General features: G+C 65.5%; 48 protein-coding genes and 1 tRNA gene (1 of these 49 running past the window's edge). 32 read left to right on the top strand and 17 right to left on the bottom strand.

The window, feature by feature from the left end:
• Positions 1-556 precede the first annotated feature (556 nt).
• On the bottom strand, positions 557-1,213 hold the full coding sequence (locus QC818_RS15240; protein ID WP_309653714.1) for a histidinol-phosphatase: 657 nt from the start codon (positions 1,211-1,213) through the stop codon (positions 557-559).
• Positions 1,214-1,364: 151 nt separating this feature from the next.
• Between QC818_RS15240 and QC818_RS15245 the strand changes: the two genes are divergently transcribed.
• Positions 1,365-1,859, top strand: a complete 495-nt coding sequence (locus tag QC818_RS15245) for an RNA pyrophosphohydrolase (protein ID WP_309653715.1) — start codon at positions 1,365-1,367, stop codon at positions 1,857-1,859.
• A gap of 75 nt (positions 1,860-1,934) precedes the next feature.
• Positions 1,935-4,199 carry a phosphoenolpyruvate--protein phosphotransferase gene (gene ptsP / locus QC818_RS15250; RefSeq protein ID WP_309653778.1) on the top strand — a complete coding sequence of 755 codons (2,265 nt, stop codon included), beginning with the start codon at positions 1,935-1,937 and terminating at the stop codon, positions 4,197-4,199.
• Positions 4,200-4,205: 6 nt separating this feature from the next.
• Here the strand turns inward: ptsP and QC818_RS15255 are convergent, their stop codons facing one another.
• Entirely contained in the window at positions 4,206-4,985 is a 780-nt protein-coding gene (locus tag QC818_RS15255) for an NRDE family protein (RefSeq protein ID WP_309653716.1), read from the bottom strand.
• 106 nt (positions 4,986-5,091) lie between these two features.
• Between QC818_RS15255 and QC818_RS15260 the strand changes: the two genes are divergently transcribed.
• The 8 genes from QC818_RS15260 to QC818_RS15295 all read left to right on the top strand — a co-directional run bounded on the left by QC818_RS15260 (position 5,092) and on the right by QC818_RS15295 (position 13,545).
• Positions 5,092-6,222, top strand: coding sequence for a response regulator (locus tag QC818_RS15260; protein ID WP_309653717.1), 1,131 nt, complete (start codon positions 5,092-5,094; stop codon positions 6,220-6,222).
• Complete coding sequence (locus QC818_RS15265) at positions 6,219-7,013, top strand: sulfite exporter TauE/SafE family protein (RefSeq protein WP_309653718.1); 795 nt, start codon at positions 6,219-6,221, stop codon at positions 7,011-7,013. The genes QC818_RS15260 and QC818_RS15265 overlap by 4 nt, the downstream gene beginning before the upstream one ends.
• Positions 7,014-7,193: 180 nt before the next feature.
• Positions 7,194-7,973 carry a prolipoprotein diacylglyceryl transferase gene (gene lgt / locus QC818_RS15270; RefSeq protein WP_309653719.1) on the top strand — a complete coding sequence of 260 codons (780 nt, stop codon included), beginning with the start codon at positions 7,194-7,196 and terminating at the stop codon, positions 7,971-7,973.
• A gap of 526 nt (positions 7,974-8,499) precedes the next feature.
• Complete coding sequence (locus QC818_RS15275; RefSeq protein WP_309653720.1) at positions 8,500-9,354, top strand: thymidylate synthase; 855 nt, start codon at positions 8,500-8,502, stop codon at positions 9,352-9,354.
• Positions 9,351-9,890 (top strand): dihydrofolate reductase, encoded by a 540-nt coding sequence (locus QC818_RS15280; protein WP_309653721.1) that lies wholly within the window; start codon positions 9,351-9,353, stop codon positions 9,888-9,890. The genes QC818_RS15275 and QC818_RS15280 overlap by 4 nt, the downstream gene beginning before the upstream one ends.
• 48 nt (positions 9,891-9,938) lie before the next feature.
• A complete protein-coding gene (locus tag QC818_RS15285; RefSeq protein WP_309653722.1) occupies positions 9,939-10,907 on the top strand; it encodes a ProQ/FINO family protein in 969 nt (322 codons plus the stop codon).
• A 475-nt stretch (positions 10,908-11,382) separates the two neighbouring features.
• The gene (locus QC818_RS15290) at positions 11,383-12,453 is read left to right on the top strand and encodes a porin (RefSeq protein WP_309653723.1); all 1,071 of its coding nucleotides are present in this window, start codon (positions 11,383-11,385) and stop codon (positions 12,451-12,453) included.
• 96 nt (positions 12,454-12,549) lie between these two features.
• Positions 12,550-13,545, top strand: a complete 996-nt coding sequence (locus QC818_RS15295; RefSeq protein WP_309653724.1) for a hypothetical protein — start codon at positions 12,550-12,552, stop codon at positions 13,543-13,545.
• A gap of 61 nt (positions 13,546-13,606) precedes the next feature.
• Here QC818_RS15295 and QC818_RS15300 read toward each other — a convergent pair whose 3' ends face one another.
• Positions 13,607-13,825: a hypothetical protein gene (locus tag QC818_RS15300; protein WP_309653725.1), complete on the bottom strand. Its 219-nt coding sequence runs from the start codon at positions 13,823-13,825 to the stop codon at positions 13,607-13,609.
• Between the two features lie 359 nt (positions 13,826-14,184).
• Here QC818_RS15300 and QC818_RS15305 point away from each other — a divergent pair, with 359 nt between their 5' ends.
• A complete protein-coding gene (locus QC818_RS15305) occupies positions 14,185-16,176 on the top strand; it encodes a diguanylate cyclase (RefSeq protein WP_309653726.1) in 1,992 nt (663 codons plus the stop codon).
• Positions 16,177-16,312: 136 nt separating this feature from the next.
• Here QC818_RS15305 and QC818_RS15310 read toward each other — a convergent pair whose 3' ends face one another.
• From QC818_RS15310 to QC818_RS15320, 3 genes are all read right to left on the bottom strand, one after another.
• Complete coding sequence (locus tag QC818_RS15310; protein ID WP_309653727.1) at positions 16,313-16,528, bottom strand: hypothetical protein; 216 nt, start codon at positions 16,526-16,528, stop codon at positions 16,313-16,315.
• A gap of 228 nt (positions 16,529-16,756) precedes the next feature.
• A complete protein-coding gene (locus QC818_RS15315) occupies positions 16,757-17,302 on the bottom strand; it encodes a YqiA/YcfP family alpha/beta fold hydrolase (RefSeq protein WP_309653728.1) in 546 nt (181 codons plus the stop codon).
• A 92-nt stretch (positions 17,303-17,394) separates the two neighbouring features.
• Complete coding sequence (locus tag QC818_RS15320; RefSeq protein WP_309653729.1) at positions 17,395-18,270, bottom strand: metallophosphoesterase; 876 nt, start codon at positions 18,268-18,270, stop codon at positions 17,395-17,397.
• A gap of 148 nt (positions 18,271-18,418) precedes the next feature.
• On the opposite strand from QC818_RS15320, the gene QC818_RS15325 reads away from it, so the two are divergent.
• The 12 genes from QC818_RS15325 to QC818_RS15380 all read left to right on the top strand — a co-directional run bounded on the left by QC818_RS15325 (position 18,419) and on the right by QC818_RS15380 (position 33,169).
• Positions 18,419-19,366, top strand: a complete 948-nt coding sequence (locus QC818_RS15325) for an ADP-ribosylglycohydrolase family protein (RefSeq protein ID WP_309653730.1) — start codon at positions 18,419-18,421, stop codon at positions 19,364-19,366.
• Positions 19,367-19,474: 108 nt separating this feature from the next.
• Complete coding sequence (locus QC818_RS15330; protein WP_309653731.1) at positions 19,475-21,325, top strand: hypothetical protein; 1,851 nt, start codon at positions 19,475-19,477, stop codon at positions 21,323-21,325.
• Positions 21,322-22,503: an ATP-binding protein gene (locus tag QC818_RS15335; protein ID WP_309653732.1), complete on the top strand. Its 1,182-nt coding sequence runs from the start codon at positions 21,322-21,324 to the stop codon at positions 22,501-22,503. The genes QC818_RS15330 and QC818_RS15335 overlap by 4 nt, the downstream gene beginning before the upstream one ends.
• Entirely contained in the window at positions 22,496-23,746 is a 1,251-nt protein-coding gene (locus tag QC818_RS15340) for a vWA domain-containing protein (RefSeq protein WP_309653733.1), read from the top strand. The genes QC818_RS15335 and QC818_RS15340 overlap by 8 nt, the downstream gene beginning before the upstream one ends.
• Before the next feature lie 7 nt (positions 23,747-23,753).
• Positions 23,754-24,683, top strand: coding sequence for an ADP-ribosylglycohydrolase family protein (locus QC818_RS15345; protein ID WP_309653734.1), 930 nt, complete (start codon positions 23,754-23,756; stop codon positions 24,681-24,683).
• 89 nt (positions 24,684-24,772) lie between these two features.
• Positions 24,773-25,624: a WYL domain-containing protein gene (locus QC818_RS15350; RefSeq protein ID WP_309653735.1), complete on the top strand. Its 852-nt coding sequence runs from the start codon at positions 24,773-24,775 to the stop codon at positions 25,622-25,624.
• 89 nt (positions 25,625-25,713) lie between these two features.
• Positions 25,714-27,372 carry a UvrD-helicase domain-containing protein gene (locus tag QC818_RS15355; protein WP_309653736.1) on the top strand — a complete coding sequence of 553 codons (1,659 nt, stop codon included), beginning with the start codon at positions 25,714-25,716 and terminating at the stop codon, positions 27,370-27,372.
• Positions 27,373-27,467: 95 nt separating this feature from the next.
• Complete coding sequence (locus QC818_RS15360) at positions 27,468-28,313, top strand: GTPase (RefSeq protein ID WP_309653737.1); 846 nt, start codon at positions 27,468-27,470, stop codon at positions 28,311-28,313.
• 49 nt (positions 28,314-28,362) lie between these two features.
• Positions 28,363-28,899: a hypothetical protein gene (locus QC818_RS15365; protein WP_309653738.1), complete on the top strand. Its 537-nt coding sequence runs from the start codon at positions 28,363-28,365 to the stop codon at positions 28,897-28,899.
• On the top strand, positions 28,896-30,674 hold the full coding sequence (locus QC818_RS15370; RefSeq protein WP_309653739.1) for a GTPase domain-containing protein: 1,779 nt from the start codon (positions 28,896-28,898) through the stop codon (positions 30,672-30,674). Before QC818_RS15365 ends, QC818_RS15370 begins: the two co-directional genes overlap by 4 nt.
• A complete protein-coding gene (locus tag QC818_RS15375) occupies positions 30,664-32,343 on the top strand; it encodes a GTPase (protein ID WP_309653740.1) in 1,680 nt (559 codons plus the stop codon). Before QC818_RS15370 ends, QC818_RS15375 begins: the two co-directional genes overlap by 11 nt.
• A gap of 262 nt (positions 32,344-32,605) precedes the next feature.
• Positions 32,606-33,169 carry a hypothetical protein gene (locus QC818_RS15380; RefSeq protein ID WP_309653741.1) on the top strand — a complete coding sequence of 188 codons (564 nt, stop codon included), beginning with the start codon at positions 32,606-32,608 and terminating at the stop codon, positions 33,167-33,169.
• A 92-nt stretch (positions 33,170-33,261) separates the two neighbouring features.
• On the opposite strand, the gene QC818_RS15385 is transcribed toward QC818_RS15380, so the two are convergent.
• From QC818_RS15385 to QC818_RS15425, 9 genes are all read right to left on the bottom strand, one after another.
• A complete protein-coding gene (locus QC818_RS15385; RefSeq protein WP_309653742.1) occupies positions 33,262-36,447 on the bottom strand; it encodes a type III restriction-modification system endonuclease in 3,186 nt (1,061 codons plus the stop codon).
• Entirely contained in the window at positions 36,398-38,110 is a 1,713-nt protein-coding gene (locus QC818_RS15390; RefSeq protein ID WP_309653743.1) for an RNA-binding domain-containing protein, read from the bottom strand. Before QC818_RS15390 ends, QC818_RS15385 begins: the two co-directional genes overlap by 50 nt.
• 4 nt (positions 38,111-38,114) lie before the next feature.
• Entirely contained in the window at positions 38,115-40,004 is a 1,890-nt protein-coding gene (locus QC818_RS15395; protein ID WP_309653744.1) for a site-specific DNA-methyltransferase, read from the bottom strand.
• A gap of 34 nt (positions 40,005-40,038) precedes the next feature.
• Positions 40,039-40,707: a DUF4391 domain-containing protein gene (locus QC818_RS15400; protein WP_309653745.1), complete on the bottom strand. Its 669-nt coding sequence runs from the start codon at positions 40,705-40,707 to the stop codon at positions 40,039-40,041.
• A complete protein-coding gene (locus QC818_RS15405) occupies positions 40,704-44,069 on the bottom strand; it encodes a helicase-related protein (RefSeq protein ID WP_309653746.1) in 3,366 nt (1,121 codons plus the stop codon). Before QC818_RS15405 ends, QC818_RS15400 begins: the two co-directional genes overlap by 4 nt.
• Positions 44,070-44,263: 194 nt before the next feature.
• Positions 44,264-46,375, bottom strand: a complete 2,112-nt coding sequence (locus QC818_RS15410; protein ID WP_309653747.1) for an AAA family ATPase — start codon at positions 46,373-46,375, stop codon at positions 44,264-44,266.
• A gap of 130 nt (positions 46,376-46,505) precedes the next feature.
• Positions 46,506-47,543, bottom strand: coding sequence for a helix-turn-helix transcriptional regulator (locus QC818_RS15415; RefSeq protein ID WP_309653748.1), 1,038 nt, complete (start codon positions 47,541-47,543; stop codon positions 46,506-46,508).
• Between the two features lie 50 nt (positions 47,544-47,593).
• A complete protein-coding gene (locus QC818_RS15420) occupies positions 47,594-48,274 on the bottom strand; it encodes a DUF2201 family putative metallopeptidase (RefSeq protein WP_309653749.1) in 681 nt (226 codons plus the stop codon).
• 323 nt (positions 48,275-48,597) lie between these two features.
• Positions 48,598-48,674 (bottom strand) — tRNA-Arg (locus tag QC818_RS15425).
• 112 nt (positions 48,675-48,786) lie between these two features.
• Here QC818_RS15425 and QC818_RS15430 point away from each other — a divergent pair.
• On the top strand, positions 48,787-49,584 hold the full coding sequence (locus QC818_RS15430; protein ID WP_309653750.1) for a methyltransferase domain-containing protein: 798 nt from the start codon (positions 48,787-48,789) through the stop codon (positions 49,582-49,584).
• The gene (locus QC818_RS15435; protein WP_309653751.1) at positions 49,581-50,570 is read left to right on the top strand and encodes a class I SAM-dependent methyltransferase; all 990 of its coding nucleotides are present in this window, start codon (positions 49,581-49,583) and stop codon (positions 50,568-50,570) included. The genes QC818_RS15430 and QC818_RS15435 overlap by 4 nt, the downstream gene beginning before the upstream one ends.
• Here QC818_RS15435 and greB read toward each other — a convergent pair whose 3' ends face one another.
• Entirely contained in the window at positions 50,571-51,110 is a 540-nt protein-coding gene (gene greB, locus QC818_RS15440) for a transcription elongation factor GreB (protein ID WP_309653752.1), read from the bottom strand. It abuts the gene before it with no gap.
• Between the two features lie 146 nt (positions 51,111-51,256).
• Here greB and QC818_RS15445 point away from each other — a divergent pair, with 146 nt between their 5' ends.
• The 7 genes from QC818_RS15445 to cysN all read left to right on the top strand — a co-directional run bounded on the left by QC818_RS15445 (position 51,257) and on the right by cysN (position 56,791).
• The gene (locus QC818_RS15445) at positions 51,257-51,898 is read left to right on the top strand and encodes a TRAP transporter TatT component family protein (protein ID WP_309653753.1); all 642 of its coding nucleotides are present in this window, start codon (positions 51,257-51,259) and stop codon (positions 51,896-51,898) included.
• A gap of 78 nt (positions 51,899-51,976) precedes the next feature.
• On the top strand, positions 51,977-52,624 hold the full coding sequence (locus QC818_RS15450; RefSeq protein ID WP_309653754.1) for an NUDIX domain-containing protein: 648 nt from the start codon (positions 51,977-51,979) through the stop codon (positions 52,622-52,624).
• A gap of 1 nt (position 52,625) precedes the next feature.
• Complete coding sequence (locus QC818_RS15455) at positions 52,626-53,072, top strand: DUF1249 domain-containing protein (protein ID WP_309653755.1); 447 nt, start codon at positions 52,626-52,628, stop codon at positions 53,070-53,072.
• Positions 53,073-53,080: 8 nt separating this feature from the next.
• Entirely contained in the window at positions 53,081-53,815 is a 735-nt protein-coding gene (locus QC818_RS15460; RefSeq protein ID WP_309653756.1) for a metallophosphoesterase family protein, read from the top strand.
• Positions 53,816-54,010: 195 nt separating this feature from the next.
• On the top strand, positions 54,011-54,904 hold the full coding sequence (gene cysD / locus QC818_RS15465; RefSeq protein ID WP_309653779.1) for a sulfate adenylyltransferase subunit CysD: 894 nt from the start codon (positions 54,011-54,013) through the stop codon (positions 54,902-54,904).
• Between the two features lie 56 nt (positions 54,905-54,960).
• Positions 54,961-55,314 carry a four helix bundle protein gene (locus QC818_RS15470; protein ID WP_309653757.1) on the top strand — a complete coding sequence of 118 codons (354 nt, stop codon included), beginning with the start codon at positions 54,961-54,963 and terminating at the stop codon, positions 55,312-55,314.
• 49 nt (positions 55,315-55,363) lie between these two features.
• Complete coding sequence (gene cysN / locus QC818_RS15475; RefSeq protein WP_309653758.1) at positions 55,364-56,791, top strand: sulfate adenylyltransferase subunit CysN; 1,428 nt, start codon at positions 55,364-55,366, stop codon at positions 56,789-56,791.
• A gap of 527 nt (positions 56,792-57,318) precedes the next feature.
• Here cysN and cmoB read toward each other — a convergent pair.
• Positions 57,319-57,545, bottom strand: the 3' portion of a protein-coding gene (gene cmoB, locus QC818_RS15480) for a tRNA 5-methoxyuridine(34)/uridine 5-oxyacetic acid(34) synthase CmoB (RefSeq protein ID WP_309653759.1). Its footprint extends 766 nt past the window's final position; only the last 227 of its 993 coding nucleotides appear in the window; its start codon lies off the right edge, out of view — the gene reads right to left on this strand; the stop codon is at positions 57,319-57,321.

Below are 57,545 nucleotides of genomic sequence, written 5' to 3' on the forward strand. Positions count from 1 at the left end.
AGCGCAGCTTCGCTGCGCGAAAGGCGCCGCCAGACGCCCGTGTCTTGCCCCGGGGGAGGGACCATCGCGCGTAGGAGCGCAGCTTTGCTGCGCGAAAGGCGCCCGTGTCTTGCCCCGGGGAGGGGCCATCGCGCGTAGGAGCGCAGCTTCGCTGCGCGAAAGGCGCCGCCAGACGCCCGTGTCTTGCCCCGGGGGAGGGACCATCGCGCGTAGGAGCGCAGCTTTGCTGCGCGAAAGGCGCCGACAGGCGCCCGTGTCTTGCCCCGGGGGAGGGTCCATCGCGCGTAGGAGCGCAGCTCTGCTGCGCGAAAGGCGCCGTCAGGCGCCCGTGTCTTGCCCGGGGGAGGGGCCAGCGCGCGTAGGAGCGCAGCTTCGCTGCGCGAAAGGCGCCGACAGGCGCCCGTATCTTGCCTCGGGAGAGGGCCCATCGCGCAACAAGTTGCGCTCCTACAACCCCAGGAAAGGCGCCGCCAGACGCCCGGGGTCAGGCACCGCCGCTGGCGCGGCGTATCGCGCTCTGAAGAGCGCTCCTACAACCCCACGCGATCGGGCCGGCTCAGTCGCGCAGGCTGATGATCCGCCAGTCGCGCGCCTCGGCGGTGCGGCGCAGGGTCTCGTCGGGATCCACGGCCACGGGGTGGTCGACCCGCTCCAGCAGCGGCAGGTCGTTGTGGGAGTCGCTGTAGAACCAGGCGTCGTCCAGCGACAGCTCGCGGCCCTCCAGCCACTGCTCGAGGCGAGTGACCTTGCCTTCCCGGTAGCTGGGCACGCCGCTGACGCGGCCGGTATAGCGGCCGTCGACCTTCTCCGGCTCCACCGCGATCAGGTCGTCCACGCCCAGGCGCTCGGCGATGGGGCCGGTGATGAAGCGGTTGGTGGCGGTGATGATCAGCAGGACGTCGCCACGGGCGCGGTGCCGGGCGATCAGTTCCTCGCCCCTGGGCAGGATGTGGGGCTCGATCTTGCTGGCCATGAACTGCTGGTGCCAGGCCGCCAGCTGTTCCGGGCTGTTCTCGGCCAGGGGCCTGAGCGCCACGGCGAGGAACTCCGCCATGTCCAGGGTGCCGGCCTCGTAGTCCGCCATGAAGCGATCGTTGGCCTCCTTGTAGGCCACGGGATCCACGGCGCCCTGCTCGAGCAGGAACTCGCCCCAGGCATGGTCGCTGTCGAGGGAGAGCAGGGTGTTGTCCAGGTCGAAGATGGCGAGGCTCACGGCGTTCCTCTTGTCGATTGTCGGTGGGCGTCGAGCCCGCGATTATGGCAGAAGCCCGGGCCCCCTTCGAGCGCGCCGCCACGGGCGTATTGATACGTTTCACGGCCTTGTGGAAGAATGCCATCAATACTGGATTCATAAGGTGAAGTCCGTGATCGACGCAGACGGCTTTCGCCCCAACGTTGGCATCATCATCGCCAACGACCAGGGGCAGCTGCTTTGGGCGCGTCGGGTCGGGCAGAACGCGTGGCAGTTTCCCCAGGGAGGCATCAAGGCGAACGAGACACCGCAACAGGCACTGTTTCGTGAACTCCACGAGGAAATCGGCCTGACCGCCGACGACGTCGAGGTGCTTGCCTGCACGAGGGGCTGGTTGCGCTATCGCCTGCCGCGGCGCATGGTGCGAACCCACTCCCGGCCGGTGTGCATCGGTCAGAAACAGAAGTGGTTCCTGCTCAGGATTCGCTGTGGCGAGACCCGGATCTGCATGGATGGCGGTCCGGCGAAGCCGGAGTTCGACGGCTGGCGCTGGGTCAGTTACTGGTATCCCCTGGGGCAGGTGGTGCCCTTCAAGCGCGAGGTCTACCGGCGCGCGCTGCGTGAGCTGTCCCCGCGAGCCCAGCGGCTGGCCCTGGGGCATGGCTGACGACCCGAGACGGGCCGGGGTGCGCCCCGGTGAACCCCTCAGCGAGGCATGACAACAATGGACAGCAAGACGCCGATGCTGGAGGTGCTACGCCGCATCATCCTGGAGGTCAACGGGGCGCGCAACCTGGACGCGGCCCTGTCGACCATGGTGCGACGCATCCGCAAGGCCATGCGCACCGACGTGTGCTCCTTCTACCTCTACGACGCCGAGCTCGAGCAGCTGATGCTGATGGAGACCATCGGCCTGCGCACCCAGGCCGTGGGCCATGTGGCGCTGCCGGTGGGGGAGGGGCTGGTCGGCCTGGTGGCCCAGCGCGAGGAGCCGATCAACCTCGAGGATGCCCGCGCCCACCCGCGCTTCCGCTACTTCGAGGCCACCGGCGAGGAGCGCTATTCGAGCTTCCTCGGCGTGCCCATCATCCACCAGCGCCGCATGCTCGGCGTGCTGGTCGTCCAGCAGGCTGACCAGCGCCGCTACGACGAGGCCGACGAGGCCTTCCTGGTCACCATGGCCGCCCAGCTGGCCGGGGTGCTGGCCCACGCCCTGGCCACCGGCAACCTGAACCGGCCGACGCTGCCCGGCGGCCAGGCGACCTTCACCGGGGTCGCCGCCTCGCCGGGCATGGCGATCGGCGAGGCCGTGCTGATCGCCCCGCCGGCCGACCTGGACAGCGTGCCGGACCTGATCCCCACCGACGAGGAATACGAGATCGCCCGGCTCAAGGAGGCGATCGGCAAGGCCCGCGAGGAGATCCGCGCCGCGGGCGAGCGCCTGGCCAACCGCATCTCCGCCCAGGAGCTGGCGCTGTTCGACGTCTACCAGCAGATGCTCGGCGAGGCGGCCCTCTCCCAGGAGGTGGTCAAGCGCATCCGCGAAGGGCAGTGGGCCCCGGGGGCGCTGGCCGACGTGGTGCGCCGCCACGTGCAGTACCTGGAGCGGGTCGACGACGACTATCTCCGCGAGCGGGCGGCCGACGTCCGCGACCTGGGCCGCCGGGTGCTGTCCCACCTGCAGGAGGAAACCGCCGCGACCCCGGCGGTGTACCCCGAGCGGACCATCCTGGTCAGCGACGAGATCAGCGTGGCGATGCTCGGCGAGGTGCCGCGCGAGCGGCTGGCCGGCATCGTCTCGGTGCGCGGCTCCAGCACCTCCCACGTGGCCATCGTCGCCCGGGCCATGGGCATTCCCACGGTGCTGGGCATGGTCGACCTGCCGCTGCCGCGGCTCAACGGCGCCCGGGTGGTGCTCGACGGCCACCGCGGCCGGCTGTTCGTGCGGCCCGGCGCCGAGCTGGAGAGCCACTACCAGGGGCTGATCGACGAGGAGCGGGCGCTGGCCGAGGTGCTCGAGCACGAGCAGGACCTGCCCAGCCGCACGCCGGACGGCCACGACATGCCGCTGATGGTCAACACCGGCCTGGCGGTGGATGCGGTGGCCTCGCTCAAGTCGCGGATCGGCGGCGTCGGCCTGTACCGCACCGAAGTGCCCTTCATGATCACCGAGCGCTTCCCCGGCGAGCAGGAGCAGACCCGCCTCTACCGGGAGCAGCTGGAGGGCTTTGCGCCCCTGCCGGTGGTCATGCGTACCCTGGACATCGGCGGCGACAAGGACCTGCCCTATTTCCCCATCGAGGAGGCCAACCCCTTCCTCGGCTGGCGGGGCATCCGGGTGACCCTCGACCATCCCGAGGTGCTGATGGTGCAGCTGCGCGCCATGCTGCGGGCCTCCCAGGGGCTCGACAACCTGCAGGTGCTGTTGCCGATGATCACCAACGTCGACGAGGTCGACGATGCCCTGCGGCTGCTCGACCGGGCCATCCGCGAGCTGGGCGAGGACGGCGTCGCGGTGGCCCGCCCCAAGGTGGGGGTGATGATCGAGGTGCCGGCGACCCTCTACCAGCTGGAGCCGCTGGCCGAGCGGGTGGACTTCTTCTCGGTGGGCAGCAACGACCTGACCCAGTACCTGCTGGCCGTGGATCGCAACAATCCGCGGGTGGCCGACCTCTATGACGCCTGCCACCCGGCGGTGCTCTCGGCCATGGCCCGGCTGGCCCAGGAGGCCCGGGCGCTGGGCGTGCCCACCTCGGTGTGCGGCGAGCTGGCCGGGGACCCGGCCGGGGCGCTGCTGCTGATGGGCATGGGCTTCGACACCCTCTCCATGAACGCGCCCAGCCTGCCCAAGGTGCGCGCCGCCATCCGCCGCGTCAGCCAGTCGGCGGCCGAGGCCCTGGTCGACGAGATCCTGGCCCTGCCGTCGCCGGGCGGCGTGCGCGCCCGCCTGGACGCCCGCATGGGCGAATGGCAGCTGACCCACCTGCTGCCGCCCCGGGACGCCTGAGGGGCGTCACCCCGGGGGCGGGGTGACCAGTTCCCGGTGGCGGGCGCCGAGCGGCGCACCCTGGGGGCCGAAGCGACGCTCGCCGATGGTCAGCCGGCCGTCGGCCCGCCACTCCAGCCAGGTGGTCGCCCGGGTGCCGTAGTCCCGGCCGAGGATGAACGCCGCCGAGAGGCGGCGTTCGAGTTCAAGCCCCACGCCCGTGTCCGGCAGCTGGCCGTCCTCGGCCTCGCGGGGGTCGCCCAGGGCCGCCAGGGCGCCCTGGGGCCAGTCGCCGCGGTGCAGGCTGGCGGCCAGGCCCTGGCGGGCGGCGATCAGCTTCGGCCAGGGCGTGTCCAGCTCGGCGTTGGACAGGCCGTGGAGCCCGGGGGAGACCCGCCTCAGCCGCAGCCGCTCGCGGCCGCGATGCAGGTGCCAGAGCCCTTGGCCGTCGCCGGCCAGCAGGTTGAAGCCGGCGTGGCGCAGGGCCTCGCCCGCGGCCAGCGCGTCCAGCCAGCCCGCCAGGTCCTCGCATTCCAGGGCGCGCCGCACCAGGGCGCCGCGGCTGGGCGCGTCCGCGTCGACCGCCAGGGCCGGGTCGCGGACATTGGTCACGGCGGCGAAGCGGCCGCCACGATGCACCGCCAGCCAGCTGCCGCCGGCCTCCAGGTCGCGACCGCCGACGATCGCGGGGGCGTCGTCCCAGGCGGCCAGCGCCGCGGCGGGGCGGGCATGGAACTCGTCGCGGTTGGCCACCAGCCGGAGCGGTACGGCCGTCCCGGGGCGGTGGTCGAAGGCAATCAGGCACATGGCGTGCAGCCTACCCGCGTCGCGGCCTCCGCGAAAGGACGCCATGACAGCGCGGGGGCGGCATCGTACACTCGGGACACTTATACGACCCGGTACAGGGATGACGATGAGTGTCGAGACCGACAAGGAGAGAGCCTGGTCGCACCTGGTCAAGCCGATCCTCTGGCCGGTGCTGGCGGTGCAGGTCGCGCTGGTGGCGCTGTGCCTGGCCGTGGGGATCAGCGGCTGGTGGCTGATGCCTTCCCAGGCTTCCTGGAGCGCGACCTTCTGGCTGCTGCTGGCGCTGCTGCTCGGCAGCAGCCTCAACGTGGCCGCCTTCCTGATGCTGCTGCGCCAGCGGCTGCGCGGCGACGAGGCCCGGGTCGAGGCGGCCCTGGCCCGGGTCGGGGACCGGCTCCGCGAGCGCGGCGGGGACCGGGTGCCCGAGGCCGAGCGCCTGGCGGAGGCCGGCCTGCCGCTCGAGCGCCGGCTGGCCGCCCTGGAGGCGGTCTGCGAGGCGGTCTGCGAGCGCTGGGAGGCCGAGCTCGAGACGGCCCGGGGCATGGAACGGCGCCTCGCCGACGATCTCCAGGCCCAGCAGGGGCGGCTGGCGCGGCTCGAGAGCGGCCGGGAGCAGGCCCGGGAGGCCTCGCGGCTCAAGTCCGGCTACCTGAGCCAGCTGCAGCGCATGCTCTCGCCGCTGATGGCGGCGGTCACCGAGGTGCTGGACGCCGACCCCGCCGGCCAAAACGCCGGTGGTCAGCCGCGCGGCGCCGTCGAGCGGCTGCGCGAGCGGCTGGAGGAGACCGCCGTGCTGCTGGAGACCCTGGGAGAGCCCGAGGGCGGGCCCGCCACCCCCGGGCGGGTGCTGGTGGTCGACGACGGCCCGGTGAACCTGATGCTGGCGCAGAAGGTGCTGGAGCGCCAGGGCCTGCGGGTGATGACCGCCTCCAGCGGCAGCGAGGCGCTGGCCTGCCTGGATCAGGGCCCCGTCGACCTGGTGTTCATGGACATCTACATGGCCGACATGGACGGCGTCGAGACCTGCCGGGCCTGGCGCGCCAGGGAGTCGGCCTCGCCGGGGCATGCCCGCAGCATCATGGTGGCGCTGACCGCCAATGCCGGCGAGGCGGACCGCCGGCGCTTCCGGGAGGCCGGCATGGACGACTACCTGGCCAAGCCGTATCGTCCCCAGGATCTGCTCGACCGGGTGCGCCACTGGCTGCCCGACACACGACTCACGGGGGAGGGCGCATGAGCGCGATCACGCTGCTGCTGGGATACCTGCTGCTGGGCAGCCTGGCGGGCACCCTGGCGGGGCTCTTCGGCATCGGCGGCGGGCTGATCATCGTGCCGGCGCTGGTCTTCGCCTTCGAGCTGCAGGGCGTGTCGCCGAGCGTGCTCATGCACCTGGCGGTGGGCACCTCGCTGGCGACCATCGTGGTGACCGGCGCGTCCTCGGCCTGGGGGCACTACCGCCGCGGCAGCATCCACCGCGACTGGTTCCTGGCCCTGCTGCCGGGGCTGATGCTGGGGGCGATCGCCGGCGTCTTCGTCGCCGGCAGCCTGTCCGGCGGCGTGCTGGGCCTGCTGTTCGGCCTGTTCATCCTCGCCGTGGCCGCGCGCATGGCCCTGGGGCGCGGCGCCACGCCCGGCTCGCTCGCGCCGGGGCGGGCCGTGATGGCCCTGGCGGGCGCGGTGATCGGCGGCGTCTCGGCGCTGTTCGGCATCGGCGGCGGCACCCTGAGCGTGCCCTGGCTGACCCGCTGCGGGGCGCCCATGACCCGGGCGGTGGGCACCTCTTCGGCCTGTGGCCTGCCGATCGCCGCCTTCGGGGCCGCGACCTTCGTCGTCGTGGGCCGGGGCGAGTCGGCCCTGCCGCCCGGCGCCCTGGGCTACGTGATGTGGCCCGCCTTCCTGGGCATCATCCTGACCAGCGTGCCCTTCGCCCGGGTCGGGGTGCGGCTGGCGCACTTCCTGCCGGCCCGGGCGCTGCGCCTGGCCTTCGCGGGGCTTCTCGCCCTGGTGGGGCTCAAGTTCCTGCTATAGCCGTAAGCTCTAAGCTTTAAGCTGTAAGAAAACCCCTTTGCCTCCGGCGCTTGAGTGCTAGTGTCGCGGCTTACGGCTTACGGCTTACGGCTTACGGCTTACGGCTTACGGCTTACGGCTTACGGCTTACGGCTTACGGCTTCCAGCTTCCAGCTTCCAGCTTTCTATTCCGAGGATTCCATGCTGCGTTACCCCGAGATCGACCCCGTGGCCATTTCCCTGGGACCGCTCCAGGTGCACTGGTACGGCCTGATGTACGTCGTCGGCTTCCTTGCCGCCTGGTGGCTGGGCCGCCGCCGGGCGTCGCGCATCGGCCTCAACGGCGACGACGTGGGCGACCTGATCTTCTATGCCGCCCTGGGGGTGGTGCTGGGCGGCCGCCTGGGGTACGCGCTCTTCTACGGCCTGGATCAGTGGCTGGCCGACCCGCTGTGGATCGTGCGCGTCTGGGACGGCGGCATGAGCTTCCATGGTGGGCTGGTCGGCGTCCTGATGGCGGCGCTGTACTTCGCCCGCAAGAAGCACCTGGCCTTCTTCACCCTGACCGACTTCGTCGCGCCCCTGGTGCCGATCGGCCTGGGCGCCGGGCGCATCGGTAACTTCATCAACCACGAGCTGCCGGGGCGGGTCACCGAGCTGCCCTGGGGCCTGGTGTTTCCCGGGCTGGGGCCGCAGCCGCGCCATCCCTCGTCGCTCTACGAGGCGCTGCTGGAGGGGGCGGTGCTGTTCACGGTGCTGTGGTGGGTCTCGGCCACCCCGCGCCGGCGCGGCCTGGTCTCCGGGCTCTTCCTGACGCTCTACGGAGTGTTCCGCTTCGGCGTGGAGTTCGTCCGCCGCCCGGACCCGCAGCTCGGCTTCATCGCCTTCGACTGGCTGACCATGGGCATGCTGCTGACCCTGCCGATGATCGTCGCCGGGGCGCTGCTGATGCTGTGGTCGCGGCGACAGCCGACCCCCTGAGGTCGCCTGGGGCTGTAGGAGCGCTCTTCAGGGCGCGATCCGCCGCGACAGCGGCGGCGTTGCCCCCGGGGCGCCTGGCGGCGCCTTTCGCGCAGCGCAGCTGCGCTCCTACCATGGGGCTGACGTCGCCTGGGGCTGTAGGAGCGCTCTTCAGAGCGCGATCCGCCGCGACAGCGGCGGCGTTGCCCCAGGGCGCCTGGCGGCGCCTTTCGCGCAGCAGAGCTGCGCTCCTACGATGGGGCTGAGGTCGCCTGGGGTTGTAGGGGCGCTCTTCAGGGCGCGATCCGCCGCGACAGCGGCGGCGTTGCCCCAGGGCGCCTGGCGGCGCCTTTCGCGCAGCGCAGCTGCGCTCCTACGATGGGGCTGACGTCGCCTGGGGTTGTAGGAGCGCTCTTCAGAGCGCGATCCGTCGCGACAGCGGCGGCGTTGCTGCTGCTAGCCCCGAGCCTCGAGCCTCGAGCTACGGGCCTCGAACCTTGGACCTTGGACCTGGTCCGCCTTACCGCGGAGCGGGCGCCTGTGTAGAATGGTCGGCCCATTTCCCAGCCTCGACGATGCCGTGACCGACGACAGCCTGCCCGCCCTCGAACAGCCCTACCTGGACCTGATGCGTACCGTGCTCGAGCACGGCGTGGAGCGCGACGATCGCACCGGCGTCGGGACCCGCTCGATCTTCGGGCACCAGATGCGCTTCGACCTCTCCCGCGGCTTCCCGCTGCTGACCACCAAGAAGCTGCACCTGCGCTCGATCATCCACGAGCTGCTGTGGTTCCTGGCCGGCGATACCAACATCGGCTACCTCAAGGCCAACGGGGTGCGCATCTGGGACGAGTGGGCCGACGAGAACGGTGACCTGGGGCCCGTCTACGGCTACCAGTGGCGTAGCTGGCCGGCGCCCGGCGGCGGCCATGTCGACCAGATCGCGAACCTCCTGGAGCAGCTGCGCAGCAACCCGCGCTCCCGGCGCCTGATCGTCTCGGCCTGGAACCCCGCCCAGGTTGACGAGATGCAGCTGCCGCCCTGCCATTGCCTGTTCCAGTTCTACGTGGCCGAGGGGCGGCTGTCCTGCCAGCTCTACCAGCGCAGCGCCGACATCTTCCTCGGCGTGCCCTTCAACATCGCCAGCTACGCGCTGCTGACGCGGATGATCGCCCAGGTGGCAGGTCTTCAGCCCGGCGACTTCGTGCACACCCTGGGCGACGCCCACCTCTACCTGAACCACCTGGACCAGGCCCGGGAGCAGCTGTCGCGGACGCCGCGACCGGCGCCGCGGCTGGTGCTGGATCCGGGGGTCGACGACCTGTTCGACTTCCGCTTCGAGCACGTCGCTATCGAGGACTATGATCCGCACCCCCACATCAAGGCGGAGGTGGCCGTATGAACGACGAGACCCTGGTGCCGGTGGCGATGATCGCCGCCATGGCCGCCAACCGCGTGATCGGCGTGGACAACCGGCTGCCCTGGTATCTGCCCGAGGACCTCAAGTTCTTCAAGCGCATGACCCAGGCCAAGCCGCTGGTCATGGGGCGCAAGACCTACCAGTCCATCGGCCGGCCGCTGCCCGGGCGACTCAACATCGTGGTCACCCGGGATCCGGACTTCGCCGCGGACGGCGTGCGGGTCTGCCATGACCTGGCCTCGGCCCTGGACCTGGCCGATCGCCAGGCCACCATCGACGGCGTCGACGAGATCATGGTGATGGGCGGCGGCGAGATCTATGCCCAGGCGCTGCCCCGCGCCAGCCGCCTCTATCTCACCGAGGTGGCCGTGGAGGTGGAGGGCGACGCCCGCTTCCCGGAGCTCGACCCGCGGGAGTGGGAGGAGTGCCAGCGCGTCCCGGGCCAGCCGGCGGAGGGCCAGCCGGCCTACGACTTCGTGCAGTACCGGCGCCGGGATTTGCCAGCCGCGGGAGACTGACACAGACTGACGACTGGCGGCCGTGGTCGTCGCCCGGCTCTCGGATGCATGGAGGATCAGACGTTGATCGAGGAAGGTCCCGCCCGTCTCGTGACGGCCCTGGAGGCGCGCATCGAGGCACTGCTGGAGGCGCGCCGCCGCGACGATCGGCAGCGCCGGGCCCTGGAGGCGCGCCAGGCCGAGCTGCTGGCCCGGGTCGAGCGAGCCCGCTTGCACGAGCATGACCTCGAGGCCCGGGTCGCCGAGCTGGAGGCCCGGCTGGCCGAGGCGGAAGCCGAGCGCATCGAGCTCGCCGAGGAGAACCGCGAGCTCGACGCCCAGAACCGGGAGCTAGAGGCTCATGGCCGTCGGCTCCAGGCACGCCTCGACGGCGAGGCCGAGGCGCCGGTCTTCCAGCGAGCCGCCCGCCAGTCCCGGGGCCTGTCGGCGCTGATCGGCACGCCCCGCCGGCCGCGCCCCGAGGTGCCCCCCGCCGAGGCGGCCACCGACGACGCCCCCGCGCCGGCCCAGAACGCCCTGCCCATCGAGCGCGCGCCCTCGCCCCAGGCGCTGCTGGCCGAGTGGTATCGCCGCTACCCCGACACCTTCTTCAAGGGCCACACCCGGCCCCTTCAGATCGGCATCCATCAGGCGCTGGCCGCCCACGAGCCCTGGCCCGAGAAGCTGGTGCGTCGAGCGCTCGCCTGCTACGTCAACCTGCCGCGCTACCTCAAGGCGGTCCGCGAGGGCGCCGAGCGCCTGGATCTCGCCGGCCGCCCGGCGGGCGTGGTGGATCGGGAGGCCGCCGAGCATGCCCGGCGCAAGCTGGAGCGGCTGCAGGCCGACCGGCGTCGCAAGGTCAAGCGCAGCGCGCGGCGCCCGAGCGGCGGGGCGACGTCGTCCGCCGCGCCGGGCAAGGCCGCGTCTTCTTCCGCGCCCGGCCCGGCGCCCCAACCGCCGGCCGGCGACGACGCCCCGGACGGCGATCGCCTGCAGCGCAAGCTGGATGCGCTGATGGCCCAGCACAATGCCCGTTGATGGCAAGGGCCGTTCGCGTTGACCGCCTCGGCGGCGCTATCCCGCCTTTGACTTGAAAGCGTCATGTCCCCGGGGCATGATGAGTCCGCTCATCGCTGCCTGATGCTGTTTTAGCGCATGGCGAACGGGGCCGAAGGGCCACGTCTCCGCGTCGACGGCCGATGGCGGCGGCGGTGGAGCCGCCGGGAAGGCGCCCGAGCCGCTATCGCAGGGAGATGTGTCGCGATCGGGGGAGCTGACGAATGAAAACAGTGTTTTTTTCTTGTTGCGCTCCTTCTAATCACGGTATAGAGTTCTTCCTGCGAGCATTGGACTATAACAAGGCTTCGCCGTGGTCTGGCTCGCTGCTGCCGCCTCCCGGGAGGGATCGGCACCAACGAGAACCGGCACCAAAGACCGGCAAGCCCGCCGCCCAGACTCGAAAAGAGCACGCGGCAACGATCGAAACAGCAAGCTAGTCAAAAGGATTATCGCAATGAAAAAGACACTGTTAGCGACTGCCATCGCCGGTGCCATGGCTGCCTCCGGCGCCCAGGCCGCCACCGTCTACAACCAGGACGGCACCAAGCTCGACATCTACGGCAACATCCAGATCGCCTACTACAACACCGATGACGAGAACGGCGACAGCCGTGACGAAATCGCCGACAACGGCACCACCTTCGGCTTCGCCGCCGAGCACGTCATCTACGACGGCCTGACCGGCTACCTGAAGCTCGAGCTCGACGACATCAAGGCCGACGAGATGAAGACGGCCACCGATGCCGCCGATTCCGGCGACACCGCCTATGTCGGCCTGCGTGGCAACTTCGGTGACGTCCGCCTGGGCTCCTACGACTCCCTGATGGATGACTGGATCCAGGATCCGATCACCAACAACGAAGGCTTCGACGTTTCCGACACCACCGTGTCTGGCGTCGAGGAAACCGACAAGATCACCTACACCTCTCCGGTCTTCAGCGGCTTCCAGTTCGCCCTGGGTACCCAGTACAAGGGCGATGCCGAGAGCGAGAACGTCACCGATTCCGGCGACGCCTCCTTCTTCGGTGGTGTCAAGTACGCGGCCGGCGCCTTCTCCATCGCCGCCGTCTACGACAACCTGGATACCTTCGAAAGTGCCAACGACGGTGGTACTGGCAAGTACATCATTGATCAGGACCCGGATAGCCCCACGGTTGGTACTGTGGTTCAAGATGATGCACCGGAAGAAGCTGGTGAGTTCGGCGACCGCTACGGTGTGACCGCCCAGTACACCATCGACAGCCTGCGTCTGGCCGCCAAGTACGAGACCTTCGATTCCGACGAGGCTGACGACGATGTCGACTTCATGGCCCTGGGTGCCCGCTACGGCTATGGCATGGGTGACGTCTACGGCGCCTACCAGAACGTCGATTCCGAAGCCTCCGACGACGATCGCGACGAGGTGATCATCGGCGCCACCTACACCATCTCCGACGCCATGTACACCTGGGCCGAGGCCAACTGGGAAGATCGTGACAACGACGAAGGCGATGGCTTCGGCGTGGGTATCACCTACCTGTTCTAAGCCTGCCTGCAGGAGTATCCTGCCACAGGGTTGAACAACGAAAGCCGATCCCCCGGGATCGGCTTTTTTCATTGAACGCGATGCAAGCGAGGTTTTATGAAAGGGCCGATCGTGACCGCGAGCCTGCTGGCGCTGAGCCTGGGACTGTCCGCCGCGCCGGCGCTGGCCAGCGAGATGGAGGATCGCTTCCGCGAGGAAGGCAGGGCCATGGACCTGACGGGCATTCTCAATGCCGGAACCGATGCGCACAGCCGCCGCTTCCTCTTCGGCGGCGTCAATGCGCATGACTTCACCGTCACCGAGGCGGGCACCTACCGCTTCACCAGCCGGGTGACCGCGGGCTATTCCGAGGACTACCGCATCGCCGCCGCCCTGGAGGACGAGCAGGGCAACGTCATCGCCCGCAGCGAGGCCCTGGGCCAGAACGGCGGGCTGGCCATGCAGCAGCGCCTCGCCCCCGGGGACTATCGGCTACGCGTCGAGGCCCATCGGTTCGGCACCCGTGGCCGTGCCGGCGACGGCTATTCCGTGCAGGTGGCGGGCCTCAACGATCAAGGGGAGGTGATCGCCGGTAGCGTCAGCGACGGCGAGGGCATCTTCTTCACCGGCACCAATCGCCAGGGCGGCGATTCCGTCTTCGTGCGCGGCGACAATGCTGTGGCGACCCTTGGAGGCGCCCCGCAGCAGGAAGAAACGAATGCCGCCGCTGAGCAGCAGGGCTCAGACGGCTCGAACGATGAGGCGGCCGCGACCGATAACGAGCCGCGCTCGGGCTTCGAGAGCATCGTCACCGACGTCAAGATCCGAGCCCGGGGCGAGGTACTGACCTTCGACGTGGCCGAGACGGGCAGTGTGGCGATCTCCACCTCCACCTATCCGACCGGCTACGAGGATACCTATCGCCTGGAGCTGGAGGTGCTGGACGAGGCGGGGCGCGTGGTGGCCCAGGGCGCCGGCCAGGGCTTCGACGGCGACGTGGAGCTGACCACCGAACTGGCGCCGGGGCGCTATCGAGTTCGGGTACAGGGCCAGAAGTTCGGTAATGCCCGCGAGGGTGTGAACAACTACGAGCTGCGCGTCGAGAAGCGCTGATGGCCAGTAAGAGCAGGGGCGCCGTCCGGCGCCCCGTTCGCTGTCCGTCGGTAGCGGCCTGTCAGCCTTCCATGTCCTCTTCCATCATCATGTGGATCAGCTCCTGCAGGTCCTTCACCTGCTGCTCCAGCGCCTTGACGCGATCCTCGGCGGCGGCCTCCTCGGCCTTCTGGTTGATCTGCTCCATCTGCTCCTGGAGCATCTCGGAGTCCATGGCATGGGCGGCGCCGCCCATCATCAGCAGGGTCAGGAAGCCGGCGGTCACAGTCTTGATGTTCATGGGACACCTCTCGGTCGTGGGATGAAGCATCGGACCCGTTGCCGGGTCTTGCCCGCTTTGTGCCTCCGCCATCGCATTCCTTACAGCTGGTTTAGCGGAGCCCTATTCGAGGTATAGCAGAGGGCCGCCGGACCCGCTGCCCCGATACGAACAGCCATACCTTGCCCTCCACTGGTGGCAGGTGGCCTCCAGTCGGCACCGTGCCGGAGCGGCTCGGTATCCGACCTTGGTCGTCTCGAGCCCGGCCGGCGGCGACGGGATAATCCGCCTCCCCGGGGAGCCCCGTCGTCCGAATCGAGCTTTCATTATTAGGCTTGTCTGATACAGTGAGCTGGGCCCTGTCACAAGGAAGGTGATGCGTGCCGATTCGACTCTCGACCCTGAAGCGCCAGTTGTTCTCGCTCAAGGGCCGCTTGCTGCTGGGCCTGCTGGCCACCTGGGGGGTGGTGACGGTGATGCTGCTGGGCTTCGGCTGGCAGACCGGCAATGCCCTGCTCGAGGATTCCAGCCATGCCCACCTGCGCTACGAGGCCCGGCTGATCGCCGACAGCCTGACCCACGAGGTGGATTCGCGCCTGGCCGCCCTGGAACGGCTGACCGGGCGCCTGGACGCCGGGCGTCGCGACGATGCCGCCTTCCTCGAGGGCGAGCTGCGTCACAATGACGCCCTCCTGGAATGGTTCGAGGCGCTGCTGGTCACCGATGCCGAGGGGCAAGTGGTGGCCGGCTGGCCCCGGGCGGCGGCGCTTCAGGGCCTGGCGCTGGGCGATCGCTCGTATTTCCGCCATGTGCGCCACTTCCGCCGCCCGCATGTCAGTGAGCCCATCGTCTCCCGGGTCAGCGGCCAACCCCTGGTCATGTTCGCGGTGCCGCGCCTGGACGACGACGGCAGCTTCCAGGGCATGGTGGGCGGCGCCATTCGCCTGGATCGCGGCGGCCTGTTCAAGCGCCTGGAGCGCCTGCGGCTGGGGGATCAGGGCTATGCCAGCGTGATCAGCGCTTCGGGGCGCGTGCTCTACCTGCCGCGGGAGGGCCGCGAGTCGGGCCCCTTGCCCGAGGCCTCGCTGCCGCCGTCGGCACGCCTGGCGCTGCTGGGCTGGGAGGGCGAGACCCGCGGCACCTCACTCAAGGGGGGGCAGGCCTATCAGGCCTATCGACAGATCTGGCCGGCGGACTGGATCGTCAACGTGGTCCTGCCCCGGGGGCAGATGATGGCGCCCCTGAACGGCTGGCTGGAACGCCTGATCGAGAAGGCCTCGATCATCACCCTGGTGATGCTGCCGATCGTGCTGGGCTTCCTCTGGCTGGCATTGCGCCCGCTGTTCCGGCTCGAGACCCAGATCGAGGAGGTCGGGGCAGGGCAGCGCGAGCGCGTGACGCTCTCCACCAGCATGCATGAACTCGAACAGCTGGCGGAGACCTTCAACCGTGTGGAGGCGGAGCGCAGCCGGGCGCTGGCCAGCCTGCGGGATCGGCAGGCATTCCTGGACGCCATCCTGGCCAGCTCGCCGTCAGGCATGTTCGTGACCGACACCCGCGGCACGATTCGCTTCATGAACCCGGCGCTGGTCGAGCTCACCGGGGTCGATGCCGCCGGCCAGCCCCACGACGATTGGATGACCCACGTGCATCCCGACGACCGGCAGGCGGCCCTGGACCTCTGGCGCTACAGCATGCAGACCGGGGAGGACTTCCTGCAGCAGTATCGCTACGTCCCGCGCGGGGGCGAGCCGCTGTGGCTCGAGGTGCATGCCAGCCGGGTCGCCATCGACGGCCGCAGCATCGGCTTCGTGGGCACCGTCAAGGACATCACCGAGCGCCGCGAGGAGGAGGCGCTGCGCCAGTGGGAGGCCGAGCACGACCCCCTGACCGGGCTGCTCAACCGGCGCGGCTTCGAGCGGCGCCTGGAGGAGGCGCTCGCCGACTGGAAGAAGACCGGCACGCCCTCGGCGCTGCTGCTGTTCGATCTCGATCACTTCAAGCCGATCAACGACGAGGGCGGGCATGCGCTAGGCGACGAGATGCTGCGCCGCATCGCCCAGGTGATCGCCTGGGAGGTGCGCCGCAGCGATCATGTGGCGCGCCAGGGCGGAGACGAGTTCGCCGTGCTGTTGCCCAGCTGCACGCCCGGGCAGGCCGAGAAGATCGCCCACTCGCTTCGCGAGGCGGTGCGCGAGGTCGGCGTTCAGCACCAGGGCGTCGAGTACCGGGTCACGCTGAGCCTGGGCGTCACCAGCTTCCAGGAGGGTGACCAGCGGATCGCCACCGTGATCGAGCGCGCCGATGCGGCCAGCTACACGGCAAAACGCCAGGGCCGCGATCGCGTGGTGGCCCATGAAGTCGAGGCCTGATTGGTCATCGCGCTTGGTTGCGTTCCCCCACATTTGGCTTGAAAGGCGCCGTCAGGCGCCTGGCATTACCCGGCAGCCCTCGACAAATTGGTCGGCACCACCGTACGGCTTATGATTGTTTTCGGTCGCTTGGTGGTCATGTCTCTTCCATGGAAAGTTCCCGCACTATCTGGTGGTATCCCAGGTAGCCTTTCAGGGACCAGCGACGTAGCGCGAACTTCCGGTAGCGCTCTTCCTGAGCATTATTGATGGCATCGTGGATGTTGTAATAATAGTTCTTGGTTTTTTTGTTTTCTTGATGCTCTTCGAGCGCCTTTCTGGCATCTTTGGCCGCTTTTCTTACATGCAGCAACTCTGTCGGAGGCTCTTGAGTTTCATCGCTTAGGTAGTGAGCTAGTTTCTTCTCGATGCCGTGGTTCTGCCCTTGAATATTAAGCCGTAGCTCAAGTAGAACGAAGTTTCCCAGGCGCCTTCGCTGATACCAGTCCTGATAGCGATTGTTTTCCCGATCATTGGCACGGTTTCGCCTGGCCCACAGATGCTCGATAGAAAAGAAATCGCCGCTGAGACCGCCATCGTATCAGGGCGACGACCGGCACAGCATCAGGAAGCGTTCGAACTCATGGGTAAGCGCTTCGAGACTGTGTTGCAGGCGATGACCATCATCCATCACCTGAAGGGGCAAGCGCTGGTCACAGGCCTGCTGCATCACCGGGCCCGGTGGCACGACCTCGTCACGCCAGCCGTGGATGATGAAGGCATGCCGTGCCCCGATACGCGGCGCAGGATCCGGATAGTGTGCGAGCCCCAATGCCGGGGCCATCAGGAAGCAGCCCAGCACGGGAGTGCGCTGACTCACGGCCGCCGACAGCCAGCCTCCCATGCTGGAGCCGACCAGGATCGTCTCTTCGGGCCTGGCACCTCGCTCGTCGATCACCGACAGCAAGTGATCCAGTCGCTGGGAAGGCGACGCCATCCCACGGTAATCCAGAACGACTGGGATCATCGCGTCCTGCTCATCCACGAGGGTCTTCAGCGCTTGTACCTTGGTGGAGTGCGGGCCGCTTTCCAGGCCATGGGACAGGAATACGTATAGCGTCTTGATTCGGTTGTGCGGATCGGACATCCGGCCTCCTGGCTGACACATTATCGGAATGGCATCTCTCGGGAGCATGGTCATCATGCGCCGGCCGTGCGCTCATGGCGGGACGCTTCGTCTCAGACGGCGACGAAGCTGCCATCTCCGAGTGGCTGCCCGATCGTGTGTCGATAAGCGACGAGATCTCCGCCGTAAGCGGCCGCGTAATCCAGGCCCACGACCTTTTCGTCCAGCACCGTGGGCGCTCCGTCCAGGGCATAGTGGCCGAAGAAGACCGGTGGGGCATCCTTGGGATAGCCGATCTCTCGGGCCGGGCTGGGTTGAAGCTCGCAGGGGTGGATGCGCGCGGCTGTGTTCTGCCACCAGCGAACGCGGCGGCGCCGGGTGGGGAAGCCCTGGGGGGAGGGCGTCTCCAGGAATTCGTGCTCGCAGCCGGCCACGAGCAAGTCGATGGCGAGATATCCCTCCGAGTAGGTGTCCTCGTAGTGCGCCAGGAGCCGATCGTCGAGGCAGTGGAGGTTCTGCGTCTTCAGGAAGGCGATGGCGTTGTCGTTCCAGCAGGCATGGACCACCCGCAGTCCAGGCTCATCGATGAACAAGGGCTGTCGCCGTAGCCAGGCGAAGTGATCCCGCAACGCCTCCGGGTCGTCCAGAAACCCCTCGACCAGCGACACCCGGTCATGGTGCGCGGTGGTGGCGCGCAGGAAGGCATACGGTCTGTCCAGGTGCCGATAGGCATCGCGTATCCAGTTCAGCTCGTGGTTCCCCACCACCATCCAGGCCGCGCCGGCATCCACCATGCGGCGAATCGTCTTCAGCACCTCGGCCGGCGCGGGGCCCTTGTCGATCAGGTCGCCGACGAAGACCGCGGTGCGCTCGGGATGCTGCCAGGCGCCCCCATCCTGCCGATAACCCAGCCTGTCCAGCATTGCCAACAGCTTGTCATGGTGGCCGTGAATGTCTCCGATGATGTCGAAGTGTGCGGCATGGCGCATATCGGGCTCCCGTCCTTGGTGATGTGATCAGTCTCTCAAGCCGGTGCGTCATTTCGTGACGCATCGATGGCGTTGCCTGATCCGTCGTCGGATGTCGTATCGCGGGAGCAGACTCGAAGCGTGTCCCAGCCGAAGGAGGCCTCTCCGCATGACTCATGATCCCGGTTTCTCCGATGACGCGCGAGATCGCTGCCGTGGCGCCCTGCTCGGGTTGGCCTGCGGCGATGCCCTGGGCACGACGCTTGAATTTTGCGCCCGCGATGCACAGCCGCTGCACACCGAGCTACTGGGCGGCGGCGTCTTCGGGGTGGAGCCGGGTGAGTGGACCGATGATACCGCCATGGCGCTATGCCTGGCGGAGAGTCTGCTGGTTCGCCGGGCCTTCGATCCCCTGGACCAGCTCGATCGTTACGGTCGTTGGCTGACCCGGGGACACCTGAGCTGCCAGGGCAGGTGCATCGATATCGGCAACACCACGCTGGAAGCCTTGCGTCGCTATCGTTGGGAAGGCAGCGCCCAGGTCGGGGGGACCGCCCCCTGGCAGAGCGGCAATGGCGGGATCATGCGCCTGGCACCGGTGGTCCTGGCCGCGGCGGGCGAAGGGGACGCCATCGCGCTGAGCATGGCCAGTAGCCGTACCACCCACGCCAGTCCCGACTGTCTCGATGCCGCCGCGCTCATGGGCGCCGTGTTGTGGCGGCTGCTGAAAGGCATGCCCCTTCCCGAGGTCCTGGCGGACATCCCTGCCGTGCCGACTCGGGGGCAGGCCATCTCGCGAATCCAGCGGGGCGAGTTTCGTCGTCTCTCGCGCGATGCGATTTCCTCCTCCGGCTATGTGATCGACACCCTGGAGGCCGCCTTGTGGTGCTGCTACCACGCCGCCTCCCCGGAGGAGGCCCTGGTCCTGGCGGCCAATCTGGCGGACGACGCGGATACCGTGGCCGCGGTCACCGGGCAGCTTGCGGGGGCGGCCTGGGGAGCGCATCGGTTGCCGACGCGCTGGCGTTCCGAGCTTGCCTGGGAGGGGCGCATCACCGACTTCGCGGACCGCCTGGCCGCGCTGTCGCTCGACGCGGATCGCCTCGCAGACGCATGAGGTTCTGCGTCGCTCGATGTTCCACTCCAGCCGCCATGCGACGCCGAGTGTCGCACCGGTCCCGCAGACTGATGATTCAGACAGGCCGCTTCGCCAGGGAGGATGAAGATGCACGACACAGCACAGGAGACTAACCGACTCGCGCTGGAAGGCAGTGGCGGTGCCGCGCTCCGGGGCGATTGCGGCAACGCCGACCGGGGAACACGACTGGTGCTGCGAGAGCCCCGGCTGAAGGCCCTGGACCTCCATCATGCCCCCTTTCTGGAGGAGCTGGATCTACGGGCCTGCGGCGGGCCGCAGTTTCACCTGGTGCTCGATGATCTGCCGCGCCTGCGCGAGGTGTACCTGCCGGCATGCGAGCAGGGCTGCATCGTTCACCTGGCATCGCCGTCGCTGCCCATGTCGCTGCGTGTGCATGGGACCGTCGCCGAGTTCGATGCCGACTGGGGGGCCGGCAATTGCCGCCTTGCCTCCGCGCACCGCCCATGGAAGGGCATTCGGCTCTTGGGGTGCGATGCCTCCCTGTCGGATCTCGTCATCGGCCATCGCCTCGCGGATACCGAGCACACGCTGAAGGTCGTGCTGGAGAGTTCGCTCCTGCCGCCCTGCCTGACGCTGACCGAGCCGGGAACCTGGCTGCTGGCCGCTCCCATGGGGCTGGAGCGTCTGACGATCGACGGACCGGAGCGGGTGGTGCTGGAAGAGGCCGAGGCACTGCAACGGCTGGAGGCCAAGTCCCGGACCACCATCAAGGCCGACGGGCTTCGAGCCCTGGAGACCGTGCTTGGCGCAGAGGGCGCGCCAGCCGAGATGGACGAGGACCGGGATGAGGCAGGGACCTCTAATGCCGCTTCCATGCCGGGCGACCTGGTGCTCAAGGGAGCGCTTCACGAACTCGACATCGCGGGAGACTGGGCCTCGGTGCAACTGCACAGCCGGTCGTTGACCCGGCTGTCACTGGAACGGGCACGCTACCTCGCCCTCCATCATTGCCGCCGGCTGGATCGGGTCGAGTTGCCTCAGGGCCTCGAGATCGACTGCCATGGCAGCGTGCCGTCGGCGCTGCTCGGCCAGGCCCGCTTCTATGTGGACGAGGCCACGGTGCTGCAGACGCTGGAGCGCCTGAAGGCCGGCGAAGCCGACTTGCTGGCGACCCTGCTCACCCTGCTGCCCCAGAGGACGTCGCCGCACCATGTCCTCCACGGCTTGCTCACCCTCGAGCAGTTGTGCGACCTGGGGCTGGACCCGCAAGCCATCTGGGAGTGTCGTCGCACCCTGTCCGCCCATCATTTGCAGGGCAAGCGTTCGAGGCAGGCGCCCAGTGCCAGGGCGCTGGCGCGGGCCGACCTCAACTGGCAGTGGGAATTCCCGCGGGACCGCGTGGAAGAAGGCATGGCCGCGGACCTGCGCGTCTGGCGTCATTGCCAGGGGCACTGCGAGCAGGCGAGTGCCTATCGCGATGCGCTGCTGGGGACCTGCGGCAAGTCGCCGGAGTCCCTGCGGCACTTGCTGCGCGTCGGTCTTCACCACGAGACCGGTCCGGTGCTGCGAGAACTGATGTTCGAGGCCATGACTCGTCTCTATGGTCATCCGGAGGCGCGCTCCCGACTGGGCAGAATGGCGTCGGGGCTGGTGCGCAAGACGGTGGCCCTGTTCAAGCGCGATGCGCTGGATGATGAGTCGGGCCGCGCCGCTCTGGGCTTCATCTTTCACGAAGCCGCCTGGGACGAGCTGCCGCGCCTGGTACCCCGGCTGATGCGTCAGCGAGCCAGCCTGGTCCGTGACGGCTTGATGACGCTGTCGCGTCGGCCCGATGAGTGGTTTAAGCGGCGGCTGCCCGGCCGTTTCGTGTCCGACCAGGCGATACGCTCGGCGCGCCTCCAGCTAACGCAGCTGGCGCTGATGCCGGCCCGGCCCATGACGGACGATCCCCAACGTTTCGAGGAGGTGTCTCCATGATCGATGCGACCCCCGACCAGGCACTGAGCCTGCTGGACCATCAGCTGCAGCTCCTCCAGTCGTCTCCCGGGCTGGCCGAGGAGCTGCCGCCGATCATGCTGTGGGGCCCACCGGGCGTGGGCAAGAGCAGCATCGTCCGTGACCTGGCCAAGCGGCAGGGTGTGGGCTTCCTGGATATCCGCCTCTCGCAGCGCGAGCCGGTGGACCTGCGCGGGCTGCCGGTGCCCGACAGCGACCGCGGTGCGGTGGACTGGCTGCTGGCCAGCGAGTGGCCCCGCGACATGGCGAGTCGCGGCATCCTGCTCTTCGACGAGCTCACGGCGGCGGATCGCAGCCTGCAGGTGGCGGCCTATGAACTGATCCTCGATCGCCGGCTCGGGGATCTCTATCGGCTTCCCCCGGGCTGGCTGGTGGTGGCCGCCGGCAACCGCGGCGAGGACCGCGCGGTGGCGCAGACCTTCTCCAGCGCCCTGGCCAACCGCTTCTGCCATCTCAACCTGGAGGCCGACCTGGAGGGCTGGGCGCGCTGGGCCAGCGGCCAGGGACTGCATCCCGACGTGATCGCCTTCCTGCGCTTTCGGCCCGAGTGCTTCTTCGACATGGAGGGGGGCGTCGAGCAGGGCTGGCCTAGCCCACGCAGTTGGACCCGCGTGGCGCAGTCGCTGCGTCATGGCACTCACCTGCCCGATAGCGTTCAGGCCCTGATGGTACATGGCCTGGTGGGGCAGGGGGCCGGCACCGAGTTCCTGGCATTCCGTGACTGGGCGCTCGCCTTGCCCGATCTCGAGGCCATGCTGGCGGGGTGCGGGCCCATCGAGATTCCCGAGCGGGCCGATCAACGCTATGCCTTCTGTTCGGGGCTGGCGCATACCCTCTGGCGGGGCTCGGGCGAGGGCGACCGGCAAGGGGATGTCCTCGGCAAGCGACTGGGGCGCTTCTTCGCCATCAGCGAGCGGTTGAGCTCGGACTTCGCCACCCTGACCCTGCTCGATGCCATGCAGGGCCCCGACGAGGCCACGACCCAGGCTCGCACCCAGGCCCTGATGGGGCACGAGGCTTTCGAGAGCTGGGCGCAACGCCACGGCCGGGTCTTCAGCGAGCATCTCCAGGCGCAGATGACGGCGATCCCGACGCAAACCGATACGATGCCGCTCGACGAGGAGGCGCTGGATGCCTGAACGCCCGAGCGAGGCCGATCGGCGTCTCAAACAGACCATCCAGCGCCGCTGTGAGGCCGACCGCGCCATCCTGCTGACGGCCCAGCCCTTCACGGCCAAGCTGATGATGCAGCTGCGCCTGGTGGCGGTGGTCGATGACCGACTGGCTACGGCCGGCACCGACGGCGAAAGCCTGTTCGTGAACGCGCACTTCATGGCGGCGCGCAGCGACGCCGATCGCCGCTTCATTCTCGCGCATGAGGTCTGGCACTGCGCCCTGGGCCATCACCGTCGTCAGCTGGGGCGGGAGCTCGATCGCTGGAACCGCGCCTGCGACCATGAAGTGAATGCCCTGCTGCGCAATGAGCTGGGCCATTGCCCCGAGGATGCCCTCTACCACCGCCGGTATCGCGGCCAGTCGGCGGAGGAGATCTACGCCGAGCTGGGCACGAACGCCGATCGACCCGAGCGAGGCCGGGTGCTGGATGAGCACCAGCTGCAGGATCTGTTGAGTCGCCCAGGGGACGTGCAGGACCCGGACTTCCAGCCCAAACCCGTCGAGGCCGACGCGGCGCGCGCCTGGCAGCAGCGCCTGGTGGCGACGGCCCAGCAGCACCAGCGTCAGCAGGGATCGCTGCCGGGGCATATCGAGGCGCTGGTGAAGCGCCTGCGGCGCGCCACGGTCCCTTGGCAGACGGTGCTGACTCGGTTCCTGCAGCGCACTCAGGGCGGGACTCGCCGCTGGAGCCCGCCCTCGCGCCGTCATGTCCACCGGGGGCTCTACCTGCCGAGTCATCGCGGCCAGAGCCTTGCGCTGGCCGTGGCCATCGACACCAGCGGCAGTTGCCAGAAACGCTTGCCAACCTTCTTCGCCGAGCTGAGGGCCCTGCTGGGGGCCTTCGATCGGGTCACGCTGGAGGTGCTGGAGTTCGATACCCGGGTGACGCAGCGGCACATCCTCCATGACGGTCAGCTCCATCTGCTGGATCGATGGACGAGCCGAGGCGGTGGCGGCAGCGATGTCCGACCGGTCTTCTCGGCCCTCGCGGAGCGCCCGCCCCAGGCGTTGGTGGTGCTGACGGACGGCATGATCGCGGCGCCCGCCAAGGCGCCGGCCTTTCCCGTCATGTGGTGCCTGTCCCCTGGCGGCCGGGCACCGGTCGCGTGGGGGGGAGTCCCTGTCGCTGGCTCCCGCCACGAGGCATGCGGCATGATAGGCCGCTCATCGCTGGCCGTGTGCCGCCTCTTGCCTCCAACGGAGTGACCCGACCATGTCTTCTGACAGACTGTCCCTGATCGAACGAGCCCGTGGCGGCATGCTGGCGCTGGCCTGTGGGGATGCCCTGGCCAATGGGGTGGAGTTCATGCCTCGGGGAGGCTACCCGGCCATCACGGACCTGCATGGGAAGCCGCGGGGGCTGCCGGTCGGGCAATGGTCGGATGACACCGGCCTGGCGCTGTGCCTGGGAGAGAGCCTGGTGGCCTGCCAGGCCTTCGATCCGGTCGATCAGATGCGCCGCTATCGGGGCTTCTACGAACGGGGGGAAGGCTGGCCGCACGCCGTGCCGTTGATCGCCGGCAACACCCTGGCGCGCGCCCTGGCCGATTTCACGGCCACGGGCAACCCCTATAGCGGCCCCACTCATGCCCTGGCGGCCGGCAACGGCGGGCTGATGCGGCTGCTGCCGGTGGTGCTGGCCAGTCATCGAGCCCCCGAGCGCTGCCGGCAGTGGTGTCGGGATGCCACCCGCACCACCCATGGCGCCGGGGAGTGCCTGGAAGCCAGCGACCTGCTGGGACGGATCCTCTCGGCCTTGCTGGAAGGGAGAGAGCTGGCTCATGCGCTGGGGGTTGGCGCCGATATCCCTTGGGCCAGCGAGCGTATCGCCCGGCTGGCTCAGGGCGCCTATCTCGACAAGCCGCTCGATGGCATCAAGGCCAGCGGCTATGTGGTGGACACCCTCGAGGCCGCGCTCTGGTGCGTGGCCCGGCATGATGGCCTGGAAGCGCCGCTGCTGGCCGCCGCCAACCTCGGCGACGACTGCGACACCGTGGCCGCCGTGGCCGGACAGATCGCGGGGTGCGCCCATGGCGAGCGGGCCATTCCCGGCCAGTGGCGTGAGACCCTGATCCAGGCCGAGCGCCTGACGGATCTCGCCGAGGCGCTGCTGGTGCTGTCGGCGTCGGACAAGGAGGGCTGATGGCGGATCAGCTGGGCCGACAACTCGCGATCCTCCGGCACTTGCCGCCGGCATCCCGCCCGACCACCGTGGCGGCGCTGCATGAGGCCTTGAGTCCCGATTACCCGGCGAGCAAGCGCACCTATGAGCGGGACCTGGAGAGCCTGCGCGACAACTTTCCCCAGGCGGTCCTGCGTCAGGAGGGGCAGGGGCGCAATGGCCGCACCAGTCACTGGTCGCTCACCTCGCGGCGCGGGCTGCTGCCCGAGGTGCTGCTGAATAACCCGGACATGGCCATCGCCTTCGCCATCCTGGAGCAGCAGGCGCACAGTCGGCTGCCGCAGGGTGTGATGCAGCGGCTCGCGCCCTATTGGGAGCAGGCGCATCGGACCCTCGCCAGCCAGCCCCAGGCCAGTCGCCTGCGCAGCCTCTTCCAGTATCTACCGGACACGCTGCGACCGGAGCTCGCACGCGTGGAGCCCGAGATACAGGCGACCATCGAAGAGGCGCTGATCCAGCAGCAGGCGCTGACCCTGGTGCAGGAGACCCTCGATGGCTTCATCGAACACCACAAGCTGGTGCCGTTGCGGCTGCTGCTCATGGAGGACGTGCTCTACCTGCTGGCGGAAAATCCCCAGGCGACCAGCGATGACGACCTGATCCTCAAGCTGCCGGTCCACCGCATCGCCCAGGCTCGCTGCGACGGGCTGGCGCATGGACTGGGCATCGACCCGGACCTGGCCCAGCAGCAGGCACTGGGGGAGAGTGCGCCCGCCGAGGTGGCGCTCGTCGTCTGCCGGGAGGTGGCGCAGCACCTGTTCGAGCGCCCCATCGGGCGCGACCAGACTCTACATCCGCATGAAGAAGGCAAGTTCCTGCTGCGGACCACGGTGGTCAGCAACAGCCGGCTGGAACGGAGGCTGCTGTCAGGCCTGGAGGAGGGAAGGCCCGTGCCGGGGTAGCGCGCCCGCTGGCACGACCTGTCTCCATTTAGGTACGCTTAGATGCGGTAAATCGGTTGCACCAAATGCCAACGGCACAGGGAGGTTGCGTGGCACCCATATTTCCCCGCCTCAGCGAGGCGGAACTCGATGCACTGCCTTCCCGTGCGGAAGCCCGCGTCTACCGCCGGCTTCGCGAGTTGGACTTTCCCGGCCTTGAAGTGATGCACGGACTGGCGACCCAGACGCGCAACGACAAGGGCACCTGGGTCGGCGAGATCGACTTCCTGCTGTTCCACCCCCAACATGGGATCCAGCTGTGGGAGGTCAAGGGAGGCGGCATCTGGCTGGACGGGGAAGGGCAGTGGTGGTCCGAAGGCAATCAGGGTGCCCACAAGCTCTCCACCACCCCTCTGGATCAACTCAAGAAACAGACCGCCAGCCTGTTGCAGGCCATGAACAAGGTCTTGCCCGGCATCACGATGCCTGTTGCGCCCGTGCTGGTGTTTCCCGATACCCGCGAATGGCATGGGGACCTGCCGGCCCTGACCTTGAACCGCGAACACCTGCTGCTGAAAGGCGACCTGGAGCGACTGACCCAGGAGGATATTCTCGCGCGCTTCTCCAATGCCGCCTGGGCCGGACCCAGAGCCAGCAACTCGCTTCCCCTCTCCAAGCAGCAGACCAACCTGCTCCGGCACCATCTGTTGCGCCCGGCCTGCGCCTTGATGGGCAGCGTGGCCGAGCGCGCGCGGGATATCGATGCCGAGCTCTTTCGCCTCAGCGAAGAGCAGCAGTGGGTGCTGCGTCTGCTGGAGCACATTCCTCGGATGGCGATTCACGGAGGCGCCGGCACCGGCAAGAGCGTGCTGGCGAGAGCCCAGGCCGAGCAGTTGGCCCGGGATGGCCAGAAGGTACTGATGCTCTGCTTCAATATCGCCCTGGCGGCGTCGCATCGCCGGGCGCTGGCCGAGAGTGGACTGGAGACCATCGAAGTCGCCACCTTCCACGAGCTGTGCGAGTCCCGCGCGCGAGCCGCGGAACTGGCTTGGCAGCCACCCCGTGACCCGAAAGCGCTGGGCGAGTTCTATAACGAGACCGCACCGAACCTGCTCGCCGAAGCCCTGCAGGCGCATCCCGAACGGTGGGCGGCCGTGGTGGTGGACGAAGCCCAGGACTACGAGCCCTACTGGTGGCTGGTACTGCAGGAGCTGCTGGAAGACCAGGCCCGCGTCACCCTGTTCGCCGACCCGGCGCAGAACCTCTACGGCCGGGATTACCAGATCCCCAGCGATGTGTTCGGCGGCATGGTGCCGTATCCCTTCACGCTGCACCGCAACTACCGCAACGCCTACGAGATCGCGACCTGGCTGAAGCAGCGCCATGCGGCAGCCGCCGAGCCCGGCGAGCACTTGCCCAGCAGCGACAACGCTGTGCAGGTCTACCAGTGGAAGAGCCAGGAAGAGCAGCTCGAAAAGCTGATGTTGGCGATCGGGCGGTTGGAAGATGACGGTTTCAAGCCGGATGACATCCTCCTGCTGACGCCTTTCAAGGTGGCTAACAGCCAGGTGCTTCAAGACCTGGCGAGCGACAGGCCGGATTACTCGGGGCGGATGTTCAATATCTCGGCGGTCAAGGGGCTCGAAGCGCCTGTCGTTATCCTCGTGGATATGGGAGCAAACGAGTGGGCAGCGAGCCCCAAACTGGAATACGTCGCGGCTTCGAGGGCGAGGGTGAAAGTTTTGGTTTATATGTCGGCCCGAAATTAAGGAAACCATGGGTGGTGCGGCGTATCGCTCAATGAAAGCTTGTAAAGGCCTTATTGAAGAATCTGACTTCGTGCATGTTGAGCAAGGATGATGTTATGCGAATACAGGATGTGCCAACACAGCTGGCGACCCTGGACTCGGAATTGAGCCAGGAGGTAGGAGAACTGCTGGAGATGCCCGAGCCGGAAAGCGTCTTTACCGTGGCAGCGATGGGGCTCTACAACGCCGGCAAGAGTACCTTGCTCAATGCCCTGGCCGATGGCGTCGAGCACGAGCACTTTCGCACGGCAGCCGCTCGTGAGACCCGCCGCATTCAGCGACTGGATCTGGAGGGCTATCAGTTGCTGGATACGCCGGGCATCGATGCCGAGGCCGCGGACGATGCCGAAGCCTTTGACGGTATCCTGCGCAGCGACCTTCTACTGATGGTGCATAGCCTGCTGCTGGGGGAGCTGGATGCTCAGACGCTGGACTACCTGGGCCGGGTGAGTCGCCAGAGTGAACAGCCGTTGCATGAGCGCATGATCTGCGTACTGACCCACGCCGAAGGCCGTGGCGGCAGCGAAGCCCTGGAATCGACCATCCGTGACCAGCTGGCGGAGGTCTGTGGTGGAGTGCCGGCGTGCTACCCGGTATCCAACACCAGTTATCTCAAGGGTCGCCGTGAAGGAAAGGCCCTGTTGGTGACCAAGAGCGGCATTCCGACCTTGCAGAGCGAAATCTCCTATCGCATCGAGAACCTGCGGGAACGGCTTGTCCAGCTGCGCGCCGACAAGCGTCGCCAGCGGTTGAAGGATGCGCGTGAGCTGGTCATGGAGCGTATGTTAGAGCAGTTCGAAGCCGCGGAGCAGGCACGGGAAACTCTTAGTCACCAACTGCATGCCGCCGAGACTGGCCTTGCAGAGACCCGCCGACAATTGCGCGAGATGCTGGCGGACTGAGCGGCACTCTTTGCCTGACAACCTTGATTCCAAGGAGGAGGAATTCATTATGCCATTGCCCTTGATTGCCTGGGCCGCGATCGCCGCCGGCTCAGCCGCCGCCAGCTATGCCGGCTACAAGCTTGTCGGAGATGACGATAGCGGCCAATCCGAACGCAAGGCCACTCAGCAGGCCGAGCGCGAGCCCAAGGCTCGAGATCGAGCGGTTGAGCGTCGTGACATTCAGCGCCGCGAAGAGGCGCTGGCACTAGCGTCCAAGCAGGTCGCGTTAGAGTTGAAGGCCCTCGGTATCCAGTGTCTGGAACCAATGAATACAACTCGACTGCGTCGATTGCGACTGGACGAAGTGCCTCCTTCCTCAGAAGTTTCCAGAAGGATCGAGTTACTGGCTTCTCTGACAGGTCGTGACGAGAAGGAGCTTGGCGCTTTGTCTGCCACCCTTACCGTGATTGAGCCGCAGCTGTCTTTTGATCAGGGGAGTGACAGCTTGGATGCGAAGGTGCATGACTGCCGCTCGAAACATCATGTCTTGAATATGCTCGAAGCCATCGATGATTGCCTGTCCGAGGAGATCGCCCGCACATGAATCAACCTGTACAGCACTCCGCGTCTGTAAACCGTCGGGCCCTGCTGGACAGCTTTTCAGCACTGCAGCAACGCTTTGATGAGACCCATGCATCCATAAAACAGAAAGAGGATCAGGTTCGTGGTGAAGTCAAACGTACAACTGAGGCTTTAATGCGCCAGCCTGACGAGGCCCGTGGAAAATTTAAGGACGATCATCCGGTTCGGGAATTGGTAGATCATTGGCTGGAGCAGACGCGAGAGGTGGCTCGCTGCTGGCGTGAGAGCGTGGAACAGAGCAAAGCAGGCACCGAATTTCGCTCTCGGATTGGTGACCGCTTGCTGGTCTATGTGTATGGCAAGGTCAATGCTGGAAAGAGCTCGCTGGGTAATTATATCGCCAACGGGACCAGTCGGATCGATAGTGAGGTCATGGGTGAGCTCCGGAGGGAAAGAGCGAAGTTTTTTTTGCACGGTGCAAGCGCTCCAGGTGAAGAGGTAAGAAAGGTGCCTCTGAAAGGCGGTTTTGGTGTCGATCGCCAGGAGTGCACCAGCGCGGTCCAGTATTTCACGCTTCCTGGATTGGGCTGGGTCGACTCGCCGGGCCTGCATTCCAAGACCCCGGAGAACGGCGAACTGGCCAAGAGTTATGCTCAAGCGGCCGACCTCATCGTGTATGTGATGAACTCGGCCAACCCCGGGCGCGATACTGATATGCAGGAGATCGAGCAGTTACTGGCAATGAGTAAGCCGGTGGTCTTCGCACTTACCCGCGCCGATAGGGAAGAGCCGGATGAAGTCGACGGCGAGCTCGTCTTGCGCCGGGTGATGATGCCCGAGAGCGACCAGCAGCAGCAGGTCCGCTATGTTAGTGACACCCTGAGAGAACGCTTCGGCGATAAGCTGGATCAATGCGAGGTGTTGCCGCTTTCGGTGGCTTATGCCGAAGCTACCGGGGACGAGAAGACGGCAGGCATAGCGCCTTTCATGCAATGTCTGCGGGAGCGGATCGAGAGCGACAGTGTGCGCATGAAGCGCGATACACCGCGTCATAACCTCATGCATTTCTGCCGAGAACTAGGTGGTACGTCGGAAAAGCTGGAACAGAGCCAGCAGACGTTGGAACAGGCCCTGAAGCCACTTCAGGAAGATGTCGAGTACCGTCGCCAGGCACTATCTGCGGAACTGAAGCTCGTGCTGCATCAACAGGTAGATCGGGCGATGCAGACTTTCGAGGGGGACACCCGGTCCTTGGCACGTGAAGTGCGAGAAGGGCTGATACCAGTCGTCCAGGAGCGTGTGTCGTCGACCCTGTACGAGCAACTACAGCAAGTGGACCGAGCAGTGGCCAAAGGCTTGATCTTCACCGGTGCCGAGGGCCTGCCAGGTTTCGAGCACGAGTATGCCGAGCGCACCTATCGTGATGCGAGCAAGCGCCGTGCCATCGGCGGCAGCTCGGGGGGGCTTCTGGGAGGGGCTCTTGGACTCTTGGGCGGGCCGATAGGCGCGGCAGTGGGCGCTGCCGCTGGTGCCTGGGCTGGCGAGCGAATCGGCAATGCCTTGGCCGACACCAAAACCGAGCACTATTTAAGTGGCGACAACCGGGACCAGATAGAGCAGTCGGCGCGCGAGGCCTTCGGCCGTGACATTGATCGGGCCATCCAGCAGCTCTACGTGCAACCCCTGAGCGGTGCGCTCGAAGTGATGCAAGAGACCGTCAGCGAGAGTCGTGCGGAGATGGAGCGCTTTGAAGCGTACCTACAGTCGATGATCAAGGAGATGCAGGATGCAGCCTGAAAACACGTCCAACACGGAATCCAGGGATACCCGCATGCCCCGTACTCCACGCCCTGTCCAGGCATTATTCGATCGGGCCCGACCCCGGTTGGCTCGTTATCTGGAAGATGCCCGTATCCAGTCGCTTGCGGATCACCTTCACGAACGCCAGCAAAGCTGCACGCCCGTGATCATGGTCTACGGCCTATTCAATGCCGGCAAGAGCACCCTGATCAATGCCCTGGTGGGCGACATGGTCGCGGAGGAGGGTGTGGTGCCCACTACGGCGGCGATCGATCGCTATCGTTGGGGAGCCTATGAATTGCTGGATACCCCTGGCGTGGACGCTCTGGCGGACCATGAGGCGACGACGCAGGCGCAGCTCGAGCGCAGCGACTTGATCCTGTTCGTCATCAACAGCGCTAGTGCCGTGGATGATCAGCACACCTATGAGACGGTCATCCAGCTGGTGGATGAGGGGCGACGGGTGATGCTGATCCTCAATAATACCGAAGGCCATCTGAATGACGCGACCTGCAATGCGGTCAATGACGAGGTGCGCTCACTGCTGCAGCAAAAGGCTGCCGAATCGCGCATCGAGATCGCTCAGTTACTGAAACATATCCCTATCCACTGGGTGGATGCTCGTAGCGCCCGTCGCGGGCGGATGGAAGACAAGCCACTCCTGCTGCGGGAGAGCCGCTTGCCGGAGCTGGAACAAGCGTTGGGCCGTTTCATCGAGGAAACGGACAAGGCCGACCTGATCGAGCGTCTTGCCGGAGACGTGCGGAGGATCATCGACGAGGCTCTGGAGGTGATCCAGGGGCAACAGAGTGAGCGTGGTGAAGCCAAGTTCGAGCGAATCGCCACTCGCCTGGATAGCGAAACACAGCGAATCTCTGTCGCCATGTCGGAGCTGATTCGTCAACAGCGACAGACTCTGTCGAGCCAGCTTCGTCAATGGATGGAGGACCCTGAGCAGGTATCCGAAACCCGGATCGAGCAACAGCTGAACTCGCTGGTGCAAGAGCTCTCTTCGGCGCTGGAGCAGCGGCTCGAGGAAGAGCTGGCGCGCACCAGCCAGCACCTGCAAGCCGTTGTGGATGAGCTGGACCCGGTTTCGGTTGTGGCTTCGACGGAAGCGAGTCTTGAGGATGTGGAGTTTAATACGGCCGGGGCGTCTAGCGACGAGCAGAAGGCTTCGTCGCTTCTGCCACCGGGGACCTTGCAGATGCTGATGAAGGAAATCCGTTCCGAGCATCTGGTCAAGGCAATGCAGATCGCCAAGGATCTGTTGCCGAAGCTGTTCAAGGGCATTGGGCCCAAGACCATGGAACGATGGGCCGACAAGATTCTGAAAGGCACTCGGCTGGGGGGGCATCCGCTTGTGCAGGTTGGTGTTCAGCTGGTGACGGGGCTTTACCAATACTACCGAGCGGAACAGAGTCGCAAGGAAGAAGCGGCACGGTTCGCACGTTATCAGGAACAGGTACGAGATGCCGCCCGCCGGATCGGTTATGAGTACGAGGCCTCCGCTCGGAGCGGCATCGACGTCGCCTTGCGGCAGGCCCTGCAACCGGCTCGCGATCAGCTCGATGAAGCTCTTGGCCAGGCGCAAGAAGACACGCGAACTCTCGAAGCGGATCGTCAGGCGCTCACCAGCCTCCGAAACGCCCTGGCAGTGCGCTGAGAATTGGGGCAGGCCTCTTACCACCCAATTTATTGGGTGGTAAGAGTAGAAATGGTTCTGCACTATCCCGGGAGCTCAATAGCCTACTGAAGACTTTGATGCTCCCGCTCTTTTGTGTCAGGACATCGAGCCGGGGGTAAATCCTAGTTGGCGGAAGGCCCGGAATTAAGATTGATCGCATAGGTCGGTGCCCACTGCTATTGGGCAAGAGCACTTTGCGTGCGGTATTCAAGATGTTAGTTAGTGATTTCAGGTTGATGAAATGAGCCAATTGGTACTATGGGGAGATGGTATGGGGACAATGACGGCACAAATCCTTATCGGGAAAAGCCATCCCAATGATGGTGGGATACGGCCCGAGTGGATGGTTCAGATCTCCGAGAACAGCCGGCCACGCATCATATTGCATGACAATGTGAATTATCTGGCGAAGCCAAACAGGAAGCCGGTGTATTACGAGTGGGTGCCAAGTGTCGAGCGTGGCGTGGAAGATATGCTGGCTATGATCGCCTTGCATGTCGTCAAGCATCAGCCGCTTGTCGATATGCTTGTGCGAGAATGCCCTTGTGTATTAGAAAATAAGGTTGAGGTTTATGAGGTGCCAGATGTTGTGAGAGATTCCATGTATGAAGCGGTTAAAGAAGTAGAGGGATGGCCAAAGCTTGCAATTTCCGTGTATTTCAGGTGTTTTTTGGAAAGCAGGTTTTCTATATTGGAAGATCTGGATGTTGATTTTGAGCTTTGCAGGTCGGTTCGTGTGAGAGAGAAAGGGGGTTGGGGCGATATTGACCTGAAAAGGGATGTTGGAGCGATGGCTAAAATATAAGGTTCTGGATCGTCAGGATGGATGTGTGGGGTTGCTTTTGAGCCGGGTGTGTTCCGGAAAAGCCAGGCCTTAAAGGCCTGGCCTTCATGTTTCTAACGAACAAGATCCATCAACTTGTCATAGGAGTCCACAACATCATATTTCACTTTAGTTGTGGCGATGGTGTTGAAAAACTCATTGGCACACTTGATCTTGGCCTTCTCGATTTCGCGCAGCTCCAGCGATGACATGCTGCCCTTGGTCTCGGCCACGAAGTAGACGTGTTTGACGTCGTCCTCGTTGAAGGCGATGGCCCAGTCGGGGTTGTAGTTGCCTACCGGTGTCGGGATGAAGAAGCTCTTCGGCAGCTTGGCATAGACCACCACCTCCTTGCCGGTGTCGAGCTCTTCGACGAAGTCCCGCTCGATTCTAGAGTCGGTCACCACGTAGTCGTAGATATGACGGTTGGCCTTGTAAGCCCGGTCCAGCTGGTTTTCCGGCTTCTCGATGGTGAAGATTTCCTGGCTGTGTTGCTCGTTGATGGGGTCGTAGCTGATGTGCTCGACCACCATGCTGGCCTTCTGCTCGTTGATCAGCTTGGCGGCCTGGGCCATGAAGTCTTCCGGGTTCATCTGGTACTGCTTGAAGGTCTTCGGCTGGATCTTGGAGAGAATCGCCGCGATGGTACGCCGCGTCAACTGCGTGGTCTCGGTCAGACGACCGATCAAATCGTATTTTACTGCCGAGTGAAGCGAGCCATCATGCTTGATTCGCTTGCTCTCGTTGACGGTGAAGGCCTGTCCGTTGGTCAGGTCCTGGTAGCTGGTTTCGGCTTTCTGGGTGCCGCGTTCCACCTGATACTCCAGGCGTTTCACTTTGAGCTTCAGGTCCAGGTAACCCACGCATTTCTCGATCAACTCGTTGGAATCGAAGCTGACGGAGTAGGCTGCCTTTCGGTTGATACGCTCCCAAAGCTCCTGAAATTCCTTCTTGTGGAAGTTGTCGTTGAGCGGGTTCAGCTTTGAATTCCGGTCATTTTCGGGCGTTGGTAACTGCACGTCGCTGAAGATGCTGTCGATCAATCGAAAGACCTGTTGTGCGTGCGGTTGCAGTGACTCCGGCAGTTCGGCAAGGGTGCCATCCTCCTTGGCCTGGTGATAAGCCTCGGTGATGTGGTCGGCACTATCCGTGTAGTCGTGCTTGAGCAGGTAGCGGTAGATCTCCTTGGCCATGGCGGGCGAGACCTCTACCTCGCCTTCATCAGACACGAGCAGCTTGCCGGTGAAATAGGCCTCGTCGGCGACCCGCGGGCGCTCGGAAAGCTCCTTGCTGATGTCACGCTGCAAGGCGGTGACGAAGTCCTTGTAGCTCTCGCTGGCGACCACCGTCAGCTCGTTGATGTCGTGCACCGTCAGCGGGTCGTCCATCCGCTCCCCGAGCTGGTTGACTGCGAGGCGCAGGCCACGGCCGACCTCCTGGCGCCGGGAGATGGTGTTGTCGCTGTGCTTCAGCGTGCAGATAACGAAGACGTTGGGGTTGTCCCAGCCCTCCCGCAGTGCGGAGTGGGAGAAGATAAACCGCGTGGGCTCCTCGAAGGAGAGCAGGCGCTCCTTGTCCTTCAGGATCAGGTCGTAGGCATCGACATCATCCGTCTCGGTGGAGCGGGCCGTGGTCTTGGGGTCGACGAGGCACTTGGTCTTCTTGTCGATGGCGAAATAGCCGTTGTGGGTATCCGAGGCGCTGATACCTCTCAGGTAGCGGTTATACTCGCCATCCTCCAGGGTCAGTATCTGGTTGAGCTCCTGGTTGTATTCTTCCTCGAACATCTGGGCATATTCGCCTAGCGCCTCACCGCTCTCATCGTACTGGCGGTACTTCGCTACCTCATCGATGAAGAACAGGGTGAGCACCTTGATCCCCTGGGAAAACAGTAGCTGTTCCTTCTTGAAGTGCGCTTTGACCGCCTCGCGGATCTGGATCCGGCGCAGCGCCTTCTCGGTGACATCGACAGTCACTTCTCCTGCGGTAAGTTCGACACCGTTGGTGAAGCTGAGCTGATCGATCCTGGCATCGATATCCGAGACGACGAAGCCGTGGTACTGATCCAACCCACCCGACAGCTCATGCAGGTTGTCGCCCTTGCCCAGTTTGCGGCGCTTGCGTTTCACGCCGCTGGCCGATTTCTCCTCGTACTCGACCCAGGCCACCGGGGGCTTGTTTCTGGACGTTTCGATGTTCTCCAGGTAAAGGTAGGCATCGGTGCCGGTGAGGCCCTTGGTGGTGACACCGCGGACAGAGATCTTTTTCACGAGCTTCTGGTTATAGGCATCCAGGGCGTCCAGGCGGTGAATCTTGTTGTAAGTTGTCTTGTGAGTGGCCGAATAGCGCACGATGAACAGCGGATTGAATTTACCGAGTGACCTGAGCGCGGTATCGGTGCCCATCTTTTGTGGTTCATCGACAAATACGATGGGGCGATTTGCTTGAATTACGTCGATGGGGCGGCGTGACTGAAAGTCGTCCAGCTCGTCGTAGATGCGAAGGTTGGCCGCACTTCGAGAGTTGAAGGCCTGCACGTTGATGACCATCACGCTGATGCCGGCATCCGAGGAGAAACTCTCCAGGTTGTGCAGCTGCTTCGAGTTGTAGACGAAGAAGCGTGCCTTCTCCCCGTAGCTCTCCAGGAAGTGGTCGGCGGTGATCTGAAGCGACTTGTAGACACCCTCGCGGATGGCGATGCTGGGCACCACCACGATGAACTTGCTCCAGCCGTAGCGCTGCTTCAGCTCGAACATGCTCTTCAGGTAGACGTAGGTCTTGCCGGTGCCGGTCTCCATCTCCACGTCCAGGTTGTAGGGACAGCCGGTCCTGTTGTCCTTCTTCAGGCCGTCGGAGAGCGGCAGGTTCTGGCGGCGCTGCACGGTGCGGATGTTGTTCAGCAGCTCAAGCTCCGTCAGCTCCAGCGCGGCGTTTTTGAAGCCGGCGTCGTCGGAATCTGGTGAGGCATACATGTCACGCTGCATCGGCCGTGCCAAGGGTGCGGCCTCGCCCGGATCGATGCGGTAGCGGATTCCGCTGCTGAAGGGCTGGCCAGCAAAGCAGTCCGCCAGCGCCTCGACTGCCCGCGTCTGGTATTCCTGAGTCTTGAACTTAAGCTTCATGGCCTTCCTTTCTGCATCGGCATCGGAGCCTGCAGCAAGGGCTCCCGATGCTTTAATTTTAAAATCAATAACTTGAAGATATTTTCGTTCAGTCTCTTTCTGCAGTGCCGCCGTTTCTTTCTGCAGACCTTTCTGCATCGGCCGCCAGCCGCCATTCCGGCGCACCGCGGCTGCCGACATTGCGGATCTGGCCGGCTCGGCGCAGCTTGGTCAGAATGTTGCCCACCTTGGCCTTCTTCTTTGGCTCATCCAGGGCATCGCTGAGCTTGTCCCACAGCAGGGTGTCGACCTCCTGGCGGCTGGCGGAGCCGAACTTGGCCAGGTAGTCGGTCACCAGCTTGGCGTAGAAGGCGTCATCCTGCCCGCGGGTGTGGATGTACTGAGCCTTGGTCGCCGTCGCGGTAGCGATCTCGGCGGAGACGCGCAGGTTGGGCTGTCGGCCTTCGATCAGCTTGGCGCGGCGCAGACGACTCGCCATCTCCTTATCGAGCGGCAACTGTTTCTGTACGCGATCCAGAGCTAGGATCTCCTGCAGGGAGAGCTCGGTCTTCTTGATGAGCATGCGCGTGTAGGCCGGATCGACGATGCTGCCGTAGATTGTCAGCCGCACCCGGGATGGGTCGTTCACGTCATAGTCCGGCATGGGAAGGTAACGCTTCGCCTGCCCCAGGTGCATCTCGTGGATCCCGTAGCCCATGGTGTCGATCATGTTCAGCTCGACCATGGCATTGACCAGGAAAGGGTTGCGGTAGTGCATCGGCGTCTTGTGGCCGGTGACGTAGTCCTCCGGCCTGCCCTCGAAGAAGCCCCCGGCGTTTTCCAGGATGAGCCGATCCGGCTCTTCGGTGACCAGGACCCGGCCGTTGCGGGTATAGTCCTGGTGGGCGATGCAGTTGTGCAGCGCCTCCAGCACGATCCGCTGGTCATACTTGGCCAGCTCCACACCCAGCAGCTGGTCTTCCGGCAGGATTCGTACCTGCACGTTGCGAATCTGCTGGTAGAGCCGCGTCGTGGCCAGCAGGAACGGCGGGCCGAAGTGGCGGTAGGCCCGCTCCGGTCCCTCCAGCTTCCAGGTCAGCTGAGCGGGATGGGGAGATAGCAGCGGCGCCGCCTCTTCCTTGCCGAGCAGTAGGAGCGCCGCTCGGGTCACCTTGCCGTCCAGTGTCAGCTTGGCACGATCCAGGAAGGTGGCCAGCGGCCACCCCATGACCTCGCCGGGCTCGAAGCGGTTGGCGTACTTCTTGGCGAAGGACTCTCGGGCCTTGCTGACCGCCTCGGGGTCGAGATGGTCGAGCGTGGCTTCCGGTATCAGCTGCACGGACCAGTCGGTGACGTCGGTCTGTCGCCGAATCGTATCCAGCTTGTCCAGGCCAAGGCTGGTCAAGCTCTCGCCGGCGCGAGCATAGTAATGCCCTAGCCAGGCGATGGGCATGCCCATCGGTGCGGGGGGAATCTCGAACAGCAGCACCCGGCCCTCCGGCGTTTCCAGCTCGTGGACGTCACGGAAAGTGATGCTGGGTTCTGTGCCGTCGGCTATCTGCATCTTGAGCTTGTCGAGCTCGCCGGGGACTTGGCGAAACTCGGAGCCCAGGATGCGCCGTGTCTTGTCGTCGATGCCAAAGACCAGCCAGGCGCTTTCGCAGGCACGCAAATTCGCCTCGTTGGCCAGTGCCGAGAGGTACTTGCCGAGATCCGAAGTGGAGAAGCCCTTGCCACCGCGCTTGAATTCGACCACCTCGCTCTCCCAGCGCTCGACAAGGGAGTGCAGCAACTGCTTCAGCGCCCGCTCGTCCATGCTCATGGGCCTAGATCACCTTGACGTCGGTATTGGGCGATTTCTGAGCGAAGATCTGCTCGACGCTGACCTTGACGCTATCGTTGGCAAAGCCGGCATCGCGGAACACCACTCGCAGCGGCTCGTATTCGGCGAGCTGCTTGACGAAAGCTTCGTCGATATCGAGGTCGAAGCAGGCGGCCAGGGCCATGTACTTCTCGGATCCGTCTACGAAGAAGATGGTTTTCCCGTCAAGTTCCTGGCGAGAGATGGGGAGCGAGAGATCGACGCCCCAGTCCAATAAAACTTGAAACAAAAGATCCTCAGGGTGAACATTGTTACGAACATTGTCGACCAACCCTTCTAGATATTCTTGTGAAAGAGCCTCCGGCTCATAGTGGGTTTTCTTCATGTTTGAAGAGTCAATTTTTAGAACTCTGACTCCAAAATCAAGCCTATGGCTGTCGCATAAGTCAGATGATAGTTCTTTTGCAGCTCTCTTGATTCTATCTAAAGCCACTTCTGAAATGGTTTTGTAGCCATTCTTGTAAGCATCGCTGTTTTCTGAGCAGGGTTCGTCGAGCTGAACAAGAATGAACTTGCGGCTACCTGAGTCTGACTTGTTTAGCCTCATCAGTGCATGAGCTGTGGTTGCTGAGCCGCTGAAAAAATCTAAAACCAAATCATCTTTTTCTGTAGATACCTTTAAAGCAATTTCTAAAAGGTCAATCGGCTTGGGCGTATCAAAGATTGATTTCCCATCAAAAAGATTTTTAAGGTAGTTCTTTGCCTGCTCATTAGTCGCGGCATCTTGAGCGAACCAAATGGATTCAGGTGTAAGCCCCCTTTCCTTATCATTTAGATAAGTTTTGATTCTCGGGACTCCATTTCCTTCCTTTCCAAACCACAATCTACCTTCTGCTGCCGCTTTGTTCATGGTTTCTTCTGTATAAAGCCAGCAACGCCCACTTTCGAGCTCGTGCCTTTTCCCATTTGGGGCCACAAAAGTATAAAACTGACTCTTAGTGCCATGGCCAGCTTGTGCCGTAGCAGGGTCGGACTTCCATGGTCCACGAGGGTCATTATCTGGGTTTTTATAGTTTGCAAGCGCCTTCTCGCTCATAGGGAGCTGTTTGAGGACACGACCACCATGACTAACATTCTTACAATAGCAAACCAAATAGTCGTGCCTTGAAGAAACAACCTTTCTGTTCTCTCTGTTGGTTCTTTTTTCCCATACGAAGTTTGCGACGAGATTCTCTTCTCCAAAAATCTCATCGCAAATCTTTATTAGGTTTGCAAGTTCGTTGTCGTCAATGGATATAAATATTAGCCCGTCATCACGAAGCAGGTTTCTTGCAAGTCTTATCCTCCCATACATCATCGATAGCCAATCAGAGTGCCGACGCCCATTGCTTTCAGGGTTTGCGACTAACTTACCCTGTGTCTCGTCGACTTGATTAGACGAAAAAAAATACTCTTCGACAGAGGAGGAGAAATTGTCTTGATAAATAAAGTCGTTGCCCGTGTTGTATGGAGGATCAATGTAGATCATCTTTACTTTGGCAAGATAGGTCTCCTGAAGAAGCTTCAGGGCTTCCAGGTTATCTCCCTCGATAAAAAGGTTCTTGGTGGTGTCGAAATCCACACTCTCTTCCCTGCATGGACGCAGTGTCTTGGCAATCGGCGCATTGGCCGCCAGCAGGGCTTCCCGCTTGCCGGGCCAGTTGAGGTGGTAACGCTCCTGGGGCCCCTCGACGATATGCTCGGAGAGCTCCTGGCGTAGCTGGTCGAAGTCGATGGCTTGTTTCACCCGCCCCTGTTCATCCCGTGCTTCGGTGATGCAGCCGGGGAACAGCTCGGCCAGCTTGGCGATGTTGGCCTCGGTGAGATTGGGAGAGTGCATCTTCAGCTTGTCCATGGTGTCGCGTGGCTCCGGACCTTTGTGGTCGTGATCAGGTGACATAGTCGGCAAGTTTCTCGCGGATCGAGCGCAGTTCGGCATTGATCTCGACCTTGCGGTTGAACTGTTTCGTGTTGCGCAGGCGCTTCTCGAGGTTGGTCGCGTCCTTCTTGAGGGCTTCCAGGGCCCTCAAGCGCTCCAGTTGATCCGGCAGGGCTTCGCCCTGGCGCGCCGGCGCCGGAAGCAGGCTGCGCAGCAACTGCTGGTAGAGCTGCTTCAGGTCGATGGCCGTGGGCAGCGGTTGCCGGGGTATCTCGGTGGGTAGCCAGTCGCTGCTGGCGTAGTGGTTATCCAGCACCCATTTGCTGGGGTCGGCCTGGCTGGGCCGTTTGTAGGCGGCGGTGACTCGGATACCGCGGTCGCCGTGGAGCTCGAACAGGATCGGAAAGGGGATGGCGTGGTCGATGGCCCGCAGTACGTCACGGTGCAGGTCCTCGCCCTTGAGGGTGATCACGAAGACCTGCAGTTCCGGCACCTCGTCGGTGCCTGGTAGATTGAGCGTGCCATGGGCCAGCTTGGCATGCCAGGTGATCTGGGCGACGTCGTCTCGTAGTCGCTCCCTGAGCCTGGTGCAGGCCCGCACATGCGCCAGGATGCGTTGCTTGGCCACCACACGGCCGAGCAGCGTCTTGGTGGGGTACTCGTATAGCGGTGCCGTCATGCTTCTTTCTCGCTTTCTCCGCTGACCGCATGACGCTCCGTCCCCACATCTGTGGCTGAGCCTGCCTCACGAACGACGATGAAGGTGATCAGCTCGAAGTCATCGAGCCCTTCGATAGTGTCGAGCAGTGCCGTAGTCTCGCCGCCGCTGAACAGGCTGTCGATCTCCTTGTCCTCCTTCACCTCGATCATCGAACGGATGGCCTGATCCAGCAGCTCTGAATAGGCGTGCATCTCTCGGCCATCTTGGGTTTCCTCGTTGAAAGGTCGATAGACGGCTTCGACCGGATCGCTCAGCCCCTTGCAGGCGGTGCGGGCCAGGTCCAGCAGGCGCTTGACTTCGGTGTAATCGCTGATCACCTCGCCGGTATCGCTGATATAGACCAGGTAGAAGGGATGCAGGCGATTCTGTTGCTGCAGGCTACTCCCCTGGGGGCCTGCCCGCTGATCGAGGTTGCGCAGGGTGAAGATGACCCCCGGCTCCAGGCCCTTCTCGGGCCGGGCCGGTACCACGGTATGCAGGCCGTTGGGGATACGGCTCAGGTCGCCGTTCTCCTTCATGTAGCCCAGTAGGTCCATGCGGAACTCGTTCAGGCCAAGGTCGGTGATCGATACGCCGGACTTGAGGTCTTCCATCTCCACCACTTCATCCTGTAGTCGACGCAGCTGCTCGCGCCGGTAGGCGACGTCGTTGGACTGGGCATGGAGCACGTTGTCGTCGCCGGTGGCGGTGACGTCGGCGATCACCATGCGGTTCTCGACGCGCTCCTTGAGGTTGATGTACTCGTCCAGGCTGATGTCTGGCCAGTAGTTCACCAGTTGGATGCTGGCGTTGGGAGAGCCGATGCGGTCGATGCGCCCGAAGCGCTGGATGATGCGTACCGGGTTCCAGTGGATGTCGTAGTTGATCAGGGTGTCGCAGTCCTGCAGGTTCTGGCCTTCCGAGATGCAGTCGGTCCCGATCAGGATGTCCAGTTCGCGGGGCTCGTTGGGGTATACCACGTCCTTGCTCTTGGCCTGTGGGGCGAACAGCGTCAGCAGACCCTGGAAGTCGTAGTGCTGGCGACTGTTGGGCATGGCCCCAACGGTCGATATCGGGGCGTCGCTGCCGGTCACGAGGCCGGTGTGCACGCCCTGGCTCTCGAGCAGAATCGGCGCCAGGTTATCGTAGAGGTACTTGGCGGTGTCCGCGAAGGCGGTGAAGATCATCACCTTGCGGTTGCCAGGGTTGATCGGCGAGGCCAGCTTGCTGGCAATCTGCGTCTTGAGGTGCTGCAGCTTGGCATCGTCGGACGGGGTGACCTTAGCCATTTCCTCCAGCAGCAGCTCGATCCACACCAGGTCGGTGCTCAGGTCATGCTCCCAGGACGGCAGGTCCATGTCCTCCAGGCTGATCTGGACCTTCTTGCCCACCGTGGCATCACCCGGCATGGGGATGCTGTCGTCGTCGGGGTCGGCATCTTCGAAGGACGCGGTGATATCCGCGAAGCTCTCCGAACGGCCAGTCTGTTTGAAGGCTGCAATCTTATCCAAGATGGTCTGGTAGCTATCCTGCAGCCCTTCCAGGGTCAGGCGAAACGCCGCCACCGAGCTCTCCAGACGCTTGAGCAGGTTGGTCGTCATCAGGGCCTGAAGGCTCTTCTCCCGGTCCACCTGCTTGAAGCTACCGCCTCCACTGGACACTTCGGTGTCGTACATCTCCTCGTACTTCTTGAGGCGGCTGGGCAGGATGTAGCTGATCGGGGCGTAGACGGAGAGCTTGAGCTGGGAGAGCTGCTGGAAGATCTCATTGAAGCCGATCACATCGGTTCGGTGAGTGAGCGGGCAGTGAAACGAGAGCGGCTTGCGGCGCTCCGGAAAGCTGCCGATATCGCGGGTGTCGTAGAAAGTTTCGATATGCCGGCGTGAGCGGGCGATGGTGACGCTGTCCAGCAGCTCGAAGAAGTCGAAGTCCAGCGCCTGCAGGATGGCGCCCGTGGTGCGCTTCTCGGGCGGAAGGGCCGACCACTCGTTGAAGGTGGCCTGGGCGCGTCGGAAGATGCCCTCGATGTCCTGGGCGCCGCTGAGATGGCGAGTCAGGTTCTCGGCTTCGCCCTCGTAGGCCAACGCCAGCTGGTTCTTCAGGTCGGTGAAGCGGTTGTTGACCGGCGTGGCCGAGAGCATCAGCACCTTGGTCTTCACCCCGGCACGGATCACCTGATTCATCAGCTTCTGGTAGCGGGTCTCGCGATCCTTGTAGACGTCGTTGTTGCGAAAGTTATGCGACTCGTCGATAACCACCAGGTCATAGTTGCCCCAGTTGACGCGATCCAACGGCATGCCGAAGGACTCCCCGCGGGTGCGCTGCAGGTCGGTATGGCAGAGCACGTCATAGTTCAGGCGGTCCCGGGCCAGCACATTGGTGGTCAGGTTGCGGTTGTAGGTCAGCCAGTTGTCGGCGAGCTTCTTGGGGCACAGCACCAGCACGGAGCGGTTGCGCAGCTCGTAGTACTTGATGACCGCCAGGGCGGTAAAGGTCTTCCCGAGCCCTACGCTGTCGGCCAGGATACAGCCGTTGTAGGTCTCCAGCTTGTTGATGATGCCGGTGGCGGCGTCGCGCTGGAAGTTGAACAGCCTTTGCCAGATGACGCTGTCCTGGTAGCCGGTGCGATCGTTGGGCAGCACGTCCTCGCTGATGTCTTCCAGGAACTCGTGGAAGATGTGGTAGAGCATCAGGAAGTAGATCCGCTCCGGTGGGCTCTCCCGGTAGACCGATGCGATATGCTCGCGCAGCCGTTCGGTGACGTCCTCGACCTTTTCTTCGTCCTGCCACAGCTGGTCGAAGAGGTCCATGAACTGAGAGGTGTGGGCCGGCTCGCTGAAGCGGGTGACGAAATTGGAGACCGCGTTGCCCTGCTGGTAGCCCAGATCCATCGCCGTGAAGCCGTGCAGGGGCATATAGACGGTGTCGCCGCCTGAGGCCGCAATGCCGGCGAAAGGCTGCATCGTGGCCTGCCCTCGATTGGAGCGGAACCGGGCCTTCCGACGCATCCAATCGGCACATTCCCGAGCGATAGCCCGCTGGGTCAGCTTGTTCTTGAGCTGGATCTCGAATTCGCTGCCGTGGACGCTGCGCTCGCGCTCCGCCTTGGGGATGTGGAACTCACGGTGCTCCTTGCGGAACTTGTCGCAGGCCTGGTCAGGGACGAAGGTGGGTGAGGTGAAGATGAAGTCGACCGAGTCCAGCGCCTCCAGCTCATCCTTGAGTGCTTCAAAGGCGTAGATCGAGAAGCAGGAGGCCGCGATCTTGAGACGGGCACCGGGCCGCAGGGTGTCCTTCAGGTCGTCGCCGAGCAGCCGGCTGACGTTGTCGATGATCTCCATGATGCGGCTCCCTGCAGCTCCCTGGCCGCCTAAGGGCGGTCTCGTCATTCTGGTTGAGCAATGCCATCAATCTTATATCAAGGGGTTAGCACCATGAAGCGCCCCCTGTAGCTTGAGGGCCCATTGCATTTTTCAGGGTGTCGCCCGATTTAGCGCGATCGACGGCTGCCGAGAAGCAGCGGGCTTGCGTGATGTCATAAAAAGCCCACGGGTTGACGGTTCCCGTGCTGCTCCAGCTCTTCCTGGCTCAGCGCCTCCATCAGCGTATCGAGTCGCAGCGGCAAGCCCCGCAGGTCGAGCTGGTCCAGGGCGGTGCGCAGGTTCCCTGGCGTCAGCCGGCGGCTTGCCAGGTGGTTTTCCGGAAGCGAGGCCAGTCGGGCGTGATCGCGCTGGGGCAGCACGGCCTGGAGCAGGCTGCGTAGCTGCTTCGGGGCCAGCGGCAGGAACTCCACCTTGAGGTCGAAGCGGCGCATCACGGCGCGGTCCAGGCTGTCCACCCGATTGGTGGTGGCCAGCAGGGTGCCGTCGAAGCGCTCCAGCTGTACCAGCAGTTCGTTGGTTTGCGTCACCTCCCACTGGTGCTGTGCACCAGCACGATGCGTCAGCAGACTGTCGACCTCGTCGAGCAGCAGCACGGCGCCGCCTTCCTGGGCCCGCTGGAAGCACTCGGCGATCTTCGCCTCGGTCCCTCCCACGTAACGGTCCAGCAGATCGCTGGCGGAGACCCGGATCAGCTCGCGGCCCAGGCGCTCGGCGAGGTGATCGGCCAGGGCCGTCTTGCCGCTGCCGGGAAGTCCGTGAAGGCACAGTCGGCCGCGTCCGCGGCGTGTCAGGCGCGCGACGATCGATTCCAGGCCCGGACGAGTGTGCAGCCAGTCGATGTCATAGGCCGGCATGGTCGGCGATGGCGCAAGGCGCGGCGCGCGGCAGATATGGCCTTGCGGCGACTGTCCCTGAGCGCGCAGGCGCTCCCCGAGCAGCGTCTCGATATGCTGCTCGTTGCGAAGGGGGGCGCGGTCGTCCAGCAGCGTGCCAAGGCGGCCGAGCTGGCCGGCCAGGGCGGGTGTCATCCAGGGCTGGGCGGCCAGCCGGCCCCGGGCCGCGGTGGTGACGGGGAGTGCCTCCAACTGGCGACGGAGTCGCTGGCGCGCCGAGTCGCTCATGTCGGCGCGCACTTCGATGATCAGGTCGAAACGGCGCAGATAGGCCGGATCGAGCCAGTGCACACTGTTGCTGATCCAGACTCCGGGCACCGGGTTGGCCTCCAGCAGGCGGTTGGTCCAGCCCTTGGGCAGGGCTTCCTCATCCGCCATCACGTCCTCGATCTCGTCGAACATCACCAGGGCCGGATGCCGGTCGAGCAGCTGCTGGACCACCTGATAGCGTCCCAGCCGCTTGGCGGGGGAAAGCGGCTGGTGGTCTTCCTCGGCCACCGGCACGCCGTAGAGCGGCACGCCCAATCGGGAGGCCAGGGTGCGGACCAGCTCGGTTTTTCCCACCCCCGGCTGACCATGAATCAGGACGTTGGCGCCGGCATGGCCCTGCTTCAATGCCCGTTCGAGGTAATCCACCAGCAGCTGGCGCAGCGGCACGCCCTCGAAGGTGACCAGCGTGAAGCGCCCCGCGGGCTGGGCGGGGCACAGGCCCATCAGCCGCTCCCTGATGCGCTCGGTCAATATCGCGCTCCCCCGGGCCGGGCCCGACAGCAGGGGCGACAGCTTGTGCAGCAGGTGGCCGCCGGAGAGGGCGTCTTCCAGGTCGAGGAAGCGGTGGGCGTTGCTGCCGAGCAGGCCGAGCATCTTGAGCCGCCCATCTTCCCGCAGCGCCTCGTGGACGGCTTCGATGTCATGGCCGAACAGGCCGGTGATGGCCTTGCCGATATGGCTGGCCTGAAGGTTGACCAGCACCTGGTTGAACGGCTGGTGGCGCAGGCGCAGCCAGGCCAGCAGCAGGATGTCTCGCTCGGGAGCATCGAGTTGCAGCGCCTGGGCGATGCGATCGCCGAGGGTGGCCAGACGGCAGTCGATCGGCGCATCGGCCTCCAGGGAGGCGCTGGCATCGCGCAGCCAGGCCTTGAGCAGGGGGCGGAAGTCGGCGAAATGCCGGCTGCTGGCGGGATCTTCCGGCGCGCGGATCGCCAACCAGGCCAGCACGGTCTGCCATTCGTCCTCGTCCAGGCCGGCCTCCTGGCCCAGGCTCAACAGCAGGCGAACGGTGACGAGTTGTGCCAGCAGCGTCTCGTGGGGATCTTCCCGATCTTCGTCCCGATGCGAAAGGTGGCGAGGCAGCACAGAGGCCCAGCGCATGGCGATCTCCCTGTTCATTGAGGCCCTTCCATTCTGCGGTCTCGGTGCGACATGCCGTGTCGTAGCCCGGAGGGCGTGCATCATCGACAGTTGGAAGGGGGATCGGGCGCGTCGCGTCCGTCGTCGGGGATCAGGGGGCCGCGATCGACGTCGAGTCGGCCCGAGCGTAAAGCTGGAGCACCCGCCGAGCGCAATCGAGCAGGTGCTCGCGCCAGTGGGAGGGGCTAAGCACCTCGATGCCGGCGCCCATGCCTTGCAGCCACCAGAGCGTTTCCTGGTCGTCGGGTACCCGGGCCGTCAGGTGCTGCCAGTCGCTGTCGTCCAGGGGCGTCAGCGACTGGGAGGTGGAGAGTGGTGTCTCGGCCAGTAGCCAGGCGACGTGAGGCGAGACCCTGGCCACCAAGTCCACGTCGGCCTGGCTCTGGCGGTAGCCGAAGGCGCCGCCACGAATGTAGTCGTCGAGATCGAAGGCACCGGTTTCTCGCCAGGGGGCGCCACTCAGAGTGGCCTGCTTGATGCGGTGAACCGCGAACTGTCGGATGTCGACATAATCGTTCACCGTGGCCAGGAGATAGGTCACGCTATGCCGGCTGACGAGGCCCTGTGGGTGGAGGGTGAACGTCTTCTCCTCGCCTGCGCTGCGCGACAGGTAGGTCACCTCGAGCGGGGTCCGCTCCAGCAGCCCCTGGGAAACCGCCTGCCAGATCGACTCATCCAGGGGCGCGGGGATCAGCGCCTTGCCGTTGGGAATGGCGCGAACCCGTTGCGCCCACTGGCTCAGCCCGTTATCGGCGAGCCCATCCAGCAAACGCCTGGCGTTCCGGAACTGCGGGGCGAGCTGACCCACCACCACCGGGGGCAGCAGTCCCTTCAGGTACTCTTCGGCGAGCACCAGGGTCAGGGCGCTGGAGGTGTCCAGGGCCGGAAGGTCGCAATGGAAATCCCTGTCGAAGTACCAACGGAACGGCTTCTCGGTGTCGTCACAGATCAGCGGGAAATGCAGCGAGAGCCGATCACGCAGGTCGCGCTGCAGGGAGCGGGCGTCGACATGGAAGCCGCGCTCATTGAGCTTCTCCAGCAACGCCGGCGTGCTGATGCGCCCCGGGCTGCGCGGAATCAGCTGCAGCATGGCGAGATAGCGAAACAATGTGTTGCGAGTATCGGACATGAACGTTCCTTGTCATGAGCCGGATGTCGCCGGCGCCTCAGCGCTTCCGATCAGCGGGACCATTGGGCCAGCAGCCAGGAGGCGACCGATGCCGGCAGGCCGGGTTCCCCGAGATGAGAGCGGACCAGCTGGAAGACGCGTTGTCGCCAGTGATGCTGCAAGGGCGTCCGAGAGGTGAATCCCGGCGAGCTCGACGGCACATCGCCGCGCTGCAGGCCATTGGTCCAAGGGGGCGTATCCAGGCTTTCTTCATTCTTGATCAGAGGGTTTTCGGCCAGCGAGTCGTAGACTTGAGCCAATGGCTGGCCGATCTGGGCGGGAAACAGCACGGCCGTGGGAGGGAGCTTCAGCCCCAGCATCAGCAGCTGAAGGTTCACCTGATGGTCGCAGGCCAGGTGCCAGCGTCGCTCGTCCAGGGCGTTCGCCGGTCTCAGATGGCCTGCGGCGCAGTGCAGCGCGAGGTGCGCTTGCATGAAGCGTCGCGTCGTCTCATCCAGGGTGGCGCTCCAGGCAGGATTCACCAGCAGCCGCTCTCCATCCGTGGTGGCGGTTCTCACTTCGGTGGGGCAGGCCGCTTCGATGGGCATTGGTGCGGACAGAAACGCCAGGGCAGGCTGCTCTTCTTGCCAGGCTTGCCGGTCGTCACGCCATAGGCGCAGCGTCGAGGCCTGTCGCCTGAACGCCTGGCCATGATCACACTCCTGTTTGCTCGGGACCGTCATCCTTTCCATGTCGACTCCGCTGCCTGTCTTGGATGTCGACCAGCATGGCAGTGTAGTGCGACAGAGCGTGTCGCTTTGCGGGAGAGGTGCCGGGCCCCGTATCCGCGGTTGGTCGCCATCGCGCAATGAGTCGCGGTTGTATGTTGGAAATGGTCCTTCGGAGAGAAGAATTACCGGGGGTGAGGGGAGGGAAATGGGCGTACCGATGACGTGGCGACATCGCTTGGAAGGGGGGGCTCCCAAACCGTATATCGAGCCATGCAGCGGTGTGGTGTGTGGAGGGGGGACGGCGGTTCGTCGACGGGCGAAGGCCGAGCACTGCGGGACAGTCTTGGCGCCCTCTGCAGGATTCGAACCTGCGACCTGCCGCTTAGGAGGCGGCTGCTCTATCCGGCTGAGCTAAGAGGGCGAAACGGGCGCTAGTATAAGCGCCTGAGCGGGCGAGATAAAGCCGCGTGCGGCATGCCGCCGGCCGCGGTTAGCGGTTAGAATGGGTCGCCTCGATGCAAGCGGCACCCGGCATGTCTGACTCTTCCTCTTACCTCTCCCAGGCGGGCGATCGTCACTTCGACGGCCTCGCCGACAAGTTCGCCGCGAGCCTCTACGGGGGGCTGCGCGGCGAGTTGCGCCTGGCCCTGCTCGACCGCCTGCTGCCCGAGATGCTCGAGCTCCATGCCCAGCCGGTGCTCGAGGTCGGCGGCGGGCTCGGTCAACTGGCCGGCTGGCTGGCCGACCGCGGCCATCCCGTCACCCTCACCGAGCCCGCCGCGGAGATGCTGGCCCGTGCCCGGCGGTCCCTGGAGGGCCGGGCGGTGACCTGCCGCCAGGCGCCGCTGCAGGACCTGCCGTCGCAGGTCCCGGGGCCCTGGCCGCTGGTCAGCTGTCATGCGGTGCTGGAGTGGCTGGCCGATCCCCGGGCGGCGCTGGCGACCCTCGCCGGCCTGCTGGCGCCGGGCGGGCAGCTGTCGCTGATGGTCTTCAATCGCGATGCCCTGCGCCTGTCCAACGTCGTCAAGGGCAACCTGGACAAGGCCCTGGCCGATCGCCTGGAGGGGCAGGGGCGGCGCAAGCGCCTGACCCCCATCTCGCCGCTCACCCACCGGCAGATCACCGGCTGGGCCGACGAGCAGGGCCTGGAGGTGGCCGCGGTGGCCGGCCTGCGGGTCTTCCACGACTACCTGCAGCGCCCGCCGGAAGACGAGGCCCAGCGCGAGGCCCTGCTCGAGCTGGAGTGGCGCTACAGCCGCGTCGATCCCCACTGGCGGCTGGGCCGCTATCTGCTGTATACCCTGATTCGTCCCGAGGAGCCCGCGTCATGAGTGCCGAGACCCCCGTCTGCCAGCTGCTGGAACGCCAGGATGCCGACTATCGCGGCTGGCTGTGGGTGGCGCCGCCCCGCGATCGCTGGCTGGAGGGCGGTGAGGGCGAGCTGCTCGCCGCCGACCGGGCGGTGCTCGATGCCTGGTCGGCCCGCGGCCGGCCGACGCACACGCCCTTCGAGGCCGCCGACCCGGCGCCGCCCGGCGTGGTGCTGTTCTGGCCCAAGGCCCATGCCCTGGGAGAATGGTGGCTGCTGTGGCTATGTGCCCGGCTGCCGACGGGCACGCCGCTGCAGGTGGTGGGCGAGAACCAGGGCGGCATCAAGCGGGTGCTCAAGGTGCTGGCGGCGCTGGGGCTGGGCTGTCGCAAGGTCGACAGCGCCCGGCGCTGCACCCTGTTCGCCTCGCGCCTGGCTCGGCTGGACATCGCGCCCGATGCGGCCTGGACCGCCTTCGAGGCCGAGGGGCTCACCCTGGCCAGCCATCCCGGCGTGTTCGGCCACGGCAAGCTCGACGACGGCACGCGGCTGCTGCTCGAGCGCCTGCCCGAGGTGCTGCCCTCCGAGGGCGAGGCGCTGGACATGGGCTGCGGCGACGGCATCCTCGCCGCCTGGCTGGCGCGGCGCGGCCTGGACATCACGGCGGTCGACGTCAACGGCTTCGCGGTGGAGGCCACGCGGCGCACCCTGGCGGCCAACGGCCTGAGCGGGGAGGCGCGCCACGGCGATGTGTTCGCCGGGCTCGAGGGACGCCGCTTCGACGCCATCGTCAGCAATCCCCCCTTCCACCAGGAACGGGCCATCGACTACGGGCCCGCCGGGCGGCTGATCCGCGAGGCGCCGGCGCACCTGCGCCCGGGAGGGCAGCTGGTGCTGGTGGCCAACGCTTTCCTGCCCTATCCGGCCCTGCTGGAGCAGGCCTTCGGCGGCTTCGAGATCCTCGCCGACGACCGCCGCTTCCGGGTCTATCGAGCCGTGGCGCGCTGATCAGGCCGACGGGGGGCGATAGGCGATGTCGGTGATCAGGTAGGTGGTCTCGCCACCCGGCGCGGCCACCGTGACCTCGTCGTCCAGTTCCTTGCCGAGCAGCGCCTTGGCCAGCGGCGCGTCGACGCTGATCCAGTGGCGGGAGGTATCGGTCTCGTCGTGGCCGACGATGCGCAGGCGCATCTCCTCGCCGTCCTCGTCCTCCAGGGTGACGAAGGCCCCGAAGAAGACGCGCCCGGTGTCCTCGGGCAGGCGGTCCACCACCTGCAGCTCGTCGAGGCGCTTGGTCAGGTAGCGGATACGGGCGATGACCCGGTTGAGTTCCTTCTTGTTGTAGGTGTAGTCGGCGTTCTCGCTGCGGTCGCCCAGGGCGGCCGCCTCGCCCACCTTGGCCGAGAGCGCGGGGCGCTTGACCCGGGACAGGTGGTCGAGGATGCCGCGCAGGCGGTCGGCCCCCTCGGCGGTGATCAGGTTGCTCTTGGGCTCCTGGCGGGGATCCTTGGCGGGATCGCGCCAGCGGGTCATGTTGCGGCCCTTCATGCGGTGACAGACCTCCTCGTGGACTCGTGGGGAACATACGCCATTCCCGGGTCGCGGGCCAATCCGTCGCGGAGTGGCGGATAAATCAAACGTTCGTTACATTGCATGTCAGGCCCATATCACAATCACAACCGGGAGGACCCCCGATGCGCCAACGCCCGCTGTTCGCCACCATCCTGAGCCTCGGCCTGCTCGCCGCCCCGGCCGCCCAGGCCGCCGCCTGGGAAGACGAGCTCTTCGAGCTGCGCAGCCGCTGGGAGCACACCACCACCGCCCTGGAGGCCTCGCGCCGGGAAGCCGCCCTGGAGGCGTTGGCCGAGGAAGCCGCGGCCCTGGCCGAGGCGCATCCGGAGACCAGCAGGGTGCTGATCTGGCAGGGTATCGTCCTGGCCTCCCTGGCCCGCGAGGCGGGCGGCCTGGACGCCCTGGGCGCGGCCAAGGAGGCCCGCCGGGTGCTGGAGCGGGCCGTCGAGCTCGATCCCGAGGGCCATCGCGGTTCGGCCTACGTGACCCTGGGAGCCCTCTACGACCGGGCGCCGGGTTGGCCGGTGGCCTTCGGCGACGACGAGACCGCCGAGCGGATGTTCCAGCGCGCCCTGGCGATCCGCCCGGACGGCATCGACGTCAACACCTACTACGCCCTCTACCTCGAAGACGAGGGGCGCACCGACGCGGCCCTGGAACATGCCCGGCGCGCCGTGGCGGGGCGTGCCCGGGAGGGCCGCGAGGCCTCCGACGAGGCGCTGCGCGAGCGGGCCCGCCGTCTGGTCGTCCGCCTGCAGCCGTGATCCGGGCCGCGCCGGGCGACGCTTGGCAGCCCGCGCCCCGAACACGATAATGGGCCTTTCGCGATTCCCGGAGGCTCCATGTCGCAGACCGACCGCACGCCCCCCGCCGATGCCCTGGACGCCGCGCCCTTCGGCCCCGGGGACGTGGACGTCCTCGAGCGTCGCTGCCTGCACCAGGGGTTCTTTCGCCTGGAGGCGTTGCATCTGCGCCACCGGCTGTTCGAGGGCGGCTGGAGCGCGCCCCTGGTCCGCGAGGTGCATCATCGCCATGACGCCGTGGGAGTGCTGCTCTATGATGTGGAGCGCGATGCCGTGGCCCTGGTCGAGCAGTTTCGCCCCGGGGCGCTGGACGATCCCGACTCTCCCTGGAAGCTCGAGATCGTCGCCGGGCTGGTCGAGCGCGGCGAGTCGCCCGCCGAGGTGGCCCGTCGCGAGGCCTTGGAGGAGGCCGGCTGCCCGGTGGGCGAGCTGATCGAGCTGCATCGCTACTACCCGAGCCCGGGAGCCTGCGACGAGCGGGTGACCCTGTTCTGCGGCCTGATCGACAGCCACGGCCTGGGCGGCGTGCACGGGCTCGACGAGGAACACGAGGATATTCGCGTGCATGTGCTGTCGTTCGCCCGCGCCTGGGAACTCCTGCTGGCGGGGCGACTCGACAATGCCATGTGCCTGATCGCCTTCCACTGGCTGGCGGCGGAGCGGGCCTCTTTGCGAGCGAGGAGCTAGCGTGTCGAGAAACGCCTACGTCACCGACCTGAAGACCCTGCAGGGCGAGTGCACCGCCAACTACGTGCGGCTGGTGCGCCTGCTGGGGGACCTGGACGCCGGCGGGACCCGCGAGGTCGAGCTGGTCAACCACGGCCGCCGGCTCGGCGCCCTGTGCCTCGAGCTCCAGGAGCGCGCGCCCTACACCAGCATCGTGCGCGTCTCCCAGCGGGGCGTCCTCGACGGCCTGATCGAGACCCCGCGCATGCGCGTGCACCTCTACCACGACGTGCGCATGGCCGAGGTCACCGACTTCCAGCGCCAGCGCCACTTCGACGGCCGCTATCGGTATCCCAATGCCCGCATGCACCAGCCCGACGAGAAGCTCCAGCTCAATCGTTTCCTCGGCGAGTGGCTGGATCACGGCCTGGCGCATGGCCATTCCCTCGACCTGCCCGAACTGCCCTGAGCCCCGCGATGCGCCTGATCCAGCTGACCGATTGCCACCTGCATGCCGATCCCGCGGCACGCTCGCGCACCGGCCTGCCCCACCGCCAGCTCGCCCGGGTGATCGAGGCGGCCGCGGCCCTGCGCCCGGACCGGGTGCTGGTCACCGGCGACGTCAGCGAGGATCGCAGCGCGGCCTCCTACGAGCTGGCGCACCGATTGTTGTCGGCGTTCGGTTGCCCCTGGGCCTGGTTGCCGGGCAACCATGACGAGCCCGCCGCCATGGCCGCCTGCCGGGCCTTCGACGCGAGCCTGGACCTGGGAGCGCGCCGCCTGCTGCTGCTGGATACCCAATGCCCCGGGCGCGAGGACGGCGAGCTCGGCGAGGCGCGCCTGGCCGAGCTCGCCGCGCGGCTCGCCGGGGACGCGCGACCGACCCTGATCGCCATGCACCACCCGCCGCTGGCGGTGGGCTCCGCCTGGATGGATGCGCTGCGGCTGAGCGATGCCGGGGCCTTCTGGAAGGTCCTGGCCGGCCAGGATCACGTCGAGGCGGTGTTCTGCGGCCATATCCACCAGGCCTTCCTCGGCCGGGGGCCCGCCGAGGCCGGGGGGATCCCGGTGCATGGCTGTCCCGCCACCAGCGACCAGTTCCTGCCCGGGGCCGAGCACTTCACCGTGGACGAGGCCTCGCGGCCCGGGTTCCGGGTCATCGACCTGAGGGGCGAGGCGATCGAGACCTGGATCGAGCGGGTCGAGGTCTGATAGCTCCTTTTTGAATAAAAAGATAGATATTAATTCTTTTGTGTTATTATGGGCGGGGCGGTACCCTCTGGCCCATGATTCCATTCCGCCCATGTCATGCGAGGTAGCCGGGCCATGAACAGTCTTCATGCACCGACACGCGAGAGCGCCGTCTCCGCCGGGGGCTCCGCGACCCCCGGGCTGACGCCGCGGCGGCTGACCCACCTGCAGCAGCTGGAAGCCGAGTCCATCCACATCATCCGCGAGGTGGCCGCCGAGTTCTCCAACCCGGTGATGCTCTACTCTATCGGCAAGGACTCCTCGGTGATGCTGCACCTGGCGCGCAAGGCCTTCTACCCGGGGCCGCCGCCTTTCCCGCTGATGCACGTCAACACCACCTGGAAGTTCCGCGAGATGATCGAGTTCCGCGACCGCATGGCCGCGGAGTCCGGCATGGAGCTGATCGAGCACATCAACGAGGAAGGCCGGGCCGCCGGCATCAATCCCTTCGATCATGGCTCCAGCGGCTACACCGACGTGATGAAGACCCAGGCCCTCAAGCAGGCCCTGGACAAGTACGGCTTCGACGCCGCCTTCGGCGGAGCGCGCCGCGACGAGGAGGCCAGCCGCGCCAAGGAGCGGGTGTTCTCCTTCCGCGACAAGCACCATCGCTGGGACCCCAAGAGCCAGCGGCCGGAGCTGTGGAACCTCTACAACGCCCGGGTCAACAAGGGCGAATCGATCCGCGCCTTCCCGCTCTCCAACTGGACCGAGCTGGATATCTGGCAGTACATCTACCTCGAGTCGATCCCCATCGTGCCGCTGTATTTCTCCGCGCCGCGCCCGGTGGTCGAGCGCGACGGCATGCTGGTGATGGTCGACGACGAGCGCCTGCCGCTGGAAGAGGGCGAGGTGCCCGAGGAGAAGTGGGTGCGCTTCCGTACCCTCGGCTGCTACCCGCTGACCGGCGCGGTGGAATCCAGGGCCGCCACCCTGCCGCAGATCATCCAGGAGATGCTGCTCACCCGCACCAGCGAGCGTAGCGGCCGCGCCATCGACCACGACCAGGCCGGCTCGATGGAGAAGAAGAAGCGCGAGGGGTACTTCTAACGCGCCTCCGGCGCGTTAGAAAGACGGAAGAGGGAAGTCGGAAGAGGGAAGACGGCATGGATTTCGAGCGTCTGGACGTCTGGAAGCGTTCGGCAAGGTTGTCCGCCGATCTGTACCGGTATCTTGCCGACTCCCGAGATTTCGGCTTCAAGGATCAGATCACACGTTCCGGCTTGTCCGTGCCGAGCAACATCACTGAAGGCATGGTCAGGCCAACCATCAAGGATCGCATCAAGTTTCTCTATGTTGCCAAGGGTTCCTGTGCCGAACTCAGGACGCAGATCTACATCGGCATGGAGATCGGTTACATCGAGCGTGAGAAGGGCCAACACTGGGCGACCGAAACCAGGGAAATCGCTGCCATGTTGACCGGCCTGATTCGCAAGCAGGCCGACTTCGGCACGGGCTGATGGGGTTTCTTCCTTCTTCGCTCTTCTCTCTTTTTTCTAGGGTTCCGTCATGTCACATCAATCGACACTGATCGCCGACAACATCGAGCAGTACCTGCACGAGCACGAGAACAAAGACCTGCTGCGCTTCATCACCTGCGGCAGCGTCGATGACGGCAAGTCGACCCTGATCGGGCGGCTGCTGCACGACTCCAAGATGATCTTCGACGACCAGCTGGCGGCCATCACCCAGGCCTCGAAGAAGAGCGGCACCACCGGCGAGGAGGTGGACCTGGCACTGCTGGTGGACGGCCTGCAGTCGGAGCGGGAGCAGGGCATCACCATCGACGTCGCCTATCGCTTCTTCTCCACCGACAAGCGCAAGTTCATCATCGCCGACACGCCGGGCCACGAGCAGTACACTCGCAACATGGCCACCGGCGCCTCCACCGCCGGGCTGGCGGTGATCCTGATCGATGCGCGATATGGCGTGCAGACTCAGACCCGGCGGCACAGCTTCATCGCCGACCTGGTGGGCATCCGCCACCTGGTGATCGCGGTCAACAAGATGGACCTGGTCGACTACAGCCAGGCCCGCTTCGACGAGATCGTCGCCGAGTATCGCGCCTTCGCCGAGCAGCTGGGCGCCGACGACATCCGCTTCGTGCCGCTCTCGGCGCTCAAGGGCGACAACGTGGTCAACCGCAGCGAGGCCATGGCCTGGTACCAGGGGCCGGCGCTGCTCGAGCTGCTCGAGACCGTGGAGGTTCGCCACGACCAGAACCTCACCGACCTGCGCCTGCCGGTGCAGTACGTCAATCGGCCGAACCTGGACTTCCGCGGCTACGCCGGCACCCTGGAGGCGGGCATCCTGCGCCCGGGGCAGGCCGTCAAGGTGCTGCCCTCCGGCAAGGCCTCCACGGTGGAGCGCATCGTCACCTTCGACGGCGACCTGGACGCCGCCTGGCCCGGCCAGGCGATCACCGTCACCCTGGCCGACGAGATCGACGTCTCCCGGGGCGACTGGATCGTCGCCGCCGACGCCGAGGTGACCGAGGCCAGCGCCTTCGACGCCGACATCGTGTGGATGAACGAGCAGGCGCTCGAGCCGGGCCGCCAGGTCGACATCCGCCTCGCCGGGCGTTCGGTGGCCGGCCAGGTCGAGACCATCCACCACCAGGTGGACGTCAACACCCTGGAGCGCCATCCGGCCGAGCGCCTGGAGCTCAACGCCATCGCCCGCTGCCGGCTGGCGCTGACCGGCGAGGTGCCGATCGATGCCTACGAGCGCAGCCCGGGCACCGGCAGCTTCATCGTCATCGATCGGCTGTCCAATGTCACCGTGGGCGCCGGCATGATCCGCGGCGCCGCCGAGGCCGAGGGCCTGGCGCCGGGCGAGGTCGACTGGGCCGGCTTCGAGGTCGAGCTCAACGCCCTGGTGCGCAAGTACTTCCCCCACTGGGAGGCCAAGGACATCAGCCAGCTGCTCGGCCGCTGATCTCCCGAGCCCTGCGGGCAACGCGAGGCCCCGTCGCGCAAGCGGCGGGGCCTCGTCGTTTATGGGGCTGGAGAGTCTGAAGGAAGACCGCCGGGACCGGTCTCCGAGGGGCGCTATAAACCCGTCCTTGGGCGCTACTTTAGCCATCCATGGCCAAAAAAAGGTTCATCGCAGATCAGCGTGAAGCCACTGCCTAGCCCGGTTTGGCATGCTGGGAGTGCCCTTCGTGGGAGCGATCTTCAGATCGCGATCCGCCGCGCAGCGGCGGCGCTAGCGGCACCGCTTTAGGATCTCCCCCGGGCGCCTATCGGCGCCTTTCGCCCAATGAATTGGGCTCCCACGAAGACCTGCGCGGTGGCTCTGATCCGCTGAGGGGGCTCCTCAAAGGAGAGGCAATGTCGCCCGTCAAGCCTTGATGGGATCTGGAGCGCCGGACCGAGTGTCCCCCACAGCGGTATTCACGCCAAGGTGCGAAGAACCAAAAAACCCCTCTACGACCTGCCCCGACGTAGTGGAGCCGTGCAGTATCAGCGCGGCCGCTCGGCGATCAGCACCGCCCGGCGCGGCGCCGGGTGGCCCTCGCGGGTCCGCGTCGGGTCGTCCGGGTCGAGGAAGTCGGCCAGCGACTGGAAGGTCATCCAGTCGGTGGCGCGCTGCTCGTCCAGGGAGGTGTCGGCCTCGTCCACCACCCGCACGTTCGCGAAGCCGGCGCGCTCGAGCCAGGTGCCCAGGGCGGCGGAGGAGGGCAGGAAGT

Source organism: Halomonas koreensis (assembly GCF_031451675.1).
Lineage (GTDB): Bacteria > Pseudomonadota > Gammaproteobacteria > Pseudomonadales > Halomonadaceae > Halomonas > Halomonas koreensis.

Coding starts and splice junctions, on each gene's coding strand:
- ptsP (WP_309653778.1), top strand. CDS start 1,935: ATGCTGGAGGTGCTACGCCGCATCATCCTGGAGGTCAACGGGGCGCGC.
- QC818_RS15255 (WP_309653716.1), bottom strand. CDS start 4,985: ATGTGCCTGATTGCCTTCGACCACCGCCCCGGGACGGCCGTACCGCTC.
- QC818_RS15260 (WP_309653717.1), top strand. CDS start 5,092: ATGAGTGTCGAGACCGACAAGGAGAGAGCCTGGTCGCACCTGGTCAAG.
- QC818_RS15265 (WP_309653718.1), top strand. CDS start 6,219: ATGAGCGCGATCACGCTGCTGCTGGGATACCTGCTGCTGGGCAGCCTG.
- lgt (WP_309653719.1), top strand. CDS start 7,194: ATGCTGCGTTACCCCGAGATCGACCCCGTGGCCATTTCCCTGGGACCG.
- QC818_RS15275 (WP_309653720.1), top strand. CDS start 8,500: ATGGTCGGCCCATTTCCCAGCCTCGACGATGCCGTGACCGACGACAGC.
- QC818_RS15280 (WP_309653721.1), top strand. CDS start 9,351: ATGAACGACGAGACCCTGGTGCCGGTGGCGATGATCGCCGCCATGGCC.
- QC818_RS15285 (WP_309653722.1), top strand. CDS start 9,939: ATGGAGGATCAGACGTTGATCGAGGAAGGTCCCGCCCGTCTCGTGACG.
- QC818_RS15290 (WP_309653723.1), top strand. CDS start 11,383: ATGAAAAAGACACTGTTAGCGACTGCCATCGCCGGTGCCATGGCTGCC.
- QC818_RS15295 (WP_309653724.1), top strand. CDS start 12,550: ATGAAAGGGCCGATCGTGACCGCGAGCCTGCTGGCGCTGAGCCTGGGA.
- QC818_RS15300 (WP_309653725.1), bottom strand. CDS start 13,825: ATGAACATCAAGACTGTGACCGCCGGCTTCCTGACCCTGCTGATGATG.
- QC818_RS15315 (WP_309653728.1), bottom strand. CDS start 17,302: ATGTCCGATCCGCACAACCGAATCAAGACGCTATACGTATTCCTGTCC.
- QC818_RS15320 (WP_309653729.1), bottom strand. CDS start 18,270: ATGCGCCATGCCGCACACTTCGACATCATCGGAGACATTCACGGCCAC.
- QC818_RS15325 (WP_309653730.1), top strand. CDS start 18,419: ATGACTCATGATCCCGGTTTCTCCGATGACGCGCGAGATCGCTGCCGT.
- QC818_RS15330 (WP_309653731.1), top strand. CDS start 19,475: ATGCACGACACAGCACAGGAGACTAACCGACTCGCGCTGGAAGGCAGT.
- QC818_RS15335 (WP_309653732.1), top strand. CDS start 21,322: ATGATCGATGCGACCCCCGACCAGGCACTGAGCCTGCTGGACCATCAG.
- QC818_RS15340 (WP_309653733.1), top strand. CDS start 22,496: ATGCCTGAACGCCCGAGCGAGGCCGATCGGCGTCTCAAACAGACCATC.
- QC818_RS15345 (WP_309653734.1), top strand. CDS start 23,754: ATGTCTTCTGACAGACTGTCCCTGATCGAACGAGCCCGTGGCGGCATG.
- QC818_RS15360 (WP_309653737.1), top strand. CDS start 27,468: ATGCGAATACAGGATGTGCCAACACAGCTGGCGACCCTGGACTCGGAA.
- QC818_RS15365 (WP_309653738.1), top strand. CDS start 28,363: ATGCCATTGCCCTTGATTGCCTGGGCCGCGATCGCCGCCGGCTCAGCC.
- QC818_RS15370 (WP_309653739.1), top strand. CDS start 28,896: ATGAATCAACCTGTACAGCACTCCGCGTCTGTAAACCGTCGGGCCCTG.
- QC818_RS15375 (WP_309653740.1), top strand. CDS start 30,664: ATGCAGCCTGAAAACACGTCCAACACGGAATCCAGGGATACCCGCATG.
- QC818_RS15380 (WP_309653741.1), top strand. CDS start 32,606: ATGAGCCAATTGGTACTATGGGGAGATGGTATGGGGACAATGACGGCA.
- QC818_RS15385 (WP_309653742.1), bottom strand. CDS start 36,447: ATGCAGAAAGGTCTGCAGAAAGAAACGGCGGCACTGCAGAAAGAGACT.
- QC818_RS15390 (WP_309653743.1), bottom strand. CDS start 38,110: ATGAGCATGGACGAGCGGGCGCTGAAGCAGTTGCTGCACTCCCTTGTC.
- QC818_RS15395 (WP_309653744.1), bottom strand. CDS start 40,004: ATGGACAAGCTGAAGATGCACTCTCCCAATCTCACCGAGGCCAACATC.
- QC818_RS15400 (WP_309653745.1), bottom strand. CDS start 40,707: ATGACGGCACCGCTATACGAGTACCCCACCAAGACGCTGCTCGGCCGT.
- QC818_RS15405 (WP_309653746.1), bottom strand. CDS start 44,069: ATGGAGATCATCGACAACGTCAGCCGGCTGCTCGGCGACGACCTGAAG.
- QC818_RS15410 (WP_309653747.1), bottom strand. CDS start 46,375: ATGCGCTGGGCCTCTGTGCTGCCTCGCCACCTTTCGCATCGGGACGAA.
- QC818_RS15415 (WP_309653748.1), bottom strand. CDS start 47,543: ATGTCCGATACTCGCAACACATTGTTTCGCTATCTCGCCATGCTGCAG.
- QC818_RS15420 (WP_309653749.1), bottom strand. CDS start 48,274: ATGGAAAGGATGACGGTCCCGAGCAAACAGGAGTGTGATCATGGCCAG.
- QC818_RS15430 (WP_309653750.1), top strand. CDS start 48,787: ATGTCTGACTCTTCCTCTTACCTCTCCCAGGCGGGCGATCGTCACTTC.
- QC818_RS15435 (WP_309653751.1), top strand. CDS start 49,581: ATGAGTGCCGAGACCCCCGTCTGCCAGCTGCTGGAACGCCAGGATGCC.
- greB (WP_309653752.1), bottom strand. CDS start 51,110: ATGAAGGGCCGCAACATGACCCGCTGGCGCGATCCCGCCAAGGATCCC.
- QC818_RS15445 (WP_309653753.1), top strand. CDS start 51,257: ATGCGCCAACGCCCGCTGTTCGCCACCATCCTGAGCCTCGGCCTGCTC.
- QC818_RS15450 (WP_309653754.1), top strand. CDS start 51,977: ATGTCGCAGACCGACCGCACGCCCCCCGCCGATGCCCTGGACGCCGCG.
- QC818_RS15460 (WP_309653756.1), top strand. CDS start 53,081: ATGCGCCTGATCCAGCTGACCGATTGCCACCTGCATGCCGATCCCGCG.
- QC818_RS15470 (WP_309653757.1), top strand. CDS start 54,961: ATGGATTTCGAGCGTCTGGACGTCTGGAAGCGTTCGGCAAGGTTGTCC.
- cysN (WP_309653758.1), top strand. CDS start 55,364: ATGTCACATCAATCGACACTGATCGCCGACAACATCGAGCAGTACCTG.